Genomic DNA, 57,671 nt, shown 5'->3' with positions numbered 1-57,671 from the left:
CCCGTCGAGGAGGTGCGCTGGAACAAGACGTCGATCTGGCGCTATCCCCTCGAACTGCCCGTCACCTGGTAACGGTCTCCCCCATGATGGGGCCGCGACGCCGCGGCCCCATCATGCGAAGGCCGTGATCGACGACGGCCGTGACGACAGGAATGGTCGACAACGGTCGCGACCGGCAACGGCCGCGACCGACGACGGCCGTGATCGATGATGCGCCGGGGCCGGGCGCCCGGCAACCCGGGCCGGGTTCCCCACCCGGCGCCGCGTCGGCCGCACCGCCCGCACCGCACGCGGGCCCGGCCCCGCCACCGCCTCGCCCTCCCCGCCTCGCCTCCCCGCCGCCGCCGCCTCGCTGCCCCGCCGGGACCCACGGTCCCACCGGCGGGGCAGTGCGACGGAACCGGGCGGCGCCCCGCCGCGGCGGGGCGAGGACAACATCTCGACGTGCGACCCCGATCCGCCTGCCGTAACGTGATCCCGACGGCCACCAAGCCGTGGCGGATCAGTATCCGCCCGGGACGGCAAGAACTCAGTCTTCAGACGGTCGGCCCGTCCGCGCCCGTTCCAGGGGAATCGAAACCGGCGCGGGAACCCACCCCCGCCCCTGCTCCGCGCTGCGACACCGCATCACGCGGCACCGTGCGCCCGGGGCCCGCGGCGGCCGTTCCCGCAGCCCTCCGCCGCCTCCCGCCGTCGGCGGTCACCCCTCACATCGTTCCGGGCCCGGCCGTGTGGACCACATCCGCTAGGAGGAGTTCCATGGCGGTTCTCTGCAAGCCGGCGATCGAGGTTCCCGAGTACGTCATCACCAACGAGGAAACCCTCGAACTGGCTCGACGGTTGCACGGTGACCATCCGCAGATCGACCTGGTCCTACGTCTGATCGAACACACCGGGGTGCAGAAGCGGCACCTGATCCAGCCGATCGACAAGGTGCTCCAGCACCCGGGCTTCGACGCCCGCAGCGTCACCTACGAACAGCACACCAAGGCGCGTGTCCCGCAGGTGGTGCGCCGAGCGCTCGACCAGGCCGAAGTGGAGCCGCAGCAGATCGACTTGATCGTGTACGTGTCCTGCACCGGCTTCATGATGCCGCCGCCGACCGCGTGGCTCATCGGCGAGATGGGCTTCCGGCCGGAGACCCGTCAGCTGCCCATCGCCCAGCTCGGCTGCGCCGCGGGGGGCGCAGCCATCAACAGGGCCCACGACTACTGCACGGCGTATCCCGACGCCAACGTGCTGGTGGTCGCCTGCGAGTTCTGCTCGCTCTGCTACCAGCCCACCGATCTGGGTGTGGGATCGCTGCTGTCCAACGGCCTGTTCGGCGACGGCATAGCCGCCGTCGTGCTCCGGGGCAGCGGGGGCACCGGCGTCCGGCTGGAACGCAACGGCTCGTACATCATCCCGGACACCGAGGACTGGATCTCCTACGCGGTCCGGTCGACCGGATTCCACTTCCAGCTCGACAAGCGTGTGCCCGGCACGATGGAACCCCTCGCCCCGGCCCTGAACGCGGTCGCCGAGGAGCACCAGTGGAACGCGGGGAAGATGGACTTCTACATCATCCACGCGGGCGGCCCCCGCATCCTGGACGACCTGAGCCACTTCCTGGACGTGCCGCCCGAGGCGTTCCGCTTCAGCCGCGCGACGCTCACCGAGTACGGCAACATAGCCAGCGCGGTGGTCCTAGACGCCCTGGGCCGCATGTTCGACGAGGCCTCGGCCCTGGACGGCCACCGCGGTCTGCTGGCGGGCTTCGGCCCCGGCATCACCGCCGAGATATCGCTCGGCACCTGGACATCGGAATCCGAGGTGTGACGCGCCACCCGCGCTCCGAAGCCCGCCGGACTCCCGAAGCCGGTGGGCTCCCGGGGCCGGTGGGCTCCCGGGGCCGGTGGGCTCCCGGGGCCGGTGGGCTCCCGGGGCCGGTGGGCTCCCGGGGCCGGTGGGCTCCCGGAGCCGGAAGGACCGGGACCGCCGAACCGTGCCGCTGTCAGTGCCGGGTGCCAGACTCGACGACATGACCGAACGTTGGGCTCTGGCCATCACGGAGACCGGTGGCGCGCTCCTCGCCCCGCTGGACGCCACCGGCCTGCCCACCGCCCCGGTCCGGTCCGAGCCCGACCCCGTGACGGCCGTCCGCTCCCGGCCGCAGGTCGCACGCTGGGTGTGGCGGTCCACCGCCGAGATCCATCCGCTCCTGCTGGCGGGGGGCGTCGTCGTGGACCGCTGTTACGACATCGAGGCCGCCGAATCACTTCTCCTCGCCCACGAGGGGCGGCTGGGCGAACCCCGCTCCGCGGCCGCCGCCCACGCCCGTCTGCACAACGCCCCCGTGCCGCCCGACCCCCCGCCCCGTTCCGCCGAGCCCGGCTCACAGTCCTCCCTCTTCGAACCGCGCCCCGGCACGGACCTGCCGTTCACCGGACTGCTCCAGGTCTACGCCGACCAGCTCCGCCGCCACGACGCCACCGCCTCCCCGGGCCGGATGCGCCTGCTGACCGCAGCCGAGTCGGCCGGCATGCTGGTGGCCACCGAGATGAACCGTGCGGGCCTCCCCTGGCGCGCCGATGTGCACCGGGAAGTACTCCAGGAGCTGCTCGGCGAGCGGTACGCGGGCGGCGGCGAGCCCCGCAGGCTGGCCGAGTTGGCCGACGAGATCTCGGCAGCCTTCGGCAGGCGGGTCCGCCCCGATCTCCCCGCCGACGTCGTGAAGGCGTTCGCCCAGGCCGGAATCAAGCTGAAGTCCACCCGGCGCTGGGAGCTGGAAGGGCTGACCCATCCGGCGGTGGAGCCCCTCATCCAGTACAAGAAGCTGTACCGGATCTGGACGGCACACGGATGGGGCTGGCTCCAGGACTGGGTGCGCGACGGCCGCTTCCGCCCCGGGTACCAGCCCGGCGGCGCCGTCAGCGGCCGCTGGACGACCAACGGCGGAGGGGCGCTCCAGATCCCCAAGGTCATACGGCGGGCGGTCGTCGCCGACGAGGGCTGGTGCCTCGTCGTGGCGGACGCCGACCAGATGGAGCCCAGGGTGCTCGCCGCGATCTCCCGCGACCCCGGGCTCATGGAGGTCGCGGGGCACGACGGCGACCTCTACACGGCCCTGTCGGACCGGGCCTTCCACGGCGACCGCGAGCACGCCAAGCTCGCCCTGCTGGGCGCGGTCTACGGCCAGACCTCGGGCGACGGCCTGAAGAACCTCGCGGCCCTGCGCAGGCGGTTCCCGCTGGCCGTGGCATACGTCGACGACGCGGCGAAGGCGGGCGAGGACGGGCGTCTCGTACGGACATGGCTCGGTCGCACCAGTCCGCCCGCGGCCGGGAGCGGGGACGACGAAGAGGCCGGGATTCCCCAGGAGGAGACGGCACCGCCCTCCGTCGACGGCGCGTTCACCCCCGGATACGCCTCGTCCAACGCCCGCGCGCGAGGCCGCTTCACCCGTAATTTCGTGGTGCAGGGCAGCGCCGCGGACTGGGCGCTGCTGCTCCTCGCGGCGCTGCGCCGGTCGATCCGCACCGCGGGCCTCCGGGCCGAACTCGTCTTCTTCCAGCACGACGAGGTGATCGTCCACTGCCCGCAGGAGGAAGCGGAAGCGGTAGTGGCGGCGATCCGCGCGGCCGGCAACACCGCGGGCCGGACCACCTTCGGCGAGACACCGGTGCGCTTTCCGTTCACGACGGCGGTGGTGAAGCGCTACTCGGACGCGAAGTAGCCCGGCCAACACGAAGCGGTCCCACGAAGCGATCCCACGAAGCGGTCCGGGGAAGCGGTCCGGGGAAGCGGTCCCGCAAAGCGGTCCGGGGATGTGCACGTCGGCCGCAGGCCCCCTCAGCCGGAGCCGGGACCTTCCTGTTCCCGATGCCCGTCCACGTCCCGCCGGTCCGTAAGCGGTTCCGTCCCCCGCTCCGAACGCCGTCCGCCGGTCGGGGCGGTCGCCGTCCGGTCCTCGAACCCGGCGAGGCCGTGATCGTAGTGCGCGGGACGCAGATGCTGATGCCGGTGCCGGGTGTTGAGCAGGTGGATGACGAACGCCGTGATCGCGATCATCGCCAGCACGATCACAACATTGACCAGTGTGTCCATGCGAAACCGGCCCCCTTCGACGTGCAGGGCGACACAAACCGGCTCACCTCACCGGAAAGCCGCACATCCAGGCTACTCCGCGGTCGCACACGACGCCCTGAGCACGGCACCCCGACGCACGGCACCGGGCTCAAGGGCTCACCTGTGCGGGGGCTCGAACGCGCGAGGCCCGGACCGGAAGGCACTCCGGTCCGGGCCGAGCGCGACACGCACCCGCGAGGACACCCCCGGCGCACGCCGCTCGGCGCTTACACGCCGTGTCGTGCTGTGCGTCTGGTGCGGTGACCGGGAAGGTTTGCCGGGGAGCCGGTGAACCTTCCCGGTGGCAGCACTATCCGCGTTCCCACAGCGCGGGGACGTTCGGCGGCTCCCAGCCGGGCATGGCCGAGTGCGCCTGCAGACAGCGGTATGTGACCCCGTTGTACGTGACGCGGTCGCCCGCGTTGTAGTTCGTCCCGGCAGCCCAGGTGCCACCGGTCGGCGGGTCCGTGGGCGGGTCGGTCGGCGGGTTGGTCGGGCCCTGCTCGACGTCGAGGACGAAGTCGAAGGTCCCCTCCCTCCCGGAACCGATGTCCCTGACGTTCATCAGCAGCGCCGGATCGAAGAGCATGTCCGTGTTGTTGCGCGGCTCGTCCGGGAAGTACAGCTGTGTGGTCAGGATGCGCGAACCGGGCGCCTGGACCTTGACGTGGATGTGCCGCGTGCGGCCCGGGTACAGCCCCGGAACAATCGTGGTCAGGGAGAAGGCCCCGGACTGATCGGTGAACTGGTGGCCGCGGAAGGCGAATCCGTTCATGTCGTACGCGCCGTTGGTGTCCGCCTGCCAGAAGTCGAGGAGCACCCCGGAGATCGGCTTGCAGGACCTCCCGAAGACATAGCCGCTTACGGTCAGCCGGACGCCCGGAGTGCTGGCGTCCACCAGGCTGCTGCGCAGGGGCGAGTTGGGCTTGAAGTAGGGCCCCTCGATCTGCTCGTGGGTCGGGTCGTCGCCGTCGTCGCAGTCCGGGGTGAGCGCGAGGGGCTTGCCGCTGGTGCCGGCGTCACGGGCCAGTGCGACGCCGCCCCCGGCGAGCAGCGGCACGGCGCCTGCGACCAGGGCGGCCTTGAGCAGGGTCTTGCGGCTGATCCGGCGGTCGTCGCCGGAGCCTTCGGGCACTTCTGGAGTCATGGCTGATTCCTCGGTATGGGGGAAGGACATGTGCATGACGTAGAGCGGAGAAGCTGTGGAGACGCCCGCGGAGGAGTTCACCGGGGGCTCGCCGGGAAGTGAGCGGGCAACGGGATGGTTACGCGCCGCCCGGCCGGGAGGCCGGAGCGCAAGCCGGGCGGCGCGGTAACCGCTGGTGGACCTCAGTCCCTCCTGGACCCTGCCTGGACCTGAGGTCCACCAGAACCTCCGGCTCCTCGGCCCCCGGTTCCTCCGGCGAATCCGGACCCGGCGGATCCACCGGACTCAGCGGATCCACCGGATCCACCGGATCCACCGGATCCACCGAGAGCGTCGGACCCGCCGAACATCGGACCCGCCGGGGAGCGTCGGACCCGCCGGAGAGCGTCAGGCCCTCAGACGCGCTGCCAGAGAGCCGGCGTGTCCGCCGGTGTCCAGCCGGGCTGCGCCAGGTGCGCCTGGAGGCAGCGGTAGCTGTCCGAGCCGTAGGTCACGACGTCGCCCGCGTTGTAGTTCGTTCCGACGGCCCAGGTGCCGCCCGTCGGCGGGTTGGTCGGCGGGTCGGTCGGGGTGCCGTTGGTGACCAGCGTGAGCCCGTACGCCTGGAGCGCCGGGTTCACCGGCTGGAAGTACGTCGTACCGCCCTGGGAGCAGTTGCCCGAGCCGCCGGAGGTGACACCCTGCGCCTGGCTCCCGGAGATGAACGAGCCGCCGGAGTCCCCGGGTTCGGCGCACACGTTGGTGCGGGTCACTCCGGAGACGGTGCCCTCCTGGTAGGTGACACTGGTGTTGCGCTGCTGAACGGTTCCGCAGTGCCAGCCGGTCGTCGATCCGGAGCGGCAGATCGACGCGCCCTCAAGGGCCTCGGTGGATCCGGTGACCGTCACGTCCCCGTTGCCGTACCCGTTCACCAGGGCGCGCGGCGTCCAGTTGGTGTTGGTGGCGACCCAGGAGTAGTCACGGCCGGGGAAGGTGGACCCCTGGAAGGATCCCTGCGCCTGCTGGTTGTAACCGCTGGTGCTGACCCCGGGCGTGCCGCAGTGGCCGGCGCTGACGAAGCCGGACTGCGTACCGCGCTTCACGGGGAAGCCGATGGAGCAGCGCCCCTGCCCGTTCATGTAGTAGGCGTCGCCGCCCCGGAGGTCGGCGAACGTGCGCGGCTGTTCGCTGCTCCGCCGCACCGTCACGACGTCGTCCCGGACCCCCGCGGCGGCGAGGAAGGCGGTCGCGGCCGAGGTGTCGGCGGCCTGTACGACCACTCGGTTGGAGGCGACGTCGACGTACCAGACGGGCACGCCCGTGGGAGCGGCGCGCCACGCCTGCGCGTCCAACGCGGCCTTGGCCGTGTTGAGTTCGGACAGACTGTGATCGACGACGACGGCCTTGGCACCGGCCTTGCCGATACGGGCGGCCTGCCCGGCATCAGTAGTGGCGACGGTCAGACCGGCGGTGTCGCCGCTCACCCGGGCCCCGGCGAAGTCGGCGCCGAGGGAACGTTCCAGTTGCGCGGCGACGGCCGCGGCCCGGGACTCCCGGTCGATCCGGGCACGCGCCTGGGCCTCGGTCAGCCCGAGGTCCCGGTGCATCGCCTTCAGCAGACCGGGCGAGAGCTGCTGAGCGCCTGCGGCGGGGGCAGGAAGTCGGGGAGCGGGGTCGGCGGACGCGGTGCCGGTCAGACCGGCCAACGCGAGAGCGCCGATGGCCACGGTGGCGGTACACGCGGCCAGGGCACGTCTGCGGAGGATGGTGCTCTCCACGGAACTCTCCTTGACGTCGGGGGAATTGCCGTCAACGTAGCCGCGTACACGTCATTGCCAGGAGATCCCGTTCCCCCCCTCACTTCGCGTTATGGGGTCAATGTTTCAGCCCAGGGTGGACCTCCCCCCCACCCTGTTGCACGACCGTTCCGCAGCCGTTCCACCCGCATCGACGGAGGCCTGATCGCCAACCGCACCGACCAGCGTGGGCCGACGGGCGCCTCGGCCGCCGCACCGGCCGTGTCCGGGACTCCGAGGTCAGTGAGATCGCCGTGGACCGGATGCCCGGAGCGGCCGAGGACGTCCACATGTGCCGGTGAACTCCCCCAACGCCGCCTCTGCCCATAGGTTCACCCCATGCAAATAGGTGAGCTACTGGATGCCGGACGCACCGCCGACGTGTACGCACTCGACGAGAACTGGGTCCTGCGCCGGAACCACGACGGGCTCGACGCCACCCATGAATGGGCGGTCATGTCCTATCTCAGTGCCCACGGATATCCCGTCCCCCGGCTCGGTCCCCGCACCGCCCGCACGGCCCCCCACGACCTGGTGCTGCGGCGCCTGACCGGACCGACGTTGCTCGGCTCCCTGGAATCCGGCGGCCTCCCCACCACTCGGGCCGCCGCCCTGCTGGCCCGGCTCCTCGCCGAACTCCACACCGTTCCGGCCCGGCTCTCCCCCCACCCCGACGACCGCATCCTCCACCTGGACCTGCACCCCGACAACGTGGTCCTGACACCCCAGGGCCCCGTCGTGACCGACTGGGGCGACACCGCCGAGGGCCCTCCGGCCCTGGACCGCGCCACAACCGCCCTGACACTCGCCCACATCGCCGTCGACCCGCACCGGACCACCACCTCGGCCGCCGCCCACACCCTGCTCGACGCCCTCGCGCCCCACCTCGCCGAAGCCGGTGGCATCTCCGCGCCCCGCCTCGCCGAAGCCGTCGCACGCCGGACCACCGCCCCGGCGACAACGCCCCACGAAGCCTCCCTCCTCGCCGAGGCGGCCTCACTGGTCACCGCGTCGACGGGGTGACACGGCCCCCGTCGACGCGGAGCACGCCCCCATGACACACCGGGACACGGATTCAGACGGACCGGCACATCGTGGACACGGATCAGACAGGCCGGCACATCGTGGACGGACCCCTCGGGGCATCGCCCCCGCGCCCGCCGCACCACACCGCCGCATCACCCATCGCCGTGTCAGGCCTCGCCGTGCCACTCGTCGCCGTGTCAGGCCTCGCCGCTTCCCCCCTCGCCGTACCGGGCCTCGGCCGCATCACCGCTCCCCGCGTCACTCCTCGTCGCGCAGCCGGGCCGCCAAGGAGACCAGCGGTTCGGTCTCCTCGGTGTGGCCCAGGGCGGTCAGGCGGGATACCGCAGCGTCGAGGCGGGCGAGGGCGGGGACGGGGCGTTCCAGGTAAACGCCCTCCACCGCACCCGCGAAGCGGACGCACTCGGCCCATTCGCCGGCGCGGTCCTCCTGCGGTCCCGGCTCGCCGAGCAGGGCGAGGGCCTTCTCCAGGGCTGCCAGGGCGTCCTGGTACTCACCGGCATGGGCGTTGACCCGCCCGTGTTCGTAGGCCAGGGCGGTGTCCAGTGAACGACCGCGGGCCTCGTACTCGGCGGCGCGGGCCTCGTCGGCGATCCGGCCGGCGTCGGCGAGGTAGACGCGGGCGTCGGCCAGACCGTCGGGGCCCTGTCGCTGGGCCTGAAGGCGGGCGAGTTCGCGCAGGCAGTTGCTGAGCTGCTCGAAGCGCGGGGCCCTGGCATGGGCGGCGATTGCCCGGTCGGCGGCCTCCCGGGCCCGGTCGAACTCGCCGGACTCGGCGAGGAGTACGGCGGTCTCCGCCGCGATCATGGCGTGGCTCCCCGGGTCGTCGTCCCAGCCTGCCGACTCGGCGGCGAGGGCGACGAACTCCGTCGTGGCGGCCTTGAGGTCCTCCCCGGTGTGCAGTGCGCGGGCGCGGGTCAGACGCAGTTGGGCGACGAGCCGGTCGTCCAGCTCTCCGGCGGCGACATCCGGTTCGGCCAGCAGGGAGTCGAGCAGGGCGATGCAGTCCTCGACACGACCCAGGTCGACGCAGAGCTGAGCCGCGTTGCTGTAGGTGCAGAACGCGTCCGTCCGGCTGCCGTGGCGCAGGTCCAGCTCCGCCGAACGCGTCAGATGCCGCAGCGCCTCGTCGGGGCGGCCGAGATGCATGCACGCCTGGGCCAGACCGCTGTGGAGGTGGGCGGTGTCGGCCACGTCGGCCGGCCAGTCGGCAGCCGCTCGCAGGGCCTCGGTCAGGTCCGCGTGCGCGGCCTGCGGGTCCTGGAGGCCCAGCCGGAGCCGGCCGCGAAGACCGAGCGCGCGGGGCAGGTGCCAGGCGGGGCCGTGCGCCTTCAGCCGGTCGAGGAGCCCGTCGACCTCGGTGACCGCGGTGGGCAGGTCGCCGCAGATGGCGTAGGTGCTGGTTCGCAGCAGCAGGGCATGGGCGAGCTGCCCACCGATGTCGTGCCGGGTGGCGAACGCGTGCAGCAGGTCCGCCTCGGCGAGAACCGGCGCCATGTGCTCCTCGCTCCCCGACGTCTGCAGGCGCAGACCGAGCGTGGTCGCCCGCAGCCGCAGCAGGCGGGCCTCGATGTACGGCGCGAGGCCGGACGTCTCCTCGTGCAGGCGGACCACGGCCGCATGGGCGGCGGCCAGCGCGGCAGCCTTCGCCTCTGCACCGTCGACGGCCTCCGCGGGGACCTCTGCACCGCCGGAGCCCTCCGCGGAGACCTCGGCGGCGGCGACCAGGGCGCAGGCGCGGGCGAACGCCGCCTCCCCCGGCTCCCCGGCGTCGTCGTACAGGCCCGCGGCCTCCTCGTGGAGAGCGGCGGCCTCGGCGGACTCGTTCTTCCGGTCCGCCCGGCTCGCCTCCTCGCTCAGCAGGTCCGCGCGCAGTCGTACGAGCGGGCCCACGGCCGGGTCGTCGGGGTGGACGTAGTCGCGGGAGGCGACGAGCGTGCGCAGTCGCGTCCAGCACGCCTGTGCGTCCGGGTGCCCCCGCTCGTCCAACGAGCGTGCCCGGAGGATGAGTTCGGGCAACGACTCCGGCACGTCGACGGGCGTACGGCCCGCAGGCACGGCAACCGGGGCGTCCGGAGCCACGTCGTCGAGGCTGCGGGGGCGCAGGGTCAGTTCGAGTGCGTCCAGGAGCGGAGCACGGTCGAGGCGGGCCCTGCGCCGGTCGGCGTGGGTCGTGTTCCCGTTGCGGGCGTCGAAGCGGGCGGCGAGGTCGTCCGCGCGCCCCCTCACCTCGGCGCGCAGACCGGCCACCGTCCAGGTGCGGCCCGCGAATCCCGCGGCGGGGAGATCACCATGACCGAGGGACTCGACGCGCTGGAGAAGAACCTCCACGCTCGTGAGGAAGTCGAACAGGTCCAGCGGCGAGTCCACCTCGTCGAACAGGCTCCGGTTCTCGGCGAGCAGTTCCAGACCGCGTGCCTCGTTGCCGGTCAGCGCACAGAACTCCAGGTGCCGGCCGACCTCCCCGGACATCGAGGGGTTGCGGCGGCAGTTGCGGTATCCGACGAGGTGCAGTTCGCGGGCCACGTCGAGGCGGCCGGTGCGCAGCAGCGGCAACAGCGCGTACGAGACGGAACGGGCCGGCTCCTCCTGGCAGGATTCCGTCCCTGCCAGCACGGGCTCCCAGACGGCAAGCGCCCGCGCGTCGTCTCCCGCCGCGAGGTGGTACAGGGCGCGCTCGCAGGTCTCGCAGGCCTCGCAGTCGCTGAGCCGGGTCCGGGAGCGGCCCGCCCACAGCTCGTAGGCGAGGGCGGTGTCCTCGCCCACGTGGGCGGCGAGCTGGTACGCCTCGCCGTAGTAGGGCTGGAGGCCCAGACCTGCCTTCTCGTACCGGTCGCGCATCTCCGTCAGCCACTGCCGCAGGCTGGCCAGCGGCATCTCGGGCAGCTCGCGCAGGGCGCTGGACACCCACTTGAACCGCCAGAACAGCGTGTGGCGCCGACGCTCGTCGAAGACGTCGGGCTGCTCGTCGAACAAGGTGAGCAGGCGGGCGAAGACAACGGGCGACTTCCGGGGCTCGGAGCCGTAGGTGTACGCCTCCTGGAGCTCGTAGAGCGCGTCGACGAGCGGGGCGGGCTCCGCGAACTGCTCGGCCGCGTCGACGAGTTCCTCGGCGGTGACGGTGCGGACGCGGCCGTAGGGACGGCGGTCGTTCTCCTGGAGCGCCCGGTACAGCTCGTCGGTGCTCTGGGGATGGGGTGCGGTGGGCATCGTCAGCTGTCCTTGCGGAGGGCGTGGGCGAGGAGGTCGAGGAAGGAGCGGTTGATGAGGCTCGATTCGGCGGGCCTGAGCGGGCGCCGGGACAGCAGCACGGCCTGCCCGTAGAGGGCTTCGGCACTGGTACGGGCCAGTTCGGGCTCGTCGATGGCGACGGCGGTGCGGACCAGCGGGTTGAGCTGGTTGAGGATCAGCTGGGCCCGCGGGGCCTCCTGGCGCAGGGCGCCGAGGATGTCGCCCCACAGGCCGCCCTCCTGCTCACGGGCGAGCTGGGAGCGCGTGCGCTCGTGCCGGGCCTCGCGGCTGTCGACGAGGAGGGCGGGGGCGGAGACCGGCTGGAAGGTGCGCAGCGCGACATCGCAGTCGAAGACGGCGAGGGCGTCGCGGGCCAGGGCGAGGTAGGCCACGGCGGCAAGTTCCGTCTCGCGGTCGACGGGGTCGAGGTGCGCGGTGAGAGTCGCCGGGTCCAGGTCGGCGACACTGGCCTCGGGCCTGATCTCGGGCAGCCGGTGGACCAGTTCGCGGTCGTAGGTGTAACCGCCGTTGACGACGCCGAGCCCGGCGGCCGAGGCGATCGCCGCGACCTGCCGGAACTCCTCCACGCTGGACGTCACGAGCACGGTGCGGTGGGTGCGCGCGAACTCGTCGAGAGTGGTGTGCCCGTCGGTGGTCTCGAACGGCAGCCAGGGCAGCAGCATCCGCAGGATCTCGTCGTCGTGCACCGCGAGCGACTTCACGGCGAGGTGGTGAGCTTGGAGGAAGCGGGCGAGCAGGTCCGGGTCGCTGGCGGCGGCCCGGGCGATCCACGCGCGCAACCGCTCGGCGAGGGCGTCGCGCACGGCGGCGAGCGTGTCGTCCTCGTACAGGGACTCACGGGACGCCGTCGGACGCAGACTCTCGGCGTCCACGACACAGCGGACGAAGAACGCCCAGTCGGGCAGGATCTCCTCGGCCTGCTCGGACAGCAACATGCCCTTGACGTGCACACGGTGGCCATGACGGCGCCCGGCCGGCACCGCCTCGGGCAGCACGCACGCGATGCCCTTCAGGCCCACGGCCGGCAGGTCCAGCTCGATGGTGTCCAGCGGCGTGAATCCGAGGACCTCCTCGCCGTACGCGGCCAGCGCGCGGGAACGGGCCCCCGGAGTGGGGTACGTACGCGTCCAGGGTGCGGGTTCGGGGTTGACGGACACGCCCGAGCCGGCCGGACCGCCCGAGCCGTCGTCGAAGATCACCGGATGGCGCAGCAGGGAGCCGAAGTGCCGGGCCAGCGCGTGCACCTGCGTCGGCCGGGTCCACTCGCCCGTGTCGGCGCGCGGTGTCAGCGTGATGGTGGTTCCGGGCCGGGGACGGGCCGACGCGGGCAGCGTGCGGACGGTGTAGCTGCCGTCGCCGCGTCCCCGCCATTCGACGGCGGGGGCGTCGGGGGTGCGGGCGGAGCGGCTCAGGACATGGATCTCGTCCGCGACCAGGAAGCAGGAGAGAAGACCGATGCCGAACTGCCCGATGAAGTCGCCGCGTTGCTCGGCGATCCCCTCGGCACGCTTGCTGCTGCGGCCGATCGTGGCCAGGAAGGTGTGCACGTCGGCCTCGGTGAGACCGACACCGTCGTCCTCGACGCGTACCACCGCGCCGTCGGCGTACAGACGGATACCGAAGGCGTCGACGGGGGCGTCCGGTTCGAGACCGCGCCGGGCGGTCAGCGCGTCCACCGCGTTCTGCAGGAGTTCGCGCAGGTAGACGCGGGGGCTGGAGTAGAGGTGGTGGGAGAGCAGATCGACGAGGCCGCGCAGATCGACCTGGAAGGCGCGATCGGCGCCGACCGGAGTCGCGGAGGTGTCGGGCAGTGTCATCAGGCAGTCCGGAGAGAGTGAGGCGGCGGGCGGCAAAAGACGAAAGGCGGAAGCGAAAGGCGGAGAGCGGAGAACGGAGAACGGAGAACGGGCGGCGGAGAACGGGCGACGAAGGTCGAAAGGAACCGGAAATCGGCGGGAGAGGAGCGAAAGCGAAACGACAGGCACCGGAAGGAACCGGGAACGGCGGAAACGAAACGACAGGGACCGGAACGAAACCAGGACCGACGCAGCGAAACGACAGGCACCGGAAGGAACCAGGACCGGCGTGCGCTCAGGCGTGGTGGCGGTGGTGCCGGGCGAACTGTTTCTCGGGCTCCGCGAAATAGGTCCAGGGCCATCTGGTGTGGGCGCCGTCGAGCGCCTGGAAGACGCGCCGGACCGTGTGGCGCTCACCGGCCAGCGACAGGGCCATGGCGAACATGTTGAAATCGTGCTGCCAGCCCGGGCGCCGCGCATAGGCGGGGTGGAGGATGCTGTGGTCGGCGGCGGCCTGGACCTCGGGGGTTTCGAGGCAGTCTCCGTCGTCCGACTCGACCCACTCCTCGATGTGCGCCATGGCGATGACACAGCCGAGCCGGTGCCCCTGCGGGGTGCGGGCGAACGCGTCGCGGGCGAACGCCAGGGCCTGGCCCGGCTCGCCGCCCCAACGCGGCTGCAACTGCGACAGCCATTCGACGTGGGTCTCCGGGTCCAGCGGGTCACGCCGCAGGGCGGCACCGAGCCGGGTCTCGTTGACGGCGGGACCCAGCGACATCCCCCGGCCGGAAGTCAGGAGACGGCGCCATGGCGTGACCCACTCCGGCCGCAGTTCGGCAGCCTCGAACAACTGCTCCTCGGCGATCTGGAGCCGCTCGCGGAAGACCCGCCACTGATCCTGCGTGACGTGCACGGCACGCGCGGTGGTGCGCGCCTCCCAGCCCCAGTTGATATGGCGCGCCCCGGATATCAGCAGGGCCGTCGCCCGGTGCTCCTCGTCCTCCTCGACGGCCCGGCCGATCCAGTCCTGCACACCGTCCAGGTCGGCGAGTTCGCCCAGAACCTGGTGGTCGCGGCCGAGATCGAAGGGTTCCAGCGCCGCCTTGACCGCCTCCCAGTCGCCCGCGTCGGCAGCCTCCACCAGAGCGAGCACCCGCACGTCCCCGAGCGCGCGCAGCGTATACGTCCCGTTCTTCTGCCTGCGAGGGACGGGAAGGGCGTACGGATCCGCCGCCGGTCTCTCACCACCCCTGCCGAACAGCTTGCCGAACATGCCGCGCCCTCCCCTGGTCCCGCGTGATCGTCGGGTGCAGCATAAACGGCCCCACCGACATCGCCTCCACAGGGTTTTCACGGGTGCTTCACGTGTCCGATCCCGGTTCAGGCCCCTCGCCCGAGACCGGCGGAACCGCCACCGCCGGACACACCCACGCCTTCCCCCGCCTCCTCACTCCACCCCCGCGCCGGACCCCGTCCCCTCCCCCGACGCCAGGCGGTCGAACCCGGTCCCGGTCTCCAGCACACCCCGCACCCGCTCGACCCGCTCGTCGTCCCAGACCACCTCGGGGTCCGGCTCCAGGAAGGCCAGGGCGATGCCGATGACCCCCACTGCGGACAGCGGGGACAAGTCGCCCGGGCCCAGCGGACCACCGCCCTCCCCCGCAGGACCGCCACCCGCCCCCGCGAAATCGGCGCCCGGGCCCGCAGGACCGGCACCCGGCCCGGGCAGCGTCCCCGGACCGCCCGCCGCGCCCGTGCCGGACGGCAGCGACAGCGCGGTGAGAACCAGCCCCCGCATGGTCGCGTTGACCAGGAGGGCCAGTGACTCGAAGGTCCCCGCCCCCGGACGGAGCCGATGGCCGACGAGCAGCGCGAGCCGGGCGTACGCCCCCGCGATCCGGGTGACGAAGGCCCGCTCGGACTCGGCAAGGGTCCGTTGCAGATCACCACGCAGCTCCCCGTCGTCGAGGCTCAAGTACGTTGCGTGCAGGGCCAGATACGTACGCCACTCCGTCGAGCGACGCATGGCTTCGAAGTCCTGCTCGGCCCCGTGACGCAACAGCTCGACGAGGAGTTCGTGACGGGAGGCGGGCGTACGGAACCAGTCCAGGCGCTCCAGCGCCCGGCCCCTGACCCGCTCGACCGTCTCCCGGTCGGAAACCGCCGCCGGAGCCGCGGCCTTGGCGAGTTCGCGCAACAGGTCGCTGAAGAACATGTCCTTGTACGGCCAGCGTCGGTACACGGCACTCCGGGAGACACCCGCGTCCCGGATGACGTCCTCCAGCCTGATGTGCTCCAGGCTCACGGTCAGCCCACTGCTGTTGACCATGTCCAGTGCGCACTGGAGCATGCGCCGCGCGGTCTCCGCGTCCGACAACCGGCGCCGACGGCCCGCCAGACCGGTAGGACCCTGCCCACGCGCACCCTCGACGCCGCTCCCGCCGCGCCGCTCCTCATTCGTCAACTCGACCCCTAATGAAACATGGTGTTCCAAGTTTCATGTCTGCTAGTTTGAGGCCCACAGTACTCGGAGTACACGTACGAGCACGACGAGAACGGGGAGAACCATGTCCGACCGGAGCACGACGATCGGCGCCCTGCGGGCCGGGGCGGCGCTGACCCTGCTCAGCGCCTGCGTCACGGTAGCCCTGAGCGGCGACCTCGCCGACCAACTGCACGCCCTTTACCCGGCCGACCCCCACAGGGCCGAGACTGCCGAATCCAGCATCCTGACCTACCTCTTCACCCTTGAGGTCATCGGCCTCGGCCTGTGGTGGTGGACCGCGCGGGCGGTCAGGGGCGGCAAGCGACGGGCCCGCGCCCTCGCGACCGGCGCCTTCGCCGCCGGGACGGCACTCTCCCTCTACCACTTCAGCCAGCCGCACCCGTTCCTCATGACCCTGGCCGGCGCGCTGCCCTCCCTCGCCGGGCTGGTCGCGGTGTTCCTGCTGTGGTCGCGCGACACCGTCGCGGCCACCTGACCACCCCGCCGAACGGGGTGTGCCGAGACTTCGCGCCGCGGCGACCGTCCGTCAGATGGTGATGAAGCTGTCCGGATGATGGAAATCGGGTTTCGGCGAGGCGTGCTTCAGAGCCCAATAGCCGAGATCGCCGTCGTCGTCCTCGACCACGGCGGAAAGGGCCATGCCGCCGGCGTGCGGCAGGTCACGCATGTCCAGCCGTACGTCCACCTGCAGCCGGTCCGGCTCCCGTGCGACGTGCACCCGGGGAGGCGTGGACGGACGCACATCCGCCCTGTTCCGGTGGTAGTCGTCGAACGCGTAGAGGGCCCATTCAGTGGACGGCGAGACGTTGAGCTCGTAGTAGGCAGGGGAGTCGGGCCACTTGCGCACGAACATCTCGAAGCAGGTGTGCTTCCACAGTTCGTCCGTATGACGTGGACTTCGCGTGGCGGGGACACGCAGGCGGGAGAGGTCCGCGTGCAGCGTGTACCGCAGGTCGAACGTCCCCTGTGCCGGTTCCTCCACCCGCACGTCGAGCGCCCGCACGATGCCGGGGCCGGAAGGCGTGAAGGGCCTCAGGGAGAACTTGCGCGGAAGGCGTGAGGTCATGTCGTCACATTCTGGAGAACTTCAGGAGGAAACGAGTCAATCCTCGGAAGGATTTCTTCCGGAATAGAGGCTGATCGCGGCTGCCCCTGGGCAGGATGGAACGGCTCTCCGCACGCGCGTCGATCCCGCCTTTCAGGAGGGAAGCGAATCTATCCCATGGACCGCCGGGGATTACGGGTGAGCCCTTGGGCGAACCGAGGCGCATCGCCGCGACCGGCACCGCCTCCCGGCCGGAGAGGAGAGACCGGCTGGAGAGGAGACCTGCCGGAGAGGAGAGACCGGCCGGAGAGGAGACGGTGACGGGCGGGGTCAGCAGATCCGTCGCGATGGTTCTCGGCCCTTCGAGTGCCGTCGGGCGCTGTTCGGCGGCGGAATGCGACTCCACCGGCGGTCGGGGCAGCGGTGCGGCAACTCGGAAACGCCGGCTCGGACGGCCAGGGGTTGCACGCTTCCCGCAGCGCCGAATTATGTTCGCGTGATATCTGTGAGAACCCCGTGAAAATCGGGGGCGCAGGCCATCATCGAGTACACCTGCGTGACCTTTTCCAGGGGGTCCCGGTAATCCGGAACGTCGCCCTCCATAGTGGAGAACGTTCCACCGGCTTCCTGGATGATGACGTGTGGGGCGACGCAGTCCCAAATGCGGTTGCGGCGATGCATGGAAGCCGCGTACACACCCTTTGCGACCATCATGCAATCGAATATACTGTTGCTCATCCGGATCCCTCGGCAACGGGATGCGATGCTCTCCATTGCCCGGAGATCGAGCTCCGTCTCCGGCGGATGAAAATCCATTCCGTAGGCGACCAGCTGTTCTGCCAACTCGCCTCCGGTCTTGAGTTCGAGTTTGTTTCCATTCATGTGGGCGCCGTGCCCGACCGCGGCGACATATGTCTCGGAGAGAGCGGGAAGACTCACCCCGCCCGCCACCGGCCTGCCATGCTCAAGAATCCCGACCATGATACCGAAAAGAGGGCTTCCCGCAGCAAAATTGGAGGTTCCGTCGATGGGGTCGATCACCCATGTGATGGCAGAGGTCCCCCTTACCGTGCCCCACTCCTCGTCGATCTCGTTGTCGTGCGGAAACCGTTCGTGAATCCGGCTTCTGAGTTTCTGTCCGATGGCCAGGTCGGCATCCGTCACGACCTGGTTCGGATCGGCGTCCTTGATGTGGGAGGTCAGACCTCGCGGGAAGGACAGGGCCGTTTCGGCCGCTTCCCGGAGCAGAGATTCCAGAAAGGCCAGATACTCCTCTAGGGGTGGCCGGGCTGCGGTGGAGATCACCGAGAGACGCTCGCGAATCGGGAGTAGTGTTCCAGGATCGGAACTTCCGGTGCGATCAGGTCGGCCGGAAATTCACTGGTGGCGAAAAGTCTCGCCTCAGAAACCTCCGAGGGATCCCGTTTGAGATGCGACCAGTCTCGCGCTGTGGCCGTGTAGACCGCGGTCAAATTGAAGACCTGATCCCCGTTGGGATATCGGTAGTACTGCTCCGGCCCGGAGAAGACGTTCATCAGTTTCAGCTCGTCGACCTCCAGCCCGACCTCCTCCATCACCTCTCGCCGCGCGGTCTCCTCCAGGGACTCTCCCGGATCCATAAATCCCCCCGGCAGGCCCCAGCCTCCGGTATCAGCGCGCTCCATCAGCAGGACTCGACCACTGGGATCCACGACGATCACGGCGGCTCCGGGCAGAATAAGCGGACGCGTACCCACGCGTGCGCGCAACTCTGAAATATAGCTCAATTTGAGCTCCCTCGAAATTTATGGACACCTGCGCGATGAGCCACCAGGGTAACTACCTGAATACGGCGACGCACAACGATTCGTCATCCACCGAATCTCCCGATTTGTAGCCGCTCCGCGCCGAGGAGCACTCCGTCGCACCCATGGCTGATCACACCGGCTTTGACCTGCGTGAATCTCGCGTACGAGAGGCTCGTTCGGTCGTATCCCGATCGCGCATGCCGAACGGTGTTTGCCTGGACGCCTTGACAGTTCGCCGACCTCCTTCAATCATGAGCGGACTTGCGAGGCATACCTGACCCGACGGGCTCGGCCCTCTGGAGACCTTGAGCCGGAGTCAGGCGGAAGCAAATTTCCGCACATATGAGAAGGGGGCACTTTCGTGATCGATGTCCATTCCCAGGGGCCCGGAATCGAGAGCATTGAATCCGAGCCGCATGTGGGCCCGAGCACCCTGAAGCGTCTCATTGCGTCCTGGCCACGACGGGCCACCATTCGCACGGACATGTCCGCCTTCATGAATTCCGAAAACGTCGCATCGGATGAACTGGACTATCCGGTGCACCTCGTTCCCTTCGCCGAGCACCCGCGCTTCCTCGATGCTCCGGAGGCGTCGCGCCGGCTCGTGAACACATTGGCGTGGCAGGCCTACAACGCCCGGGTGATCGCGGCTGAGGAGAACGTCGCCAATCCCACCTTCGAGATGCTCGCGCGCGGAGTGTTCCCCGGCATCGATCGGTACGAGGCCAAGGAGGCCGTCCAGCAGTCGCACATCGACGAGGTGTGGCACACCTATATGCACATGACGGCGATGCAGCGTACGAAGGAGGCTCGCAACCTGACCCTGGAGCCGGACTACTCGCACCCGGTGACGAACAAGCGCCTGTTCGAGCTCACCGCGCAACGGAGTGAGAAATGGGAGCGGGACATCCTGTTCCTGGTTTGGACGGTGGTCGGCGAACTCCACATCAACAACTTCCTGGAGTTGCTCGCACAGGACAAGACGATTCATCCGATGCATTCGCTCGTGGCGCGCCTGCACGCAAGGGACGAGGCGGCGCACGGGCCCATCGTGGCCGAACTGATGAAGGACGTCTTCGTCCACCTCAACAAGGAGCAGCGCGAACTCTTCGCCGGTTCCGTCGGGGGCGCGATCCGGGCCCTGGCGGCACAGGACTACGAGCTTTGGTCCGAGATTCTTCAGTTCGTCGGCATATCCGGCGCGGTTGAGATCATCGCCGATACGCGCGGCCTGCCGGGCACGGACATGATGTTCACCGACTTTTCCACGGTGGAACGTCTCGTCCGCGAGTTGGAGATCGAGGAGCGTGTCGACTACGACTTCTCGAAGACGGCGGCACGGTAGCGTGGTTGAGCCCATCGAAGCGCATCAACCGCACGAACGGCTCTGGTCCCGGGATTTCACGCTCTTCTTCGCGGGCCGGACCGTATCGATCTTCGGCGACCAGATGCTTCTTCCGACCACGATCACGGTGGCGGTACTGCAGGCCGGGTACGGGGTCACCGGAGTGGGCTACGCGCTCGCCGCCTACACCGCTCCGCTGGCCGTCTTCGTCATCCTCGGCGGTGTCATCGTCGACCGGTTCACTCCGGTGCGCGTGATGGTCGCCGCGGACATGGCCCGGCTTACCGTTCACAGCGCTCTCGCGGTGGCGTTCGCGGTCGGTAGGCCGGCCCTCTGGCTGATCCTCATGATGCTTGCACTGAGCGGGTGCGCCGCGGCGGCCTTTCAGCCCGGCTTCGGCAGCGTCATTCCGCGGATCGCCCGTGACGTCCAGAAGGCCAACGCGGCGCTGCGCGTCACGGAATCGCTGGCGACAGTGGCCGGGCCCGCCGCGGCCGGGCTGCTTCTCGTCCTCGCGTCCATTCCGGTCGTCATGGCGATCGACGCCGCGACGTTCGGTGTCAGTGCCGTCTGCCTGCTCGCCCTGCGGCTGAGGACCCCGCGTGTGCAGCGGCAGGTGCCCCTCCGGCGCGACCTCGTCCAGGGGTGGCAGGAGTTCCGGGCGCGTACGTGGCTCTGGAGCGTGATCGTGGTCTTCATGCTCTTCCAAGTGACCGTGAACGGTCCCTTCATGACCCTCGGACCGAGTCTCATCACCATCGAGCACGGGGAGAAGGCCCTCGGCGTCATCATGTCGATGTTCGGGGTGGGCGCGGTTCTGGGCGGCCTGGTCGCCGCTCGCCTCAAGCCGCGCTATCCCTTGCGGGCCGGTGCTGTCGGTCTGGCCGTCGGCACCCTTGCCATCCTGGTGGTCGCCATGCGGCTGTCCCCGCCGTTGCTTGCCGTCGGATATCTCGTGGACGGTGCGGGCTCGGCGTTCTGGCTGGTCATGTTCCACACGAGCGTGCAGACGAAGATACCCACCGACGTGCTGGGAAGGGTGCACGCCTACGACGTCGCAGGATCCGTGATCATGCGACCGATCGGACAGGTCGCCGCCGGACTGGTAGCCCTCTCGCTCGGCGCCGCGCCAGTGCTGTACTTCTCCTCGGCGATGCTGGTGGTCACCGCGTGCCTGCTGCTCGCCATTCCGGTGATCCGCAACCTGCCCAGGGACTGACCGGATCAGCTGTCCGACGTGCGCTTCTCACTCCGGCCGCCGGCACGAACCACACTCCGGGCCGTCGCACAGAACCTCGGACCAGGCCGTCGGCACAGGGCTCAGCCGCCGAGTTGGGCGAGCAGGACGACACCGGAGTCCGCCAACTCGTAGAGCACGCGCGAGCCTATGCGGTGGCGCCCCACGAGACCTGCGGAGTGCAGCACCGCCAGGTGCTGCGACACGGTACTCGGCGCCAGACCGGTGGAGCCGGCCAGTCCCATGGTCGTGGCCGGTGCGTGCAGCCCGCGCAGGACTGCCGCCCGTCCGCGGCCAAGAATGATCGTCAACCTGTCGTTCTGGCGCACCTCGTCGGCGGGCCTGCCCGCGGCGCCGGCGGGCCCGCGGAGAATCGCGGCGTTCTGTGCCTGGTAGGAGAACGCAACCGTGTCGCGCAGGGTGGAGAAGATCCTCATGCCGCGCGCGAACAGCACGGGCACGATGATCAGGCGGCCGTCCGTCATGCGCCAGTCCAGATCTGCCTGGTGCGGAACGCTCAACTCGGGACGTTCCCAACGAACCCGTCCTCCGAGTTCGTGCAGCATCATGGCCGCGCCCCCGGTCACCAGAGTACGGCCGCGTACCAGGATCTCTTCTTCCAATGCGCCCCGCATATCGGGCCAGTAGGCCGCGATCGCAGCGCTCCAGTAGTCCCCTGTGAGCTCAGCGAACCTGTTGTGTCCCGATGCCCGAAGAACCTCCAGCTCGTCCTCGATCGAGGACGAGGGACAGTCGGGGATCGGCGTGAGAGAGGACGACAGGCCCACCTGGTGCACTCGCACCATGCCGACCAGCTCTCTGTGCAGCGCGGGCGAAACCCGGCGGCGTGCGGTCGCGAGCCACTTCGCGTAAGGGTGCGGAATCTCGCTGCGATATCGAATGGTCAACGCCAGGCTGGAAACGGCCTCCCATAACGGGCTGATCGCGATACGTACCCGTCCGAGAGTGAGCTCATCGAGCTGTATCCGGATCACGTGGCGTCGCTCAGACCTCTATCTTGAGCGACAGGTCCTGACACAGGGCGAGAACCGCGTTGATCCACCTCGACGGGTCGGTGGGATCGAAGTCCTGCATCGTTTCGAGTTCCCAGTACTTGTCAAAGCTGAGCGCCGTGGGCTTGGCCTCTCGGAAGCGGCGTGACCGCCACTTGATCAGGTGGCTTCCGTACTGCCCCTGCTCCTCCAGCAGCGCGTCGACCGTGTAGCCGAGGGCTTGCCGCGCCGAGAGCACGGCACTGTTCAGATCGCCGTCCTCCAACTGTCCGATGCTGTCCTCGATGGCCCGGTCCGCTTCGCCGAGGGAACGGGTGACGAGGATGGACTGAAAGGCGGAAGCCTCAAGTTCGGCGCGACGACGCAGCACCCAGTCCTCACCGAACAACGGCCGACACGTCGCCAGTCGCCCGAGAAGCACCTCCTCACGCGGCGGGAGCATGTCACCGCTGTTGGCGCGGACCTGGTCGAACCCGGTCCAGGAGAGCTTGGCGAGCAGCTGATCGAACTGGGTGTCCACCCAGTAGGAGAGATCCCAGTCGCGGTTGTCGGAGTGGAAGGTGTGCCACTGCACGACCGGGGGCTCCAGGAGCACCGAGGTCTCGACACAGTCGGGGCCCGTCCACGGTTCCGTGCTCACCATGCAAATGTCGAAATCGCTCTTGTTGTTGCCCCAGCCGTTGGCGGACGACCCGACAAGAAAGGAGGCCTGGCAGCTTTCCGGCACCAACTGCCGGTCGATCAATGTACCCCAAATCCGGGCAACATCTACCTGCATCTGGATCTCCATTGGAATGAGCGACTACGGACAACTGAAACTGGCGGCCAGGCTAACGACGCCGCGTAACGGTGTACACCGATTCGTCGCGGACCGAATCGAACCTATTCGCCGCTCTGTTCGCCGCCCTGTCCGCGCAGTGGAGACGCCGCACCGTCGGATCGGTACGCGTCGGCCGGCCACCGCGCCCCTCGTCATCAGCGACCTGCCCGCCGGTACCGCTGCGCGGCCGCACGGACGTGCGCCCACGTCCCGCACGAGATACCGCCCAGCGACCGCCACAGCGCCGTCGACGACGACCAAGCAGGTGACCGACTCAATGATCAATTCGACGGACGCGTATACGAGTTGCCGGAACAGGAGGCAGAGCGGCGCGGTCGCGCATCGAGGGCTTGCGGAGATGGAGCGCGTGATCCTCAATGGTCTAGATCTTTCACTGTCGGGCGGCAATAATCCCTGGGCGCGAGTGCACCGGCTGCGACCACGCCAATGTCGTCGAACGCGCAGCCGCACCTACGAGGCCTGGCATGCCATTTGTCGACCCCTCTGCCCATATGACCGTCTCCTGACGCCCGTTGTCTTCGAAGGCTTGCCCTGTCATCCGTCTCGGACCACGTCCCGACGGTTGCCCTGTGCTGCCCGGAAAGACCTAGAGCAACCGGAAGTGAACGTGTATCGCGACGATTCGAGCGCCGTCTACTACCCCGTGTCAGACCTCAGGATCACCAGCGGCAGTGGCGTCCACATCAGAGACTCCGACGGCCACGAGTACATCGACTGTGCGTCCGCCACCTTCAACCTCAGCCTGGGATACGGGCATCCGGCGGTCGTCAATGCGATGAAGGAGCAGGCCGACAACCTGGTCCACGCCACATCCAGCTTCCAGACGGATGTGATCAACCGGCTCTCCGCCCGTCTGGTATCGCTCGCGCCCAAACGACTTACCAAGGCCCACCTCAAGGTGTCCGGCGGCTCCACGGCCAACGAGGGGGCCATCAAGATGGCGCAGCGCGCCACCGGGCGGCGCGACGTCGTCACCCTTTTCCGCAGCCATGTGGGCCAGACCATGGCCATGGCCGCGCTGTCCGGGAACGCCTTCCGCAAGAAGTCCTTACCACTGGTGGGCATCGGTGGACTCCAGGTGCCCGACCCGTACTGTCTGCGTTGCTTCTACGGACAGCAGAGCGACAGTTGCGGACTGATGTGTGTGGACCGGCTTGCCGACTTCCTGGAATACGCGAGCAGCGGAAGCGTCGCGGCTGTCCTCGTCGAGCCCATTTCCGGCAACGGCGGCAACATCGTGCCCCCCGACGGCTACTTCGCCAAGCTGCGCGAACTGTGTGACACGTACGACATCAAGCTGATCCTCGACGAGATCCAGACCGGCATCGGACGCACCGGCCGCATGTTCGCCGCTGAACACTTCGGCGTGGAGCCCGACGCCATGACCGTCGGGAAGGGGCTCGGGGGCTCCGGCGCGCAGGTCGCGGGCATCCTCGCCAGCGACGAGTTGAGCGGCCTTCCGGCCAACGACCACTCGTTCACGTACGGGGCGAACCTGATGTCCGCGGCCGCCGCCCTCGCCACGCTCGACGTCATCGACGACCCCGTCTTCCTCGCCAACGTCCAGGCCACCGGATCACTGATCCAGGAACGTCTGAAAGCCGTCCAGCCCGCGCTGCCGTGCGTCGTGGACGTGCGCGGCGTCGGGCTGATGATCGGCGTGGAGATCGTGGACGCGGACGGCGCTCCCAGCGCCGCCCTCACCAACTTCCTCGCGAACAAGGCGATGGAGTACGGGCTGATAGTCCGCACCTCCCGCTACGGATACGGCAATGTGCTGAAGATCCGGCCTCCGCTGATCCTCACCATGGACGAGGCTCACCTGATCTGTGACCGGTTCGAAGCGCTGCTGCGCGCCCATGGTCACTGAGCCTCTTTCCCGCACCTCATTCCCGCAAGGAGAAACTCCGATGGACAAGAACTTGGGCTTCCGGGACTTCGGCGTCGACGTCGTGGTCAAGCTGGGAGGCAGCCTCCTGGCCGACTTCGACCGGGCCCGCGAGCTGGGCGAGACCCTGTCGCGGCTGGCTGCCACACACCGCGTGGTCGTCTTTCCCGGTGGTGGCCCCATCGACAACTACATCGAAGACGTGGACCGCACACTCCACTTCCCCGCGGACATCCACCACCAGCTCTGCGCCCGTGCCCAGGACCAGACCGGATTGATCTTCTCGACCCTCTGCCCCGGTTCGAAGGTCTTCACCCGGCCCGTCGAGGTCTCCTCCGTCCTCGACGAGAAGCGTGTGGCGATCATGCTGCCGATGGAGCAGATCATCGGCCTCGACATCTTCGAACGGTCCTGGGTCATCACCTCCGACTCGATGGCCGCGTGGTTCGCCCGCTTCTTCGGTGCGCGGAAGTTCGCCATCCTCACCGACGTCCCGGGAATCCGGCACCCGGAGGGCGACGGCACCTACCTGGAGCGCCTGTCGACGGTGGACGCGGCGGCCATGGGACGGACCAGCATCGACGAGTGCCTGCCACCCTTCCTTGAGGCCAACGGCATGTCCTGCACGGTCCTGAACGGGCAGGACCACGCATCCGTCAAGAACTGGTTCCGGGGCGAGCCCGCTCCGGGAACCGAGGTGTACCCGGTGGGCGTGGGGAACCGAGACTCGGCATGAACGTCGTACACACGGGCGTCGGCCCCTTCGTGCCTGGGCCGGACTCCGGCTTCGTCCTCTTCTCTCCCGACGCGACCGGTTCGGGACGGCAGTGGCCCGCCCTGCGCTACCTCGGCACCCTGGGCATCCGCGTCAAGGGCGTCGCCCCGCTGCGGCCCACCTCGGAACAGATCGCGGCGCTGTACGGGAAGAACCGCAGGGGCCGGGCACCGGAAGCCGAGGATCTGCTGGTCGACCGGCTCTTCGCGGCCGGGCCGAGTCTCGCCTGCTGGCTCGTATCCGACCACCTCGACACGCCTTCCCTGACCGACACGCTGCGCGCCTTGAAGGGGCCTTCGGACCCGGCGGCGTGCCATCCCGGGCATCTCCGTCATGTTCTCGGCGCCGAGAACCGGCTGATGAACGGGGTGCACTCCAGTGACTCCCCGGAAGAGGCCCTGGCCGAGCTCGACGCTCTGGGGGTCACGGAGTTCCAGGCGTTCACCGGCCCCGGTGACGAGACCGGCGGCACGGGCCCGGCCACCAGTGCGCTGGCTGTGGCCTGCCACGTTCGGCGCCGTGTCCTGGATGCCGCCCTCGACGTCCCCGTACCCGAGGCACGTTCCCTGCAGAATCAGGCGGAGGAGCTGGCCGGACGGCGGATCAAACCGGCTGGGGTCCTGACGTCCCTCGGTGCGCTGTGGGACCGCCAGCACGCGGCGGTCGAGGCCACCGGGGCGGGGAACGGGCGGGCGGTCGTCGACTGCCTTGCCCAGGTTGCGGAGGCCTGCTCGGTACGGTTCGACGCGGACAGCCTGACGGCCGCGACAGCCCCCTACGGAGTCACCCCGTCCGGCTGGGAGGACCTGGTTCTTCGTTGCCAGGCGACCACCGGGGTTCCGGCGAGCTGGCACAACCCCGCCGAGCCCGAGCCCCCGGACCTGCCGGCCGCGCTCTGAACCTTTGTCCCACGTCACGGCCCGGGCCCGCTCATCGAGTGGTCCCGGGCCCTTTACGTCCCGGGCCGTCCCGGGCCCTTTTACGCCTCTGCCGGTCTTACGCCTCTGCCGGTCTTGCGCCCCTGCCGATGTCGGTGACCTCCGGCACGTGAGCGGCCGGAGGCGTGGGCCGGAAAGAGCAAAAGCCCCAGGTCACGGCGAGTGAGTCCTGAGGCTTCCACAGAGCCGCCTTCGGGATTCGAACCCGAGACCTACGCATTACGAGTGCGTTGCTCTGGCCAACTGAGCTAAGGCGGCACACCCTGTCGCACTATGGTGCGATCAGCAGCGTCGCCAAGTCTACACAGTTTCCGGGGGTGCTCCGCACCACCCCCGCTCCGGCTCGTTCTCGCAGGTCAGCGGCCGGATCGGCGGAGATGTTCAGGAGCACTGCGTGCCGTCGTCCGGCGGAGTGCCGTCCAGGAGATAGGTGTTGATCGCGGTGTCGATGCAGTCGCTGCCGCGTCCGTACGCGGTGTGACCGTCACCGCGGTAGGTGAGGAGCCTGCCGGAGGAGAGCTGGCCGGCCAGGGACTCGGCCCACTTGTACGGGGTGGCCGGGTCGCGGGTGGTGCCGACCACGACGATCGGGGCGGCGCCCTCGGCCTCGATGCGGTGGGGGGCGCCCGTGGAGCGGACGGGCCAGTGGGCGCAGTTCAGGGCGGCCCAGGCGAAGGCACGGCCGAAGACCGGGGACGCCTTCTCGAAGTCGGGGAGCGCCCGGGTGACGGCTCGGGCGTCGGTGAAGGCGGGCGGCAGGTCCAGGCAGTTCACCGCGGCATTGGCGAACATCAGGTTGGCGTACGTGCCGTTCGGCTCGCGCTCGTAGTAGCTGTCGGAGAGGGAGAGGAGTCCGGAGCCGTCCCCCTTCGCCGTATGGGTCAGGGCGTCGCGGAGCTGGGGCCAGGCCGACTCGTCGTACATGGCGGCGATCACGCCGGTGGTGGCGAGGGACTCGGTGAGTTCGCGGGAGTCACCCGTGGGGACCGGCCTGGCGTCGAGGGCGGCGAACAGCCCCTTCAGACGGGTGGCCGCGTCGGCGGTGGAGGTGGTGCCGAGCGGACAGCCGGACCTCTTGACGCAGTCGGCGGCGAAGGACTGGAACGCGGTCTCGAAGCCCGCGGTCTGGTCTCGGTTCACGTCGAACGCGGGGAGCGAGGGGTCCATCGCACCGTCCAGGACCATGCGTCCCACCCGGGCGGGGAAGAGGCCCGCGTAGGTCGCGCCGAGATAGGTGCCGTACGACGCCCCGACGTAGTGCAGCTTCTCGTCGCCCAGCAGCGCCCGCAACATGTCCATGTCGCGTGCCGTCTCGACGGTGGAGACATGCGGAAGGATCCGGGCCGAGTGCCGCTCGCAGCCACTCGCGAACTGTTGAAAGGCGTTCCCCAGCCGGTCGACCTCGGCCGCGTCGTCGGGAGTCTGGTCGACCTGCGTGTACGCGTCCATCTGCGGCCCGTCGAGGCATTCGACGGGCTCGCTGCGGGCGACCCCGCGCGGGTCGATGGCGACCATGTCGTAGCGGGCCCGGACCTGGGCGGGGTAGCCGACGGCCGCGTAGTTCTGGAGATAGCCGATGGCGGAGCCACCCGGGCCGCCCGGGTTCACCAGCAGGGAGCCGATCCGCTCGCCGGGGCCGGTGGCCGCGGCACGGGAGACGGCCAGGTCGATGTCGCCGCCGCCCGGCTTCGCGTAGTCCAGGGGGGCCTTCATCGTCGCGCACTGGAACCCCTCGACTCCGCAGTCCCGCCAGTTGAGCTGCTGCGCGTAGTAGGGCCGGAGCGCGGCGGGCGTGACGGGAGCGGACGGGGACGAACTGTCCGACCCACCACTGCTGCAGCCTGAGACGAGGAGACCTGCCGTGCAGAGCGCGGCGGCGAAGGTGCGGAGCGGGCGCCTGGAGTCCATCCCCGGAGCGTAGCCGCCGAGGCACGGAACGCCCCGTTTATCGCCCGTACGGGTGAAAGGACCGATTACGGGCCATGACGGCGGCGGACCATGGGCCGTACGTGCCCGTACGCGGACGGGGACCGACGCCTCACCCGGCGCGCAGCGCCATCGTCATCGCCTCCACCGCGAGCAGCGGCGCGACATTGCGGTCGAGGGCGCGTCGGCAGGCGCTCACCGCTTCTATCCGGCGCAGGGTGCGCTCGGGCGTGGAGGATTCGGCGACACGATCGAGGGCGTCCTGCGCGTCCCCGTTGGCGATCGCGATCCGCGAGCCCATCTGCATGGCCAGTACGTCGCGGTAGAAGCCGGTCAACTCGGTGAGCGCGAGGTCCAGACTGTCGCGTTGGGTACGTGTCTTGCGACGCTTCTGCCGGTCCTCCAGCTCCTTCATCACGCCCGCCGTGCCGCGTGGCATCCGCCCCCCGGAGGCGGCGCCGAGCGCGGCCTTCAGCTCCTCCGTCTCCTTGGCGTCGACCTCCTCGGAAACCTGCTTGGCGTCCTCGGTGGCGGTGTCGATCAGCTCCTGGGCGGCCTTGAAGCAGCCCCCGATGTCCTCGATCCGCAACGGCAGTTTCAGGACGGCGGCACGACGGGAGCGGGCCCGCTCGTCCGTGGCGAGCCGGCGCGCCCGGCCGATGTGCCCCTGGGTGGCACGGGCGGCCGACGCGGCCCGCTCGGGATCGATGCCGTCGCGCCGGATGAGCACGTCGGCGACCGCGTCCACCGGGGGCGTGCGCAGGGTGAGGTGGCGGCAGCGGGACCGGATGGTGGGCAGCACGTCCTCCAGGGACGGGGCGCAGAGCAGCCAGACCGTGCGCGGCGCGGGCTCCTCGACGGCCTTCAGCAGGACGTTCCCCGCACCCTCGGTGAGCCGGTCGGCGTCCTCCAGCACGATGACCTGCCAGCGGCCCCCCGCCGGGGAGAGCTGCGCGCGACGGACCTGCTCACGGGTCTCCTTCACACCGATGGACAGCAGGTCCGTACGGATCACCTCGACGTCCGCGTGGGTACCGATGAGGCTGGTGTGGCAGCCGTCGCAGAAGCCGCACCCGGGTACGCCGCCCAGGGCGCGGTCGGGGCTGGTGCACTGGAGGGCGGCGGCGAAGGCCCGGGCCGCAGTGGAACGGCCGGAGCCCGGCGGTCCGGTGAACAGCCAGGCGTGGGTCATCTTCGACCCCGGTGCCACCGGCTCCCCCGCGGAGTGGGCGGTGACCAGCGCATCGGCGTCCCGGGCGGCGGCACCGAGCTGTTCCTGCACCCGGTCCTGCCCGACCAGGTCGTCCCATACGGTCATGGGTCACCGCCCTTCCGGTGGTGTGCGGCAACACGGCCGCACCGTTGTCGCGCGTTCGTCGCGTGCGTTCGTCGTACGTGTCGCGCGTTCGTTCGTCGTACGTGTCGCGCGTTCGTTCGTCGTGCGTGTCGCGCGTTCGTGGTGCGTTGTCGTGCGTTGTCGTGCGATGCGACAGCGCGGTCGGCCGACGCTGCCCGTCACTCCATCCATCCATCCATCGACCAATCAGTCGATCGATTGATCGATCCGGACGAAGCCGGACGGGAACCGAGGCGGATCCGTCTTCCCATTGTGAGGGACGGGTCCGACAATCCCGGCCGGGCCGCGCTCCGGCGGCTTCCGCCGAACGTCCCGTCCCCGGTCCGCGAGAGGCCCGGCCCCGCCGCCTGAGTGGCCCGTCCCGCCTCGCGAGTCGCCCGGCCCTACCGCCTGGCTGGCCCGTCCCGCCTCGCACGTCGCGCCCTGCCCCGGTCAGCGGCGCGGACGGCGCCCCCGGCCGGAAGGCCCCGAACCGTCGTCGTCCCGGTGGTCGCCCAGCAGTTCGTCCGCCAGCGTCGGCAGATCGTCCAGTGGGGTCTCCTCCGCCCAGTCGGGGCGCGGGCGCCGGGCACGCGGCTCCCGGCCGTCCCCGTGGCTCCGCGTCTCCTGCGGTCCGTTCGCGTGCGGGTCACCGATCTGCGGGAGCTCGCGCGTGCGCTCGTTCTCGCTCTCCGCCCCGGAACCGGCCGGGCGCTCGTCCCGGAAGATGCCCCGCGGCACCCGGTCGGCCGGATCCGCGTCGCGCACACCCCGGCCGTCGCGACCGTCACGCACACTCCGACCGTCACGGCCGTCATGGGCGTCCCGCACGTCCCGCACGTCACGTACCGGTGGGAGAACCGCCGTCTCGTCCGCGGCGCTCCCGGCACCGGGCCGGTCCGAAGGATCCTGGTACTTCGGCAGCATCGTCGTCTCGGCCTCGTCGGACCGCGAGGGCCTCTTCGTCGGCGAGGGCACCTGCTGCGTGATGTCGTTCGGGTCGACGATCGGCGTCGGCACGGTGATCTCGTTGTCCGGCACGGAAGCAGAGGCAGCCGCCTCCCGCCTGGCCGCCTCAGCCGCGGCGGCTGCCTCGGCCTCGGCCCGGCGGCGGGTCTCCTCGGCCCGCAGCAGCGCCTCCTCGGCGCGGCGCTGCTTCTCCAGCCGCGCCTCCTCGGCCTCCTTGCGCAGCCTGGCCTCCTCCTCGGCCTTCCTGCGCAGCCTGGCCTGCTCGGCCTCGCGGGCGGCCTCCTCGGCCTCCCGCTTGACCCGCTCCTCCTCGGCCCGCCGACGGGCTTCCTCGGCCCGCTGCCGGGCCTCCTCCGCCTGGCGTTCCGCCTCGCGCCTGCGTGCCTCCTCCAGCTCGCGGCGCTTGCGCTCCTCCTCCTCGGCACGGAGCTTGGCGAGCTGTTCCTGCCGCTCGCGCTCCAGCCGCTCCTCCTCCGCCTTCCGGGCCGCTTCCTCCTCGGCCTTGCGCCGGGCCTCCTCCTCGGCCTTCCGGCGCGCCTCCTCCTGGGCCTTGATCTCGGCCTCGGAGAGCGGGAGGAGCTGGTCGAGCCGGTGGCGCACGACCTTGCTGATCGCTTCCGGGTCCTGGCCGGCGTCCACCACCAGGTAGCGCGTCGGGTCGGCCGCGGCCAGGGTCAGGAATCCGGAACGCACCCGGGCGTGGAACTCCGGCGGCTCGGACTCCAGCCGGTCGGGCGCCTCGGTGAACCGTTCCCTCGCGGTCTCGGGGTCGACGTCCAGCAGCACGGTCAGGTGCGGTACGAGCCCGCTCGTCGCCCAACGCGAGATCCGGGCGATCTCGGTCGGCGAGAGATCACGGCCCGCGCCCTGGTAGGCGACGGACGAGTCGATGTAGCGGTCGGAGATGACGATCGCGCCCCGCTCCAGCGCCGGGCGGACGAGCGAGTCGACGTGCTCGGCGCGGTCGGCGGCGTACAGCAGTGCCTCGGCCCGGTTGGAGAGCCCGGCCGACGAGACGTCGAGCAGGATGGAACGCAACCGCTTGCCGACCGGGGTCGCACCCGGTTCCCGGGTGACCACGACCTCGTGGCCCTTGGCGCGGATCCACTCGGCGAGCACCTCGACCTGGGTGGACTTGCCCGCGCCGTCGCCGCCCTCCAGGGCCAGGAAGAACCCGGTCGCGGCGGGCGCGACATCCGGCTCGCCCCCGCGCAGTGCCTCGCGCAGGTCGCGGCGGAGCGGCACGCCGGAGCGGTCGTCCGTCTTGGCGAGGACGATCACGGCGACGGGCAGCAGCAGCGCGCCGATCAGCATCAGCGCGAAGGCGGCCCCGCCGTGGGCGAAGACGAAGGCCCCGGAAGCCAGCCGGTGGGCGCCGATCGCGGCGGACAGCAGCGGGCCGCCGAGCGCGCCGAGCCCGACGAGGAGCCGTACGACGGCCTGGAGGTGCTCCGTGGTCCTGGCCCGGCGGGGTTCCTCGGTCTCCTGGTCGATCAGGACATGGCCGGTGCGGGCGGCGACACCCGCCGCGTATCCGGCGAGCACCGTGATCAGCAGGACGGTCGCGGTGTCCGGCACCAGGCCCATGGCGAGGATCGCGATGCCGGTGACGGCGACGGCCAGCGCGAGCAGCCGACGCCGCGACAGCGTGGGCAGCACCTTCTCCGCGGTACGGATGCCGATGCAGGTGGCGCCGGTCAGACCGAGGATCAGCAGGGCGAAGGTGGCGGGCCCGCCGTCGAGCTCTCCGGCGTGCAGGGCGGCGACGGCCGCGACGGCGGCGATCGCTCCGGCGACGGCGGCCGAGGCGCCGACGAGCAGCGGCACGGCCCCGGTGCGGCCGCGGTCGGTCCCGCCGCCGGTCGACGGACGGCGCAGGCCCTCCAGCGGAGAGCGCGGGCGGGGCGTCTGCGAGCCGGGCAGCTGCAGGAAGTACAGGGTGGAGATCGAGGCCGAGAACAGTCCGGCCGCGACATACGAGCCGAGCGCCGCCTGATGGAGCGAGAACCATTCAAGGCCCGTGCCCAGCAGGTTGCCGACCAGCGTGGCGACCAGCAGGACGGCCGCCGCGACGGGGATCGCGGCGAAGTCGGTGCGCAGGGAGAGCCGGCGCAGTGCGTCGAGGTGGTCGGGGAGCGGGCGAACCGCGGCGCCCTCCGGGGGCGGGGCGGGCAGCAGCGCGGGGGCCGCGCCGTCCTTGGCCACCGTCCACAGGCGTTCGGCGCCGCCGACCAGGAAGACGGTGATGAGGATCATCATGAGTGCCTGCTCGGGCATCCAGTCGATCCACAGCGGTGCGACGACCAGCAGCGCGAGCCGGAACCCGTCCGTCCCGATCATCAGCCACCGCCGGTCCAGCGGCCCGCCCGGTGCCGTGAGCGCCGTCAGCGGCCCGAGGAGTACGGCTCCGAAGAGCAAGGTGGCAAGGATTCGGGCACCGAACACCGCGGCGACGGCGAACGCCGCCCCTCGGTACCCGGCTCCGAATGAGCCCTCCAGGACCGCCGCTTGCAGCGACATCAGCACCAGCACGAGAAGGGCGAGGGCATCGCCGATGCTTCCGACGAGCTGGGCGCTCCACAACCGCTTCAGCGGCGGGACACGCAACAGGGCTCGTACGGCGCGCTCGCGTGAGTCTGCGGCAAGTGTGTCGGAGGTGGGGCTCACGACCGTTGGCTGCTCGGCTCGCGTCATCCGCCCAGCCTATCCGGATCCCCGGGGTGCCCGGAGGCCCCGCCCGAACATGTGGACGCCGGGGCAGGACGAAGCGCTGTGCGAACGCCTCCGCCCGCCACGGCCACCGCCCCGCGCCGAAGCCGCCCCGCCGGAGCGGCTGGGCCATCGGCAGGGGACCGCCGGCACATTCGGGCCACCGTCCGGCACCGCACGAACCCGGCCGATCACACGGACGTAGCCATCCGCACGGGCCCGGCCAACCGCACATGCGGCGTCATCCGCGCGAACCGACGACCGCACGAACGGACCGGGACCGCCCATACGGGCCGGGACGCCCATACTGACCGGTTCGTCCACGCGAACGGACCGAGACGTCCGTACGCACCGAACCGAGGCATCCGCACGAACCGAGGCATCCGCACGAGCTGACCGGGGCGCGTGCACGGACCATGCCGTCCGTGCGAACGAACCGAGATGTCCGCGCTGTCGCGTTCAGCTCTCCGTGGAAGCAGCGGACGTCTTCGTCGCTGCGGCCGTCGTCTTCTTGGCGGTGGTCGCCTTCTTCGCCGCCGTCTTCTTCGTTGCGGTGGCCTTCTTGGCGGTGGTCGTCTTCTTGGCCGCCGTCTTCTTCACGGCTGCCTTCTTCGCCGGTGCCTTCTTCGCCGTCTTCTTCTTGGCGGGACCCTTGGCGCGCTTCTCGGCGAGGAGCTCGTAGCCGCGCTCCGGCGTGATCGTCTCGACGCTGTCGCCGGTCCGCAGCGTGGCGTTGGTCTCGCCGTCGGTGACGTACGGACCGAAGCGCCCGTCCTTCACCACGACCGGTGCCCCGCTCACCGGGTCGGTGCCCAGTTCCTTCAGCGGCGGCTTGGCGGCGGCACGGCCGCGCTGCTTGGGCTGGGCGTAGATCGCGAGGGCCTCTTCGAGCGTGATGTCGAAGAGCTGTTCCTCGGAGGTGAGCGAACGCGAGTCCGTGCCCTTCTTCAGGTACGGGCCGTAGCGGCCGTTCTGCGCGGTGATCTCGACACCCTCGGCGTCCTCGCCGACGACCCGCGGCAGCGACATCAGCCTGAGCGCGTCGGCCAGCGTGACCGTGTCCGGGGACATGGACTTGAAGAGCGAGGCCGTCCGCGGCTTCACCGCGTTCTTGCCGGTCTTCGGAGTGCCCTCGGGCAGCACCTCGGTGACGTACGGGCCGTAGCGGCCGTCCTTGGCGATGATCGGGTGCCCGGTGACCGGGTCCGTGCCGAGCTCGAAGTCACCGCTCGGCTTGGCCAGCAACTCCTCCGCGTACTCCACGGACAGCTCGTCGGGTGCCAGGTCCTCCGGCACGTCCGCGCGCTGGTGTCCCTCGGCGTCCTTCTCGCCGCGCTCGATGTACGGCCCGTACCGGCCGACGCGCAGCTTGATGTCGTTGCCGACGGGGAACGAGGAGATCTCCCGTGCGTCGATCGCGCCGAGGTCGGTGACGAGTTCCTTCAGGCCGCCGAGGTGGTCGCCGTCGCCGTTGCCCGCGTCCGAGGCCGCGCCCGCGCCGGCCACGTCGCCACCGTCACCGGCGCCGAAGTAGAAACGCTTCAGCCAGGGAACGGACTGGGCCTCGCCCCGCGCGATGCGGTCGAGGTCGTCCTCCATCTTCGCGGTGAAGTCGTAGTCGACGAGTCGGCCGAAGTGCTTCTCCAGCAGGTTGACCACGGCGAACGACAGGAAGGACGGGACGAGCGCCGTGCCCTTCTTGAAGACGTAGCCGCGGTCCAGGATCGTGCCGATGATCGAGGCGTACGTCGACGGGCGGCCGATCTCGCGCTCTTCGAGCTCCTTGACCAGCGAGGCCTCGGTGTAGCGGGCCGGCGGCTTGGTGGCGTGTCCGTCGACCGAGATCTCCTCGGCGGACAGCGCGTCGCCCTCGGTGACCTGCGGCAGGCGACGCTCACGGTCGTCGAGCTCGGCGTTGGGGTCGTCGGCGCCCTCGACATACGCCTTCATGAAGCCGTGGAAGGTGATCGTCTTGCCGGACGCGGAGAACTCGGCGTCCCGGCCGTCGCTCGCCCGGCCTCCGATCTTGACGGTGACGGAGTTGCCGACCGCGTCCTTCATCTGGGACGCGACGGTCCGCTTCCAGATCAGTTCGTAGAGCCGGAACTGGTCGCCGGTGAGGCCGGTCTCGGCGGGGGTGCGGAAACGGTCGCCGGAGGGGCGGATCGCCTCGTGCGCCTCCTGCGCGTTCTTGACCTTCCCGGCGTAGGTGCGCGGCCTGTCCGGCAGGTAGTCGGCACCGTACAACTGCGTGACCTGGGCCCGGGCCGCGGCGACCGCGGTGTCCGAGAGGGTCGTGGAGTCGGTACGCATATAGGTGATGAAGCCGTTCTCGTACAGCTTCTGCGCGACCTGCATGGTGGCCTTGGCCCCGAAGCCCAGCTTCCGGCTCGCCTCCTGCTGGAGGGTCGTCGTCCGGAACGGGGCGTACGGGGAGCGCCGGTACGGCTTCGACTCGACCGACCGCACGGCGAACGCGGTGTCGGCGAGGGCTGCGGCCAGGGCGCGGGCATTCGCCTCGTCCAGGTGCAGCACCTGGCCGGAGCCGGACTTGAGCCGGCCGTCCGGGCCGAAATCGCGGCCCTGGGCGACGCGGCGGCCGTCGACCGTGCTGAGGCGCGCGGCGAAGGACGACGGGTCGGAGGCGTCCGCGCGCCGCCCGCCACCACCGAACGTCCCGTTCGCGCCGGTTCCGGCTCCCGCCCCGGTTCCGGGGGAGAACGTTCCGGTCAGATCCCAGTACTCGGCGGAGCGGAAGGCGATGCGCTCGCGCTCCCGCTCGACGACGAGGCGGGTCGCCACGGACTGGACACGGCCGGCCGACAGGCGCGGCATGACCTTCTTCCACAGGACCGGCGAGACCTCGTAGCCGTAGAGCCGGTCGAGGATGCGGCGGGTCTCCTGGGCGTCGACCATGCGCTGGTTGAGCTCGCGCGGGTTGGCGACGGCGGCCCGGATCGCGTCCTTGGTGATCTCGTGGAAGACCATCCGGTGGACCGGGACCTTGGGCTTCAGGACTTCCTGCAGGTGCCACGCGATGGCTTCGCCCTCGCGGTCCTCATCGGTGGCGAGGAAGAGTTCGTCGGACTCGGCAAGAAGCTGCTTGAGCTTCCTGACCTGCGCTTTCTTGTCCGCATTGACGACGTATACGGGCTGGAAGTCGTGCTCGACGTCGACGCCGAGCCGACGGACCTCGCCGGTGTACTCGTCCGGGACCTCGGCGGCCCCGTTCGGCAGGTCGCGGATGTGCCCGACGCTCGCCTCGACGACATATCCGGGGCCGAGGTAGCCCTTGATCGTCTTCGCCTTGGCAGGCGACTCGACGATGACGAGTCGGCGGCCGCCCTGTGCGGTCTCGCTGGTCGGGGACAACTTCGCTCTTCTCTCCGGTCGACGCTCGGTGGGCATCCGGGCAGCGGTGTGGCGCTGCCGACGGTGCTGTCGCTGCGGAGTGTGACGGTACAGCCCGCCCCCGTGTCAAACGGCAAAAGCCCGCAACGGCCACTCGAACGGTAACCCGACTCCCGGCATTCCTGCCGCCCGGAGTACCCGGTCCGCCATGTGCACGGCTGCCGCCTGCCGGTTTCCCGCGCGGTGTGGCGGCGACCCGGGCATCCGCGGGTGTCCGCCGCGGGACGCGGGCGCTCCGGGCGTGTTTCCCGCCCTGACCTGCCGGGCCCGAGGCTCCTCACCGGAATCGGCACGCCCCGGCGGGCCCGCGCCGTCCAGTCGGGACCCGCACCATCCGGCGGGCCGCACGATCCGGTCGGAAGTGGATCAGATGCGGGTGAAGCACCACACACCGAGGACGAGAAAAAGTACGCCGAACACAGTGGCGACAGCGGCGGAAGCGACGGGGCTCACACCATGTGCCACCGGCGCACCATGCCGCACACGTGTCCCCGTCCACAGCAGCAGCGCGGCGCCGAACAGCGCGAACACCGTTCCTGCGAGGACCGCGGGTCCGCTCTCCATGTCCGTACGCCTCCCTGATCCCTGCGCGGCCGGGGCCCGTGCCCGTCCGGTCATGGGGGAGGCTGCCACCCCGGGGCGTCGCGGACGCGAACCCCGGGTGAATGGCCGGATTCGCACAGCGCCACGACGTGACCCATCGGCCCAACCGGAACGTGTGCGCCGTCGGCGAATCACGTGGCGCCGCGCATGAAGCCGCTGATGGCCAGGGTGCTCCTCACGCACGCGGGCACGCCCCCGAACCGGAACGGACTCCGATCGGAAGTCTCGGAGAAGACAGCCGGGCACCCGCGGGCGGAGGCCGGCACGCGTCCCCGCACAGATGCCGACACACGCTCTCGGGCAGATGCCGGGGCCTCCGCTTCATCCCCCTTCAGGACCGCGGCTCCACCCCTCTTCGGACTTCAGAACCGCGGCTCCACCCCCTTCGCACTTCAGAACCGCGGCTCCACCTCTTTCACACTTCAGAACCGCGGCTTCACCGTCAGACGGCCGACGGCGGCACCGGCTCCAGAAAGCCCTCTTCCACCAGCAACCGGATCGCCTGCGGCGTGCGGTCGCGCAGCAGCACCGGGTCCTCGTTCATCAACTGGGCGATGGCGTCAAGGATCCGGCCTGCGGGAAGTGTCCCGTCGCACACACCGGCGAAGCCCGCGCCGACGGCGTCGACCTTCGTCGCCCGCCGCATTCCACGGTTCTGACGGAGCACCACATGTTCGGGATCCTCGGCGCCCGGCAGCCCGACCTGCTCCTGCACGACCTCGGCGGCCAGTGTGAAGCGCCCGGCCAGCAGCGCCGCGTCGTCCTGCTCCCGGAGGAAGTCCTGGCGGGCGAAGTGGGCCCGGACGGCCGGTCCGAGCGGCTGTTCCACCGCGTGCGGCCACTCCTCCACCACGATGGACGGCTTCCCCGCGGCAGCCGCGGCGGACTTTCTCAGGGTGATCCAGCCGAAGCCGACGCCCTTGGTCCTACGGGCCTCGAACTCGTCCAGCCAGGCGTCGTACCGGGTCGCGTACTCGGAGGGGTCCGTGCGGTGGTCACCGCTGTCGCGCAGCCACAGCTCCACGTACTGCGTGACGTCCTGCACCTCGCGCTGCACGATCCAGGCGTCGCAGCCGTGCGGCACCCAGGAACTCAGCCGGTTCTGCCATTCCTCGCCCTCCACGTGCTGCCAGTTGGCCAGGAAGTGGGCGTATCCGCCCTCGTTGAGCCGGTCGCCGGACTGCTGCACCAGGGTCCGGCACAGGTCGTCGCCGCCCATACCGCCGTCACGGTAGGTGAGACGCGCGCCGGGCGAGATGACGAAGGGCGGGTTGGAGACGATCAGGTCGTACGTCTCCGTACCGACCGGCTCGTACAGGGAGCCCAGTCGCAGTTCCGCCTCGGGGGCCCCGGACAGGGCGAGTGTCAGTCGAGTGAACTCCAGCGCACGGGGGTTGAGGTCGGTGGCCGTGACCCGGGTGGCGTGCTGGGAGGCGTGCAGCGCCTGGATACCGGAGCCCGAGCCGACGTCGAGCGCGGAGGCGACCGGCGTGCGGACGGTGATCCCGGCGAGCGTGGTGGACGCCCCGCCGACACCGAGCACCACGCCCTCCTCGTGCGAGCCGATCCCGCCCGCGCCGCCGACCGCGCAGCCGAGGTCGGAGACGATGTACCAGTCCTGCCCCTCGGGCCCGCCGTACGGTCGTACGTCGACCGCTGCCCGCACCTCGTCGCCGGTACGGATCACCCAGCCGTCCTCGACGCACTCCGCCAGTGGGAGCGCGGCACGGGCCCGTTCGTACGGAACGGGGTGCTGCAACAGGAACAACCGCACCAGCGTGTCGAGCGGGGACACCCCCCGGGTGGCCCGCAGTGCCGGAACCGTCTCGCTGCGTGCGAGCGCGGCGTAGGCGGGCGCGCCGAGCAGGTCGAGGAGCCCGTCGGCGGTGAAGTCGGCGGCAAGCAGGGCTGCGCGGAGCCGGGGTGAACGGTCGGGCACGGGGAGGCTGGTGGTACTCACCTCACCATTGTGTCCGCTCACACGGACAACGGCAGCGGCCCGGTACCCACCGGTGCCTCAGCGCCCGGACCGCGAAGGGCCGCGCCGATCGGTGCGACGCGCGCTTCCCCCGTCGCACCCCTCCCCCGTCGCTCTCGTCGCCCCCCCCGTCGCCCCCGTCGACCTTGTTTCCCCGGCGCCCGGTCACGCCTTCTTGCTGGGCGAGGCGGGCTGCGACGGGGCGGTCGTTTCGGGGGACGTGGTCTGCGGCGCCGAGGCCGTCGGCTTCTGGCAGCCCTTCTGCTTCGCCATCGCGGTGCCGACCTCACCGGACTGAAGCTTCTTCAGCGCCTTGTCGCCACTCGTGCTGATCTTGTTCAGTTCGTCCGCGATGCCCTTGAGGCCGTCGGCGAACTTCGCCTGGTCCTTCGTGTCGAGGGCATCGACCTTCGTCTGGAGGTTGGCGTACGCCGTGGACGAGGCGTTGAGCTCCTTCACGGCCTCCTTCTGCGTGGTCTCGCCGTCGTCCACCGGCGGCGGGCCCGCCGAGTCGACAGCGGCGCCCAGCGCCTTGTACGCCTGCGAGATCTGCTGGAAGGCTGTCGAGTCGGTCTTCTGGACGTCGACGGGCTTGCTGTTGTCGGCGGTCTGCTGCTGGATGGCGGCGTTGGCGTTCGCGATCTTCTGCAGTTGGGGCTGAACCTGGTCGCAGACCGTCTTGGCCCAGTCGTTCACCTTGTCGCTGTTGTCGTCGTCGCCGCCGCAGCCCGACAGCGTCAATACCAGTACCGCGCCGCCGGACAGCGCGGCCGCAAACTTCTTGTTCACCGGATCGGTCCCTTCCAAGGCTCTCGGCCCCGGAACTTACACGCCGGACGCCCTCCATCCGGGTGCCGGACGTCCGATGGATAGCCTTTTGCAGCCATTTGCACCAAGGGAAATGAGGGAGATACAACTCACCCGCACGGCCCTCAAGGTGAGGGAACACCTGATCCGGCAAGCACCCGAAGGAACGTATCCGCAACGGCGGCTCACGGACGGCACGGCGTACGACCGGAAATGAAACCCGATCAGCCGCACACGGTCGAAACCCCGCCCCGCCACCCCGGCCACACCCCGCCCTCCTCAAGCCTCACCTCCGACCACCGACTCCGACCACCGGCTCCGGCCGGCACCTCCGACCACCGCTTCACGGAACGGTCGCCCGGCCCGGCCGGGCGGGCCCACCGCCGCTGCTCCTGCCGCCCGGGCCCTCGCCGTCCTCCACGGCAACCCCCCGCCGCTTGGAGACACGGACCGCGCAGACGATGACGACGACGGCGAACACCGCCGCCCCTGCCCGGATGCCCGGGCTCGCTTCCTGCCCGTAGCTGAACCGCACGACCGCCGGGGCGATGAGCAGCGCGACCAGGTTCATCACCTTGAGCAAAGGGTTGATGGCCGGCCCCGCCGTGTCCTTGAACGGGTCACCGACCGTGTCACCGATGACGGTCGCGGCATGGGCCTCGCTGCCCTTCCCGCCGTACCGGCCGTCCTCGACGAGCTTCTTTGCGTTGTCCCACGCACCGCCGGAGTTGGCGAGGAAGACGGCCATCAGCGTGCCCGCGCCGATGGCGCCCGCGAGGTAGGAGCCGAGCGGCCCGACCCCGAGCGCGAACCCGACCGCGATCGGTGCCAGGACGGCGAGCAGGCCCGGCGTGGCGAGTTCGCGCAGGGCGTCCTTGGTACAGATGTCGACGACACGTCCGTACTCCGGCTTCTCACCGCGGTCCATGATTCCGGGGTGCTCGCGGAACTGTCGCCTCACCTCGTGGACCACCGAGCCTGCCGAACGGGACACCGCGTTGATCGCCAGCCCGGCGAAGAGGAAGACGACCGCCGCACCGAGCATCAGGCCCACCAGGTTGTTGGGCTGCGAGATATCCAGGCTGAGGGTCATTCCCCCGGACCCGGGCCCGGCCCCGACCTCGGTCCCGATACCGGCCCCAGTTCCTGCCCCGGCCCCCACATCATCGACAGCTCCGGCGATCGCGTCGCGGTACGAACCGAAGAGCGCCGACGCCGCCAGGACCGCGGTGGCGATGGCGATGCCCTTGGTGATGGCCTTCGTGGTGTTGCCGACGGCATCCAGATCGGTGAGGACCTGGGCACCCGCACCCGTGACGTCACCGGACATCTCCGCGATTCCCTGTGCGTTGTCGGAGACCGGACCGAAGGTGTCCATGGCCACGATGACACCGACGGTCGTGAGCAGTCCGGTACCTGCCAGGGCCACCGCGAAGAGCGCCAGCGTGATCGATGTGCCGCCGAGCAGGAACGCCCCGTAGACGCTCAGAGCGATCAGCATCGCCGTGTAGACGGCGGACTCCATCCCGAGGGACACACCGGCGAGTACGACAGTGGCCGGGCCGGTCAGGGAGGACTTGCCGATGTCCGTGACCGGGCGCCGGTTCGTCCCGGTGAAGTAGCCGGTCAGCTGCTGGATCAGGGCGGCCAGCACGATGCCGATCGCGACGGCGACCAGAACGAAGATCCGCGGGTCGCCGCCGTGCGAGGTGATGGCACGGTCGGTGACCCCGCCCAGGTCCGCGTACGAGGAAGGAAGGCGGACGAAGACGCTCACGGCCACCAGCACCAGCGAGATCACGGCGGAGACGAAGAAGCCCCGGTTGATCGCCGTCATTCCGCTGCGGTCGGCACGCCTCGGCGACACGGCGAAGATGCCGACCATCGCCGCGACCACGCCGACCGCCGGAATGATCAACGGGAGGGCCAGGCCGAGATCACCGAAGGCGGCCTCGCCCAGGATCAGCGCGGCCACGAGTGTCACGGCGTACGACTCGAAGAGGTCGGCCGCCATGCCCGCGCAGTCGCCGACGTTGTCGCCGACATTGTCGGCGATGGTCGCGGCGTTACGCGGATCGTCCTCCGGAATTCCCTGCTCGACCTTTCCGACGAGGTCGGCACCGACATCCGCGGCCTTGGTGAAGATACCGCCGCCGACACGCATGAACATGGCAATCAACGCGGCGCCGAGGCCGAAGCCCTCCAGCACCTTCGGCGCGTCGGCGGAATAGACGAGCACGACGCAGGAGGCACCGAGCAGACCGAGCCCCACGGTGATCATGCCGACCACGCCACCCGTACGAAAGGCGATTCTCATCGCTTGGTGCGAAACAGCGGTGAGATCTTTCTCCGGTTCGCCCTCTTCCGGCGTCGCCTCTCGTGCAGCGGCGGCCACACGAACATTGCTGCGCACGGCGAGGCGCATTCCGATGTACCCGGTGGCGGCCGAGAAGAGCGCGCCCACCAGAAAGAACAACGAGCGGCCCGCACGCTGCGCCCAGTCGTCGGCCGGAAGCAGCAGAAGCAGGCAGAAGACCAGCGCGGCAAAGACACCGACGGTGCGCAGCTGACGGGCCAGATACGCGTGTGCGCCTTCCTGGACGGCGGCCGCGATTTCCTTCATACGGTCGGTCCCCTCACCGGCCGCCAGCACCTGCCGCGCCAGCAACCGGGCGACGACCAGCGCGGCGACGGCGACAACCGCGACACCGATCACGATGACGCGATTGGCCTCGGTGAGTGTCGCGGCCGCGAGAGTCTCGGGCCGGGCCATGAGGGCGGAGAGTGCGGTTTCTTGCGCCGGTCCCGGAACGGGGACACCGAAGAACTCCGCCATACGTCCTCCTCAACGCTCAGCACTCAGGACGTGGACGGGATGTACGGGCAACGCAAGCCGATCAAAGCAGCAGTCCGCAGACGCAATTGGCCCGCATGACCGGACAGCCGAGAGATCGACCCGCAGATCACTCCGAATGCAGTAAGGAGGCAGGCAGGCCATCCGCGGATCGCCGACCTCCGCGGAAAGAAGCAGATCGCCGCCCCCGCGTAAAGAAAAAGGCCCTGCTGAGCAGGGCCTCAAAAGACGAATACAGAAAATGATCCGGCACAGCACCCGAACGGCCCCGGGCAGACGGACCTGCGCGGACGGGCCACCGCCCGAACGCCCCGGACGCCGATGCCGCCTGCGGCGGCATCCATCACGTCCACGGCATCCACGTCATATCCACGGCATCCGCCGCATCCGCGAGCCTCAGGGAAGCACGGTCACGGGCGACTTCGGCCAGGTCATCCGGATCACTCCGCCGTTGACGCCCGATCTGACTTCCACATCGTCGACGAGACCGCTGATGACCGCGAGCCCCATCTCGTCCTCACCGTCGGCACCGGGCTCTGGCTCCGGCTCGTCGAGGCCCGCACCGGACGCGGCACCGCGTGTCGCGGCCGCTCCGCCGGGAACGGGTTCGGCGCCCGATCCGGGCAGCTTGTCCCCGACCTCGATGGAGAACGACTTCTCCTCCTCGGTCAGGGCAACGGAGACGGGAGCGGTAATGCCATGGCTCCGGTGCAGCCCGACCGCACGACTGCAGGCTTCGCCGACGGCGAGCCGGACTTCGTCGAGCACGGCTTCATCGACGCCTGCCCGGCGCGCGACGGCGGCTGCGACGAGGCGCGCCGTCCTGACGTGTTCGGGCTGGGCACTGAAGCGGAGTTCAACGGTGGCCATGTGATCCCCTCAGACGTACGGACGTGCATCCCGAGGACCCGAGCACGCTGCCCGTCGCCCCGGCTCTACTTCCGGTGTTCCTCCGGTCTTCACTCCGACCGTCACCCGGCTTCCTCCCAGCACTCTTCCGGTGTTCTTCCGGCGGTCCTCCGGCCTATGCCCGGTAGTAGGCCGATACCCGGCCCGCCGAACGTTCACCGAACCTTCTTCCAGCGGCTGTCCGTCCGGCCGTCCGGTCCGGCTCTTCGCCCGACTCCGGTTGTCCGTCCGGAACCGGCGAATACGTCGGTCGGCCGGTCCGGCCGTCCACCCCGGGCGACCGACACCACTGCTGTGCGCCGCCCGCCCCGAGGCCCCGACCGGCACCTCGGCCGATGTCCTGACTGACACCCCGGCCAATGTGCTGACCGACGCTTCGGCCGATGCCCTGCCGAGAAGCAGTCCGACGTACACACATCCGACTGCCCGCACAACCAGACATCGAACAACAGACCGAACGACTGCCGGGCAAACACCCACCGAATACCCGGCCGGCACTTCACCCGTTACTGCACCCGGTACTTCACCCAGTACTTCAGTTGGTACGCAACAGCCCGGACCAACAGCTTTCCGGCCCGGTCCCGGGCTCCGGCCCTGTCGAGGCACCCGACCGCTCGGTTCCCCGACCACAGCCGACGGCCCGACCACGGACGCCCGGCCGAACGTCCGCCACCCGCCGTCCGTCCATCGGCAGACGGCCGAACGGCAGACGACCGACGGCAGGCTTCCAACGGCCACATCCGTCTGACACAGGCCGCCCGGCGGCCTGCCGGTACGCGGACCGTGCCCCGGACCGGTCATCGACCGGATCCGGACGCCGGTTCCGGGTCGGATGCGGGCACCGAGGCACCGGGATACAGACCCCGGCGCATCGCGTGCGAACCCGATGGGCCGGGCGACGGCCGCGGCCTCAGTCGGTGGCCGCAACCGCCTCGTCGACCGTGGTGTGGATCGGGAACACCTTGGTCAGACCGGTGATCCGGAAGATCTTGAGAATGCGCTCCTGATTGCAGACGAGACGCAGCGAGCCCTCATGGGCCCGGACGCGCTTCAGGCCACCCACGAGCACGCCGAGACCGGTGGAGTCGAGGAAGTCGACGCCTTCCATGTCGACAACCAGGTGGTAGCTGCCGTCATTCACCAACTCGACCAACTGCTCGCGCAGCTTGGGCGCGGTATACACATCAATCTCGCCACCGACCTCGACGACCGTACGGTCGCCACCAGGGCCGGACACATTGCGAGTCGACAAGGACAGGTCCACGGATCCTCCAGCACCTTGCTATCGAGCGGTCGCCCCTCGGTCTCCCCGGCGGAGCCGGGGGACGGATCGCCAGCCGCGATGGCATTCAATCACTTACCAGCAGCCATGCACGACGCCTTGGGACCATTGTCCGTCACGCCAGTGACACACTCGGTGCCGATGGCCAAGAAACACCGCCCCAGTCGACCACCCGGGAACAGGGACTCCGGCCCCCCTCCCGCCATGGTCCTCGACCGACTCGCCGCAGCGGCGGGCCGGTCCGCGCGCATCACTCATACGGAGCACTTGCCCCCGCGTGCGGGAACCCATGCCATCTGGCCCGATCGCATCCGGCCGGAAGTGATCGCCGCGATCCGGGCAGCCGGAATCGATCACCCCTGGGTGCACCAGGCCGTGGCCGCCGAGCACGCCCTGGACGGCCAATCCGTGGTCATCGCCACCGGCACGGCGTCCGGAAAGTCGCTCGCCTATCTGGCCCCGGTGCTCACCACCCTGCTCGACGGCTCCGAGGCCCCGAACGGCCGAGGCGCCACCACGCTGTATCTCGCCCCCACGAAGGCTCTGGCCGCCGACCAGAGGCGCGCCGTGAAGGAACTCGCCGCGCCCCTCGGGAACGCCATCAGACCCGCGGTGTACGACGGCGACACCCCCGTCGAGGAACGCGAATGGGTGCGCCAGTACGCCAACCACGTCCTGACCAATCCCGACATGCTGCACCGCGGGATACTCCCGTCCCACCCCCGCTGGTCCTCCTTCCTGCGTGCCCTGCGCTACGTCGTCATCGACGAGTGCCACACCTACCGGGGCGTCTTCGGCTCCCACGTCGCCCAGGTCGTACGGCGGCTGCGCCGCGTGTGCGCCCGCTACGGAGCGGATCCGGTCTTCCTGCTCGCCTCGGCCACGGCCGCCGAACCGGCTGTCGCGGCGCGCCGCCTCACCGGGCTCCCCGTCCAGGAGGTCGCCGACGACTCCTCGCCCCGTGGAGAGATGGTCTTCGCCCTGTGGGAGCCGCCGCTGACCGAACTGCACGGCGAAAAGGGGGCACCCGTACGCCGTACCGCCATCGCCGAAACCGCCGACCTCCTCACCGACCTGACCGTCCAGGGCGTCCGCTCCGTCGCCTTCGTACGCTCCCGCCGCGGTGCCGAACTGATCTCCGTCATCGCCAAGGAGCGCCTCGCCGAGGTGGACCACTCCCTCCCCGGCCGGATCGCTGCCTACCGAGGGGGCTATCTCCCCGAGGAACGCCGGGCCCTGGAACGCGCTCTGCACTCCGGCCGGCTCCTCGGCCTGGCCACCACCACCGCCCTGGAACTCGGCATCGACATCTCCGGGCTCGACGCCGTCGTCATGGCCGGGTACCCGGGCACCAGGGCGTCGCTGTGGCAGCAGGCGGGCCGCGCCGGACGCTCCGGTCAAGGCGCCCTGGCCGTCCTGGTGGCCCGTGACGACCCCCTGGACACCTTCCTCGTGCACCACCCCGAGGCGCTGTTCCAGCAGCCCGTGGAGTCGACGGTGCTCGATCCGGACAACCCGTACGTCCTCGCCCCACACCTGTGCGCCGCGGCTGCGGAGCTCCCGCTGACCGAACCGGACCTGGAACTCTTCGGCCCGGCAACAGCCGACCTGCTCCCGCAACTGGAGGCGGCCAAACTGTTGCGCAAACGGGCGTCGGGCTGGCACTGGACCCGCCGCGAGCGCGCCGCCGACCTCACCGACATCCGAGGAGAGGGAGGCCGTCCCGTCCAGGTCGTCGAGGAGGGCACCGGCCGACTGCTGGGCACAGTCGACGAAGCCGCCGCACACACCTCCGTGCACGAAGGTGCCGTCCACCTCCACCAGGGCCGCACCTATCTGGTGCGAAAACTGGACCTGGAGGACTCGGTGGCCCTGGTCGAGGAAGCGACACCGCCGTACTCGACGACCGCCCGCGACACCACCGCCATCACCGTCCTGGAGACCGACACCGAGGTCCCCTGGGGGGACGGTCGACTGTGCTATGGCTCCGTGGAGGTCACCAACCAGGTCGTCTCCTTCCTCCGTCGCAAACTGATCACCGGCGAGGTCCTCGGCGAGACCAAGCTCGATCTGCCGCCCCGTACCCTGCGCACACGCGCGGTGTGGTGGACGGTCACGCAGGACCAACTCGACGCCGCACGCGTCAACCCGGAGATCCTGGGTGGCGCCCTGCACGCCGCGGAGCACGCCTCCATCGGGATGCTGCCGTTGTTCGCCACGTGCGACCGATGGGACATCGGTGGTGTGTCCGTGCCACTCCACCCGGACACTTTGCTGCCCACGGTCTTCGTGTACGACGGGCATCCAGGGGGTGCCGGCTTCGCCGAACGTGCCTTCCACACCGCCCGGTCCTGGCTGACCGCGACCCGCGAGGCCATCGCGTCCTGTGAATGCGAAGCGGGCTGCCCGTCCTGCATCCAGTCCCCCAAGTGCGGCAACGGCAACGATCCGCTGCACAAGCGAGGTGCCGTACGCCTTCTCGGCGAACTCCTCCGATCCGCCCCGTCGGTTCCGAAGGAGCCGGAGAAGCCGGAGAAGCCGGAGAAGCCGGGACCGGCGGAGACGGTCGTAGCGGACGCGGCAGAAGCAGAGGCTAGGGCCCCGGAGAGGCCGTCCGAGGGCCGGAAGAAGCCACCGGAGGACCGGCCCGAGCCCTGACCGTCGGCTCGTACGGCCCGAGGCTCACGCGGGCCGTGACGTCGGCGATCTCCCCACGCACCACGCACCGCACCACCACGGCCCCCTGCGCCGCGGCCACCTTCTCGGCCGTGCCGCACGCCTGCTCCGGCCCGCTCAGAGCCCGGTCGGCCGCCGCCAGGGCCGCGAGGTCCGCCGCCCCACCTGCCCGGTGTCTGGCGACCACCACCTGCCCGAGCGCCAACACGACGCCGAAGACCACGCACAGCGTTGCTGTCGTCATCGCCACCCACACCGTCGCCAAACCCGTATCGCGACGCGCCCGGCCCGGTAACCGAGCCCGCCCACGGACCCACCGCCCATGGCCCCGGCCCAGGACCCGAGCCCATCCGTGTTCTCGGGCCAGGTCCGAGGCACGAGCGAGGCGCGAAATCGGGGCTCGGCATCGGCATCGGGGTGCCTCACTCAGCGCAGTCACGGCGTCACCCCCACCGCGTCCTCGGCCAGCGCCGTCGCCTCCGCATGCAGCGTCAGCGCCAGCGGGCCGAGGCCGGGTGTCGGTGCCGCCACCCTCACACGCCACAGCTCGCCGACCCGCTCCGTCGCGACATCGGCTCCGCCGGGAGCCGCCGAACGGGCAACCTCCAGAACCTGCGCTTCCGGTTCCGAGCGTGCCGCCGCCCTCGCCCCGGCTCTGGCCGCGTCCACACATCGGATCTGGGCAGAGGCAGCCATCAGCGCCCAGACCAGCGACAGGGCGAACACCACCAGCACCGGAACGGCCATGGCCGCCTCCGCCGTCACCGCGCCCCTGTCCCTCGTGCCACCGCCGTTTCTAGAACTTCGCATCGAGCGCGTCCTTCAGCAACGACTGCAACGCGGACATGACCGGCTGGCTGGTGACCACCTTGTAGAGCACCGCCGCGAACGCGCAGGCCGCGATCGTTCCCACCGCATATTCGGATGTCGTCATTCCGTCGTCGGAACGGACTCGGCGCGACATTCGCCGCACCCAGTCACCGATTCGCTGTGCCATTTCAACCCCCGTGTAAATATGTGATTCGCGCTGATTGGATAGTTACGTGCACGAACAGGGAGTCGCTGATCTTTTTCCCTGCCGAATCCGAGCCCATAGGCCGTATCTCCGTACCGGGCCCTGTAAGCCCTGCCAGCTCCGTCAGCTCTGCTGACTCCGCTGATCCTGCTGGCCCTGCTGGCCCTGCTGGTCCTGTCAGCCGGTGTGCAGCAGGGCGGTTCCCAGACCGATCACCACCGGCGCCACCCCGACGGCCAGGAAGGCGGGAAGAAAACAGAGCCCCACCGGCGCGGTGATCAACACACCTGCTCGCTGGGCACGCGCCGCGGCAGCGCTTGCCCGCTCGGCCCGCAATGCCTCGGCAAACCGCGCCACCGGCTCTGCCGCCGGAGCCCCGGTCGATCCCGCCCGTTCCAGGCAGCGGGACAGTGCGTGCGCGCCGGCTATCTCGCCGAACCTCCCCCAGGCCGCCGCAGGTTCACCGCCGAGCCGGATCTCCACCGCCGTCCGCGCCAGTTGCGCGCCAACCGGTCCGCCCAGCGACTCACCCACCGCCTCCGCCGCCTCCCACGGCCCGGCACCGGCGGAGATGCAGGCAGCCAGGAGATCTGCAGCCAGAGGGAGTTGCCGCACCATCTCCGCAGTCCTGACAGCGTCCGGCCTCGGTTCACGGACTTCGCGTTTCCGTTGCCAACGCCGGATTCCGTACGCTCCTCCCAGACCGGCCGCACATCCCGGCAGACCGCCGATCAGTACCGCGCCCAGGGCCGCGACGCCCACCGGTGCGATCCAGTTCTTCACCCGGACATCGGGCAGTGTCCTTCCGCGTCGGCGCTTCTCCTTGCCGATCGCGAACAGCGCCGCGCCTCGGCGCCGCTCCGCACACATCCGTCGCCGCTCCACCAGGGCAAGGCCCAGAAGGACGAGGCTCAGAAAGACCGGACTCAGGCACATGGTCACATCCATGGCGGCCCACACCCCGGTCGCCCCGTGGGCGGCCGCGCGGGTGATCCCGTTCATACCGCCTCCCCGGCCCGAACGATCCGCCCGGCCCAGCAGAGGCCCGCCGTCTCCAGCACCCCGCCCACCACCAGACAGGCCAGCCCGGCCGGAGTGTGGAACAGCACCTGCAGTGGTTCGGCCCCGAGCGCCGCCCCCAGCCCCAACCCCAGTACCGGCAGCAAAGCCAACACGGTCACCGTCGACCAAGCGCCGGCCAGTTGGGCCCGCAGCTCCTCCCGTCTGCGTCGTTCCGCCCTCAGCGCGCCCTCCAGCCGGTCCAGCCCCGCCGCAAGCCCAGCGCCTCCGTCCACAGCCACCCGCCAGCACGCCGCCACTCCGGCGAGCCCGTCCAGGCCCGGCACCCGAGACGCCTGTCGGAGCGCCTCCGGCACGTCCCCGCCGAACCGGGCCGCAGCGGACACGCCCGCCTTCTCCGCCGCCCGCATCGCTTCTGTCCCGCGCACCGCGAGAAGCAACGCCCGCCCCGGCTCGCGACCTGCCCTCAGCTCACCCACCACCGCGCCGCACAACGTCACCACGCTGTCGGCCCCGATCTCCCGCACCCGCCTCGAAGCACGTCGTCGCAGCCACCGCCGCACCAGTGGAACCGCCACCACCCCCGCTGGCAGAGGAAGCACGGACCGGCCCAGAACGGCAACGGCCAGCGCCACCGGGAGGCACAACCACTCCGGCTTTTCCCGCATCCCCTTGCGAAGCCACCCGCCCATTCGCTCCCGGCACAGACTCAGCGAAGAGGGCACCGCACCGTCGACGAACATCCCCCGTGCTCTGTGCCGCCCCCGGCTGCGCACCACCACCGATCGAACGGCGATCACGGAGCAGAGGAGCACTCCGCAGATGGTGCCCAGCACCGGCCCCGGCATCGCGGCTCCATTCACAGCGCGCCCCCGATCAGTGACCGCAGCCGTCCCCAACCCCGCTCCGGAACAAATCCGTCGGCGTCCCAGCGCAGCGCCGGCACGGTCACCACCAGCCCGGCCGCGTCCCGGTCCAGGACCTGCACCTCGGAGATTCGCCGCTGCCCGGCGCTGTCCCGTACGAGGTGAACCACTGCCGACAATGCAGCCGCCAACTGACTGTGCAGCGCCGCTCTGTCCAGCCCCGCCGCCGTTCCCAGCGCCTCAAGACGGGCCGGGACGTGCTCGGCGGCATTGGCGTGAACCGTTCCGCAACCGCCTTCATGTCCGGTGTTCAGCGCCGCCAGCAGTTCCGTGACCTCTGCACCCCGCACCTCTCCGACCACCAGTCGATCGGGCCGCATGCGCAGTGCCTGCCGCACCAGATCGCGGAGGGACACCCGTCCCGCCCCTTCCTGATTGGCAGGTCGGGTTTCCAGACGCACCACATGCGGGTGATCCGGCCTCAGCTCCGCCGAATCCTCGGCGAGCACGATGCGTTCCCGCGGTCCCACCGCGCCCAGCAGACTCGACAGGAGGGTCGTCTTCCCGGCCCCGGTCCCCCCGCTGATCACATACGAGACCCGGGCCTCCACCAGTGCTCTCAGCAACCGGTCGCCGCCCGGCGGCACGGTCCCCGCCGCAACCAACTCCGTCAGCGAGAAAGCCCTGGGACGCACCACCCGAAGTGACAGACACGTCGACCCGACGGACACCGGCGGCAGCACCGCGTGCATGCGGGTTCCGTCCGGCAAGCGCGCGTCCACCCAGGGCCGGGCGTCGTCCAGCCGCCTTCCCGCCACGGCCGCCAACCGCTGCGCCAGTCTGCGCACCGCTGCCGCGTCCGGAAAGGTCACCCCGGTGAGTTCGAGCCCTCCTCCTCGGTCCACCCACACCCGGTCGGGAGCGGACACCAGCACATCCGTCACCGCCGGGTCGGCGAGCAGCGGCTCCAGCACCCCGGTGCCGACAAGTTCACCGCGCAACTCATCAGTCACGACCAGTACTTCGGCGTCGCCGAGCAACCGCCCCTGAGCCCTCAGCGCGGCTGCCACCCCGGCCGGGGTCGGCGCCGCACCACTCCGCGCCAACTGTTGTCGGACGGCGTCGAGCAGTGTCTCGGTCATGCCGCACCCCCGATGCCGCGCCCGGTCACATCCCGCGAGGTCGCCGCCCGTTCCCAGAACGCCGCGCAGAACCTGGCCAACGGGCCACGCGCACTCCCTCCGGGAGGGGCTCCGTCCTGCTGGCCCTGCAGCAGCCCTGTGTCGAAGGGAAGTTCACCGGCGAGCGGCAGCCGCAGTGCCTGTGCCACCCACCGCGCGTCGAGACCCGCCGCGTACGGACCGCGGGCCACCACGCGCAGGTCGTCCAGAAGCATCCCGGCCGTCGAGGCCACCCGCTTCGCCGCCGCCACCGCGCGAAGCTCCCCGGGAACCACCAGCAGTCCCAGGTCCAGCTGGGCGAGCACCTCTGCCGCGGCATCGTCGACCCGTCGCGGCAGATCGACGACCACCACCCCACCGAGTCGCCGCGCGGCGGCCAACACCGCCCGCATCGCCTCCGGGGGGATGGTCACACAGTCGTCACGGCCCCAGCTGAGCACTCGTAGCCCGTGCAACGCGGGGAGTGACTCCTCCAGCGCACAGCCACCGACCCGCCCTTTGGAATGGGCAAAATCAGGCCACCTCAAACCTTCGACGCGTTCGCCGCCGAGCAGCACATCGATGCCGCCCCCGAGCGGGTCGCCGTCGATCAGCACGGCCCGTCGCCCCGCACCGGCAGCGGTCACCGCCAAGGCGCAGGCCAGTGTGGACGCTCCGGATCCGCCCCGTCCGCCGATCACCCCGACGGTGAGCGCCGGCTCGCCGACGCCTTCCACCGCGTTGGCGATCTGGTCGACGAGCCAGCCCTCCGAATCGGGCAGCCTCAGCACATATTCGGCTCCGATCTCCACGGCACGGCGCCAGACATCCGGGGCGTCCTGCTCCCGCCCGACGAGCATCACTCCGCGCCTGCGCACCGCCCCACGGCACCTCCGTGCGGCATCGTCGCCCACGAGGATCATCGGAGCCCGCTCCCAGCTTCCCCGATGCTCCGGCAGCGAATGATGAACTTCCGGTTCTGCTCCTGCGGCCGCGCACAGCCGCAGGAGATCGTCGAGGAGTTCCACGTCCTCGGTCACGATCAGTGGACCGCCCTGTCGTGCTCCGGCGGCCGGCAGACGATCCCGCGCGTTGGATTCAGCCACGATCTCCGCCCCCTTTCACTACACGTTCCTCGCGGTTCGCAACGATCTCGGAACGTTCCGGGATCAGCGATTCCGCAACCCGCGGACTTCACGGCTGGAATCACCGTGCGGCACTTCCGGAAAGCGTGTGGATCTTGCTCAAAAACTGTGGACGACCGTGCCGCTGTGAATAACTCCGTCACCCATACCGGCGACTTCCGGAGAGCAGCGCTTCCGTTACTCACGGTGACGAGTCAGGATGATGACCGGCGGGACGGCAGTCGGCCGATGCGAGCGAGTGGAGGCGGAATGCCTGGTTCCGAACAGAGGAAATGTGTCCGGACATGCGACGACCCCCGCCGGGGGGGAGAGCGGGGGTCGTCCCCACGGCCGACTCGGGGGGGGGGAGGAGCCGGACCGGGTTAGCACGGTCGCGAACGATCCGTGACTTCCATGGTGTACCCGAGAGCCTTCTCAGGCAAACCCACGCGCCGGAGTTTACGCCGAATGGTGGGCCCCTATGCTCTGCCATGTGGAAAACCGCTTCTTGCCGCGCACGGCAGCCTTCTTCGACCTGGACAAGACGGTCATTGCGAAGTCTTCGACACTGACCTTCAGCAAGTCCTTCTACCATGGCGGGCTGATCAACCGCCGCGCCGTACTGCGCACCGCGTACGCACAGTTCGTGTTCCTTGCCGGAGGTGCAGATCACGACCAGATGGAACGGATGCGGGAATATCTCTCCGCCCTATGCAAGGGCTGGAACGTCCGGCAAGTGAAGGAAATCGTCGCAGAGACCCTGCATGACCTGATCGACCCGATCATCTACGACGAGGCGGCAACGCTCATCGAGGAACACCACACCGCCGGACGCGACGTGGTGATCGTCTCCACATCGGGCGCCGAGGTCGTCGAACCGATCGGCGAACTGCTCGGCGCAGACCGAGTCGTCGCCACTCGCATGGTCGTGGGCGAAGACGGCTGCTTCACCGGCGAGGTGGAGTATTACGCCTACGGACCGACGAAGGCCGAAGCGATCAAGTCGCTCGCGGTGTCGGAAGGCTACGACCTCTCGCGCTGCTACGCCTACAGCGACTCCGTGACCGATGTGCCGATGCTTGAATCGGTCGGACACCCCCACGCGGTGAATCCGGACCGCGCCCTCAGGCGCGAAGCAACCCTTCGCGAATGGCCGATTCTCGTCTTTGACCGTCCGGTCCGCCTCAAACAACGACTTCCCACGTTCTCCATGCCACCGCGTCCGGCGCTGGTGGCGGCCGCCGCAGTAGGGGCAGCCGCCGTCGCGGCAGGTCTGGTCTGGTACACCTCACGCCGCCGCACCGTCACCACCCCCGCCTGACTGCGGGCCGGGCGGCGCCCTCACACTTTTCCACCGCGCCGCCCGACCCGCCGCAGCCAGTCCGCAATGCGTGGCGAACATCCGAACAGCCGGACCGAGAGCCTGCCCCTCTCACGCTTCAATCGGCAATTTTCGCCGATTGAAGCGATATGACCAACTCGCTCTTAATTGAACCTAAAAGTAAAGATGTGCAGCCGCCACTACCGCTCAACCGGGCTCTGGAGTACAAAGGACTCAACGGCCCGCGAGACCAAGGACATCCGAAAGGATTACCTGTAACACGCAGAAGGCCCCACGGACCGAGCATGAAAACCGAGCACCCACGCGACGTCGACCCGTCGATTACGGGCCAGCCGCACCAGGGAACGGGCGAAGCACCCGACCTGATGGGCATATATCGAGGACGCATGGTAACTGGGTAGACATGCCAGCGGCGGTACCGAGGTCGGTACCGCCGCAACCCATTTCAGGTGCAAACCGTTTGCCGGGCAGCGCAGCGCCACACGCCGAAGCCGGGCGGCGAATCACAGCCGGGTAGTGACGCGGTCACCTCGGGCTCGGCAGAGCACGACGACCACACATCACCTCGTCACGTTGCCCGACACTCCGACGCCCGATACCTCGACGCCCCGGCCCTCGACACATCACGCAGCGCCGCGCTGAAGCGCCTCGCAGACCGCAGTGGATTCCCTGACGCCCAGCTCCACGGACCGCCCGCAATGCGCGATCCAAGCCGTCATCCCGTCCGGCGCACCCGACAGATACCCTTCGAACGCCGCAAGGTACGCCGCCCGCCCCTGCTCGGCGTGCCCGACCTCGGCGGGACAGATCGACTTGGGGTCGAGCCCACTCCCGATCAGCACGATCCGTTCTGCGGTCCGGGCGACGAGGCCGTTGTGCGAGCAGAAAGGACGCAGGGCCAGCAGTTCGCCGTGCACCACCGCCGCCACCACCAGCGCGGGCGCGGCAGTACCGGCAAGGATCAGTCCGGAAAGCCCGTCCAGCCGTCCGGCCACCTCGTCGGCACCGGGCAGCGGCGCTTCGATCAGCGGCTCGTCAACGCGCTCACCCGCCAGACGCGGCCGACCGACGGAGCCTTCCGGCTCCGCACCCCCGGCCGCGACGAGATGCAACCTGGCAAGCACCCGCACCGGCGACTGCCTCCAGATGGAGAGGAGTTGCCCCGCCTCGGCGGTAAGCCTCAGGGCCGCTCCCAGCACCTGCGCCTCCTCGTCACCGCTGAAATCGCTGCGTCGACGCACTTCCTCCAGACTCCAGTCAGCACCGGACAGCGCCGCCGAACCGCGGGCACCCCGCAGCGCCGCTTCCGCGGTGACCTCGTTACTGCGACGTCGCATGATGCGGTGGCCGTAGACCCGGTCCACGGCCTTGCGCACGGAGTCCACCGCCTCGGCGACTCCCGGCAGAGTGCCCAGGGCTGCGAGCGGATCGGGACCAGTCGTACTCATAAGTAGCGAGGCTACGCGCCCACTCCGCCAATACCACCCAGGAGTGGTGTTCTTCACGAAGCGTGAACGCATACCGCAATCATGGCACTACCCTAGGTGAACATGAAGATCGCTTTCGTGGGCAAGGGCGGCAGCGGCAAGACCACGCTGTCCTCGCTCTTCATCCGCCACCTCGCAGCCAATGAAGCCCATGTCGTCGCGGTGGACGCCGACATCAACCAGCATCTCGGGGCAGCACTCGGCCTCGACGACCGTGAGGCCGCAGCCCTGCCTGCCATGGGGGCCCAGCTCTCCCTGATCAAGGACTATCTGCGTGGCAGTAATCCCCGCATCGCCTCCGCCGAGACAATGATCAAGACAACACCGCCCGGCGAGGGATCACGGCTGCTGCGGATCCGTGAGGACAACCCCGTCTACGACGCTTGCGCCCGCACGATCGACCTCGACGACGGGCGGATCCGGTTGATGGCCACCGGGCCGTTCACCGAGTCGGACCTGGGGGTGGCCTGCTACCACTCAAAGGTCGGCGCGGTCGAGCTGTGTCTCAACCATCTCGTCGACGGGAACGACGATTATGTCGTCGTTGACATGACAGCCGGTTCCGACTCGTTCGCCTCGGGGATGTTCACTCGTTTCGACATGACGTTCCTGGTTGCCGAGCCGACCCGCAAGGGCGTCTCGGTCTACCGCCAGTACAAGGAGTACGCCCGGGACTACGGGGTCGCGCTGAAGGTCGTCGGCAACAAGGTGCAGGGCAAGGACGACCTGGACTTCCTGCGGGCCGAAGTGGGTGATGACCTGCTGGTCAGTGTCGGCCACTCCGATTGGGTCCGGGCCATGGAAAAGGGCCGGCCGGACCGCTTCGAGCAGTTGGAGGCGGACAACCGGATGGCTTTGCAGGCACTGCAGGACGCCGCGGATGACTCGTACGAGCAGCGCGACTGGGAGCGATACACCCGGCAGATGGTGCACTTCCATCTGAAGAACGCGGAGAGCTGGGGCAACGAGAAGACGGGTGCCGACCTGGCAGCTCAGGTCGATCCCGCCTTCGTACTCGATGAACGGTACGCGCGGGACAGTGCGGTGCAGCCCGCCTGACCGAACGACGCCCCGGCCGGGAAGAGCCCACGGCCCGCGGGAAGTGGCTGTGCCGAAGCGCCGGACTGTCTCCGGGGCGGACCGCTTCCCGGCCCACCCCGCTCCCTCTTCCCGGCTGCCCGCCCGCCTCACGCGCTCCGCCCGGCTGCCCGCCGCCTCGGCTCCCGGTGCGGCGCAGGCGTTCGCACCGCGCCTTTCCTCGGCTTCACCTGCCCGGCGAGAAAATCCGACCAGCCTTTGGCCGGGCCCGACCGACGTCCAGCGTACCGAGCCTGGTCAGAGTCGCGGGGTCCTGTGCGTCCAGCCAGTCCGCCAGTGGGCAGAAGGAGACACAGCGGACGTCTTCTTTCGTGCACACCGCCGCGATGGTCTGCTCGACGGCACGCATGCACGTACCGCCGTTCCAGGACTCGAAGTGGTTGCCGATGACCAGTGGGGCACGGTTGCCTTCGTAGGCGCGGTCGAACGCCTGAAGCAGGCCGTCGCGCATCTGGTTCCCCCAGTATTCGTGCAGGCTCGGATCACCCTGCGTCGTACCTGACTGGTTGAACATGAAGTTGTCATCCATGGACAGGGTCTCGAACCCCCGCCCCGGCACAGACACAAGCTGCATCGAGAGGTCCCAGACACCGTCCTTCCTCT

Annotated in this window: 43 protein-coding genes, 1 tRNA gene and 1 pseudogene (2 of these 45 cut by a window edge); 13 read left to right on the top strand and 32 right to left on the bottom strand. The window is 69.9% G+C overall.

The genetic code is table 11. The annotated features are described in order from the left end of the window. The 3 genes from ACF1CT_RS24135 to ACF1CT_RS24125 all read left to right on the top strand — a co-directional run. Nucleotides 1-72: the 3' end of a cytochrome P450 gene (locus tag ACF1CT_RS24135; protein ID WP_391785998.1), read on the top strand. Its footprint begins 1,134 nt before the window's first position; 72 of the gene's 1,206 nt are visible here — the last part of the coding sequence; the start codon falls outside the window, past its left edge; the stop codon is at nt 70-72. 687 nt (nt 73-759) lie between these two features. Further along, nucleotides 760-1,818: a type III polyketide synthase gene (locus tag ACF1CT_RS24130; RefSeq protein ID WP_391785997.1), complete on the top strand. Its 1,059-nt coding sequence runs from the start codon at nt 760-762 to the stop codon at nt 1,816-1,818. Between the two features lie 202 nt (nt 1,819-2,020). After that, the gene (locus ACF1CT_RS24125) at nt 2,021-3,715 is read left to right on the top strand and encodes a bifunctional 3'-5' exonuclease/DNA polymerase (protein WP_391785996.1); all 1,695 of its coding nucleotides are present in this window, start codon (nt 2,021-2,023) and stop codon (nt 3,713-3,715) included. 116 nt (nt 3,716-3,831) lie between these two features. Here the strand turns inward: ACF1CT_RS24125 and ACF1CT_RS24120 are convergent, their stop codons facing one another. The 3 genes from ACF1CT_RS24120 to ACF1CT_RS24110 form a co-directional block, all read right to left on the bottom strand. Next, a complete protein-coding gene (locus ACF1CT_RS24120) occupies nt 3,832-4,086 on the bottom strand; it encodes a hypothetical protein (RefSeq protein WP_391785995.1) in 255 nt (84 codons plus the stop codon). A gap of 331 nt (nt 4,087-4,417) precedes the next feature. Beyond that, complete coding sequence (locus tag ACF1CT_RS24115) at nt 4,418-5,254, bottom strand: carbohydrate-binding protein (protein WP_391785994.1); 837 nt, start codon at nt 5,252-5,254, stop codon at nt 4,418-4,420. Nucleotides 5,255-5,649: 395 nt separating this feature from the next. After that, nucleotides 5,650-7,011, bottom strand: a complete 1,362-nt coding sequence (locus ACF1CT_RS24110) for an alpha-lytic protease prodomain-containing protein (RefSeq protein WP_391785993.1) — start codon at nt 7,009-7,011, stop codon at nt 5,650-5,652. Between the two features lie 357 nt (nt 7,012-7,368). On the opposite strand from ACF1CT_RS24110, the gene ACF1CT_RS24105 reads away from it, so the two are divergent. Continuing rightward, the gene (locus tag ACF1CT_RS24105) at nt 7,369-8,052 is read left to right on the top strand and encodes a phosphotransferase (protein WP_391785992.1); all 684 of its coding nucleotides are present in this window, start codon (nt 7,369-7,371) and stop codon (nt 8,050-8,052) included. A 261-nt stretch (nt 8,053-8,313) separates the two neighbouring features. On the opposite strand, the gene ACF1CT_RS24100 is transcribed toward ACF1CT_RS24105, so the two are convergent. The 4 genes from ACF1CT_RS24100 to ACF1CT_RS24085 all read right to left on the bottom strand — a co-directional run bounded on the left by ACF1CT_RS24100 (nt 8,314) and on the right by ACF1CT_RS24085 (nt 15,585). Beyond that, the gene (locus tag ACF1CT_RS24100; RefSeq protein ID WP_391785991.1) at nt 8,314-11,283 is read right to left on the bottom strand and encodes a hypothetical protein; all 2,970 of its coding nucleotides are present in this window, start codon (nt 11,281-11,283) and stop codon (nt 8,314-8,316) included. 2 nt (nt 11,284-11,285) lie between these two features. Next, nucleotides 11,286-13,142 (bottom strand): HSP90 family protein, encoded by a 1,857-nt coding sequence (locus ACF1CT_RS24095; RefSeq protein ID WP_391785990.1) that lies wholly within the window; start codon nt 13,140-13,142, stop codon nt 11,286-11,288. Nucleotides 13,143-13,416: 274 nt separating this feature from the next. Next, nucleotides 13,417-14,394 (bottom strand): hypothetical protein, encoded by a 978-nt coding sequence (locus ACF1CT_RS24090; RefSeq protein ID WP_391785989.1) that lies wholly within the window; start codon nt 14,392-14,394, stop codon nt 13,417-13,419. A 174-nt stretch (nt 14,395-14,568) separates the two neighbouring features. Beyond that, entirely contained in the window at nt 14,569-15,585 is a 1,017-nt protein-coding gene (locus ACF1CT_RS24085; RefSeq protein WP_391785988.1) for a TetR/AcrR family transcriptional regulator, read from the bottom strand. 103 nt (nt 15,586-15,688) lie between these two features. Between ACF1CT_RS24085 and ACF1CT_RS24080 the strand changes: the two genes are divergently transcribed. After that, nucleotides 15,689-16,102, top strand: coding sequence for a hypothetical protein (locus tag ACF1CT_RS24080; RefSeq protein WP_391785987.1), 414 nt, complete (start codon nt 15,689-15,691; stop codon nt 16,100-16,102). Nucleotides 16,103-16,153: 51 nt separating this feature from the next. Here the strand turns inward: ACF1CT_RS24080 and ACF1CT_RS24075 are convergent, their stop codons facing one another. The 3 genes from ACF1CT_RS24075 to ACF1CT_RS24065 all read right to left on the bottom strand — a co-directional run bounded on the left by ACF1CT_RS24075 (nt 16,154) and on the right by ACF1CT_RS24065 (nt 18,438). Further along, nucleotides 16,154-16,693: a DOMON-like domain-containing protein gene (locus ACF1CT_RS24075; RefSeq protein ID WP_391785986.1), complete on the bottom strand. Its 540-nt coding sequence runs from the start codon at nt 16,691-16,693 to the stop codon at nt 16,154-16,156. 465 nt (nt 16,694-17,158) lie between these two features. Further along, nucleotides 17,159-17,977 (bottom strand): inositol monophosphatase family protein, encoded by an 819-nt coding sequence (locus ACF1CT_RS24070; RefSeq protein ID WP_391785985.1) that lies wholly within the window; start codon nt 17,975-17,977, stop codon nt 17,159-17,161. Beyond that, the gene (locus ACF1CT_RS24065; protein ID WP_391785984.1) at nt 17,974-18,438 is read right to left on the bottom strand and encodes an NUDIX hydrolase; all 465 of its coding nucleotides are present in this window, start codon (nt 18,436-18,438) and stop codon (nt 17,974-17,976) included. Before ACF1CT_RS24065 ends, ACF1CT_RS24070 begins: the two co-directional genes overlap by 4 nt. Before the next feature lie 382 nt (nt 18,439-18,820). Here ACF1CT_RS24065 and ACF1CT_RS24060 point away from each other — a divergent pair, with 382 nt between their 5' ends. Next, nucleotides 18,821-19,804 (top strand): diiron oxygenase, encoded by a 984-nt coding sequence (locus ACF1CT_RS24060; RefSeq protein WP_391785983.1) that lies wholly within the window; start codon nt 18,821-18,823, stop codon nt 19,802-19,804. A 1-nt stretch (nt 19,805) separates the two neighbouring features. Then, nucleotides 19,806-21,023, top strand: coding sequence for an MFS transporter (locus ACF1CT_RS24055; protein WP_391785982.1), 1,218 nt, complete (start codon nt 19,806-19,808; stop codon nt 21,021-21,023). Between the two features lie 101 nt (nt 21,024-21,124). Here ACF1CT_RS24055 and ACF1CT_RS24050 read toward each other — a convergent pair whose 3' ends face one another. Both ACF1CT_RS24050 and ACF1CT_RS24045 read right to left on the bottom strand, forming a co-directional pair. After that, nucleotides 21,125-22,036 (bottom strand): ArsR/SmtB family transcription factor, encoded by a 912-nt coding sequence (locus ACF1CT_RS24050; protein WP_391785981.1) that lies wholly within the window; start codon nt 22,034-22,036, stop codon nt 21,125-21,127. 10 nt (nt 22,037-22,046) lie between these two features. Further along, nucleotides 22,047-22,832 carry a hypothetical protein gene (locus ACF1CT_RS24045; protein ID WP_391785980.1) on the bottom strand — a complete coding sequence of 262 codons (786 nt, stop codon included), beginning with the start codon at nt 22,830-22,832 and terminating at the stop codon, nt 22,047-22,049. 664 nt (nt 22,833-23,496) lie between these two features. Here ACF1CT_RS24045 and ACF1CT_RS24040 point away from each other — a divergent pair. The 3 genes from ACF1CT_RS24040 to ACF1CT_RS24030 are packed head-to-tail and all read left to right on the top strand — an operon-like array spanning nt 23,497 to nt 26,457. After that, nucleotides 23,497-24,765 carry an aspartate aminotransferase family protein gene (locus tag ACF1CT_RS24040; protein ID WP_391785979.1) on the top strand — a complete coding sequence of 423 codons (1,269 nt, stop codon included), beginning with the start codon at nt 23,497-23,499 and terminating at the stop codon, nt 24,763-24,765. A gap of 40 nt (nt 24,766-24,805) precedes the next feature. Beyond that, nucleotides 24,806-25,519 (top strand): hypothetical protein, encoded by a 714-nt coding sequence (locus tag ACF1CT_RS24035; RefSeq protein ID WP_391785978.1) that lies wholly within the window; start codon nt 24,806-24,808, stop codon nt 25,517-25,519. Beyond that, nucleotides 25,516-26,457: a nucleoside-diphosphate kinase gene (locus ACF1CT_RS24030; protein ID WP_391785977.1), complete on the top strand. Its 942-nt coding sequence runs from the start codon at nt 25,516-25,518 to the stop codon at nt 26,455-26,457. The genes ACF1CT_RS24035 and ACF1CT_RS24030 overlap by 4 nt, the downstream gene beginning before the upstream one ends. A 223-nt stretch (nt 26,458-26,680) precedes the next feature. Here ACF1CT_RS24030 and ACF1CT_RS24025 read toward each other — a convergent pair. The 11 genes from ACF1CT_RS24025 to ACF1CT_RS23975 all read right to left on the bottom strand — a co-directional run bounded on the left by ACF1CT_RS24025 (nt 26,681) and on the right by ACF1CT_RS23975 (nt 45,262). Continuing rightward, nucleotides 26,681-26,754, bottom strand: a tRNA-Thr gene (locus tag ACF1CT_RS24025). 123 nt (nt 26,755-26,877) lie between these two features. Then, on the bottom strand, nt 26,878-28,404 hold the full coding sequence (locus ACF1CT_RS24020; RefSeq protein WP_391785976.1) for an alpha/beta hydrolase: 1,527 nt from the start codon (nt 28,402-28,404) through the stop codon (nt 26,878-26,880). Nucleotides 28,405-28,534: 130 nt separating this feature from the next. Then, nucleotides 28,535-29,740 carry a DNA polymerase III subunit delta' gene (locus ACF1CT_RS24015; protein WP_391785975.1) on the bottom strand — a complete coding sequence of 402 codons (1,206 nt, stop codon included), beginning with the start codon at nt 29,738-29,740 and terminating at the stop codon, nt 28,535-28,537. A gap of 471 nt (nt 29,741-30,211) precedes the next feature. Further along, a complete protein-coding gene (gene tmk / locus ACF1CT_RS24010) occupies nt 30,212-33,421 on the bottom strand; it encodes a dTMP kinase (RefSeq protein ID WP_391785974.1) in 3,210 nt (1,069 codons plus the stop codon). A 474-nt stretch (nt 33,422-33,895) separates the two neighbouring features. Further along, entirely contained in the window at nt 33,896-36,808 is a 2,913-nt protein-coding gene (gene topA / locus ACF1CT_RS24005) for a type I DNA topoisomerase (RefSeq protein WP_391785973.1), read from the bottom strand. A 405-nt stretch (nt 36,809-37,213) separates the two neighbouring features. Beyond that, a complete protein-coding gene (locus ACF1CT_RS24000; RefSeq protein WP_391785972.1) occupies nt 37,214-37,411 on the bottom strand; it encodes a hypothetical protein in 198 nt (65 codons plus the stop codon). A 481-nt stretch (nt 37,412-37,892) separates the two neighbouring features. Continuing rightward, nucleotides 37,893-39,410: a methyltransferase gene (locus tag ACF1CT_RS23995; RefSeq protein WP_391785971.1), complete on the bottom strand. Its 1,518-nt coding sequence runs from the start codon at nt 39,408-39,410 to the stop codon at nt 37,893-37,895. Nucleotides 39,411-39,593: 183 nt separating this feature from the next. Continuing rightward, nucleotides 39,594-40,217, bottom strand: coding sequence for a small secreted protein (locus tag ACF1CT_RS23990; RefSeq protein WP_391785970.1), 624 nt, complete (start codon nt 40,215-40,217; stop codon nt 39,594-39,596). Between the two features lie 361 nt (nt 40,218-40,578). Further along, nucleotides 40,579-43,071, bottom strand: a complete 2,493-nt coding sequence (locus ACF1CT_RS23985) for a sodium-translocating pyrophosphatase (RefSeq protein ID WP_391785969.1) — start codon at nt 43,069-43,071, stop codon at nt 40,579-40,581. A gap of 414 nt (nt 43,072-43,485) precedes the next feature. After that, complete coding sequence (locus tag ACF1CT_RS23980) at nt 43,486-43,959, bottom strand: ATP-binding protein (protein ID WP_391785968.1); 474 nt, start codon at nt 43,957-43,959, stop codon at nt 43,486-43,488. Nucleotides 43,960-44,908: 949 nt separating this feature from the next. Then, on the bottom strand, nt 44,909-45,262 hold the full coding sequence (locus ACF1CT_RS23975) for an STAS domain-containing protein (protein ID WP_003967428.1): 354 nt from the start codon (nt 45,260-45,262) through the stop codon (nt 44,909-44,911). A 78-nt stretch (nt 45,263-45,340) separates the two neighbouring features. Here ACF1CT_RS23975 and ACF1CT_RS23970 point away from each other — a divergent pair, with 78 nt between their 5' ends. Continuing rightward, a complete protein-coding gene (locus ACF1CT_RS23970; RefSeq protein WP_391785967.1) occupies nt 45,341-47,938 on the top strand; it encodes a DEAD/DEAH box helicase in 2,598 nt (865 codons plus the stop codon). Here ACF1CT_RS23970 and ACF1CT_RS23965 read toward each other — a convergent pair. The 7 genes from ACF1CT_RS23965 to ssd form a co-directional block, all read right to left on the bottom strand. After that, entirely contained in the window at nt 47,874-48,200 is a 327-nt protein-coding gene (locus ACF1CT_RS23965) for an Rv3654c family TadE-like protein (RefSeq protein WP_391785966.1), read from the bottom strand. The genes ACF1CT_RS23970 and ACF1CT_RS23965 overlap by 65 nt on opposite strands. 191 nt (nt 48,201-48,391) lie before the next feature. After that, complete coding sequence (locus ACF1CT_RS23960) at nt 48,392-48,766, bottom strand: TadE family type IV pilus minor pilin (RefSeq protein ID WP_391785965.1); 375 nt, start codon at nt 48,764-48,766, stop codon at nt 48,392-48,394. Next, a complete protein-coding gene (locus ACF1CT_RS23955; protein ID WP_391785964.1) occupies nt 48,753-48,953 on the bottom strand; it encodes a DUF4244 domain-containing protein in 201 nt (66 codons plus the stop codon). The genes ACF1CT_RS23960 and ACF1CT_RS23955 overlap by 14 nt, the downstream gene beginning before the upstream one ends. 195 nt (nt 48,954-49,148) lie before the next feature. Further along, entirely contained in the window at nt 49,149-49,973 is an 825-nt protein-coding gene (locus tag ACF1CT_RS23950) for a type II secretion system F family protein (protein WP_391785963.1), read from the bottom strand. Beyond that, nucleotides 49,970-50,839 carry a type II secretion system F family protein gene (locus ACF1CT_RS23945; RefSeq protein ID WP_391785962.1) on the bottom strand — a complete coding sequence of 290 codons (870 nt, stop codon included), beginning with the start codon at nt 50,837-50,839 and terminating at the stop codon, nt 49,970-49,972. The genes ACF1CT_RS23950 and ACF1CT_RS23945 overlap by 4 nt, the downstream gene beginning before the upstream one ends. 11 nt (nt 50,840-50,850) lie before the next feature. Further along, a complete protein-coding gene (locus tag ACF1CT_RS23940; protein ID WP_391785961.1) occupies nt 50,851-51,999 on the bottom strand; it encodes a TadA family conjugal transfer-associated ATPase in 1,149 nt (382 codons plus the stop codon). Beyond that, nucleotides 51,996-53,057, bottom strand: a complete 1,062-nt coding sequence (ssd, locus tag ACF1CT_RS23935; RefSeq protein ID WP_391786071.1) for a septum site-determining protein Ssd — start codon at nt 53,055-53,057, stop codon at nt 51,996-51,998. Before ssd ends, ACF1CT_RS23940 begins: the two co-directional genes overlap by 4 nt. Before the next feature lie 565 nt (nt 53,058-53,622). Between ssd and ACF1CT_RS23930 the strand changes: the two genes are divergently transcribed. Beyond that, nucleotides 53,623-54,462, top strand: a complete 840-nt coding sequence (locus ACF1CT_RS23930) for an HAD family hydrolase (protein WP_391785960.1) — start codon at nt 53,623-53,625, stop codon at nt 54,460-54,462. Between the two features lie 644 nt (nt 54,463-55,106). Here ACF1CT_RS23930 and ACF1CT_RS23925 read toward each other — a convergent pair. Next, a complete protein-coding gene (locus ACF1CT_RS23925; RefSeq protein WP_391785959.1) occupies nt 55,107-55,931 on the bottom strand; it encodes an oxidoreductase in 825 nt (274 codons plus the stop codon). A 102-nt stretch (nt 55,932-56,033) separates the two neighbouring features. Between ACF1CT_RS23925 and ACF1CT_RS23920 the strand changes: the two genes are divergently transcribed. Next, nucleotides 56,034-57,029: an ATP-binding protein gene (locus ACF1CT_RS23920; protein WP_391785958.1), complete on the top strand. Its 996-nt coding sequence runs from the start codon at nt 56,034-56,036 to the stop codon at nt 57,027-57,029. A 128-nt stretch (nt 57,030-57,157) separates the two neighbouring features. Here the strand turns inward: ACF1CT_RS23920 and ACF1CT_RS23915 are convergent. Further along, nucleotides 57,158-57,671 (bottom strand): annotated as a pseudogene (locus tag ACF1CT_RS23915) (hypothetical protein) (it continues 774 nt past the right edge of the window).

The organism is Streptomyces sp. NPDC014734 (genome assembly GCF_043083325.1).
Lineage (GTDB): Bacteria > Actinomycetota > Actinomycetes > Streptomycetales > Streptomycetaceae > Streptomyces.
This window is presented reverse-complemented; position numbering and strand designations above follow the sequence as displayed.

Bases quoted from the DNA above. Each gene is read 5' to 3' on its own strand.
- ACF1CT_RS24130 (WP_391785997.1), top strand. From the start codon at position 760: ATGGCGGTTCTCTGCAAGCCGGCGATCGAGGTTCCCGAGTACGTCATC.
- ACF1CT_RS24125 (WP_391785996.1), top strand. From the start codon at position 2,021: ATGACCGAACGTTGGGCTCTGGCCATCACGGAGACCGGTGGCGCGCTC.
- ACF1CT_RS24120 (WP_391785995.1), bottom strand. From the start codon at position 4,086: ATGGACACACTGGTCAATGTTGTGATCGTGCTGGCGATGATCGCGATC.
- ACF1CT_RS24115 (WP_391785994.1), bottom strand. From the start codon at position 5,254: ATGACTCCAGAAGTGCCCGAAGGCTCCGGCGACGACCGCCGGATCAGC.
- ACF1CT_RS24105 (WP_391785992.1), top strand. From the start codon at position 7,369: ATGCAAATAGGTGAGCTACTGGATGCCGGACGCACCGCCGACGTGTAC.
- ACF1CT_RS24100 (WP_391785991.1), bottom strand. From the start codon at position 11,283: ATGCCCACCGCACCCCATCCCCAGAGCACCGACGAGCTGTACCGGGCG.
- ACF1CT_RS24095 (WP_391785990.1), bottom strand. From the start codon at position 13,142: ATGACACTGCCCGACACCTCCGCGACTCCGGTCGGCGCCGATCGCGCC.
- ACF1CT_RS24090 (WP_391785989.1), bottom strand. From the start codon at position 14,394: ATGTTCGGCAAGCTGTTCGGCAGGGGTGGTGAGAGACCGGCGGCGGAT.
- ACF1CT_RS24080 (WP_391785987.1), top strand. From the start codon at position 15,689: ATGTCCGACCGGAGCACGACGATCGGCGCCCTGCGGGCCGGGGCGGCG.
- ACF1CT_RS24075 (WP_391785986.1), bottom strand. From the start codon at position 16,693: ATGACCTCACGCCTTCCGCGCAAGTTCTCCCTGAGGCCCTTCACGCCT.
- ACF1CT_RS24045 (WP_391785980.1), bottom strand. From the start codon at position 22,832: ATGCAGGTAGATGTTGCCCGGATTTGGGGTACATTGATCGACCGGCAG.
- ACF1CT_RS24035 (WP_391785978.1), top strand. From the start codon at position 24,806: ATGGACAAGAACTTGGGCTTCCGGGACTTCGGCGTCGACGTCGTGGTC.
- ACF1CT_RS24030 (WP_391785977.1), top strand. From the start codon at position 25,516: ATGAACGTCGTACACACGGGCGTCGGCCCCTTCGTGCCTGGGCCGGAC.
- ACF1CT_RS24020 (WP_391785976.1), bottom strand. From the start codon at position 28,404: ATGGACTCCAGGCGCCCGCTCCGCACCTTCGCCGCCGCGCTCTGCACG.
- ACF1CT_RS24015 (WP_391785975.1), bottom strand. From the start codon at position 29,740: ATGACCGTATGGGACGACCTGGTCGGGCAGGACCGGGTGCAGGAACAG.
- tmk (WP_391785974.1), bottom strand. From the start codon at position 33,421: ATGACGCGAGCCGAGCAGCCAACGGTCGTGAGCCCCACCTCCGACACA.
- ACF1CT_RS24000 (WP_391785972.1), bottom strand. From the start codon at position 37,411: ATGGAGAGCGGACCCGCGGTCCTCGCAGGAACGGTGTTCGCGCTGTTC.
- ACF1CT_RS23985 (WP_391785969.1), bottom strand. From the start codon at position 43,071: ATGGCGGAGTTCTTCGGTGTCCCCGTTCCGGGACCGGCGCAAGAAACC.
- ACF1CT_RS23980 (WP_391785968.1), bottom strand. From the start codon at position 43,959: ATGGCCACCGTTGAACTCCGCTTCAGTGCCCAGCCCGAACACGTCAGG.
- ACF1CT_RS23970 (WP_391785967.1), top strand. From the start codon at position 45,341: ATGGCATTCAATCACTTACCAGCAGCCATGCACGACGCCTTGGGACCA.
- ACF1CT_RS23965 (WP_391785966.1), bottom strand. From the start codon at position 48,200: ATGACGACAGCAACGCTGTGCGTGGTCTTCGGCGTCGTGTTGGCGCTC.
- ACF1CT_RS23960 (WP_391785965.1), bottom strand. From the start codon at position 48,766: ATGCGAAGTTCTAGAAACGGCGGTGGCACGAGGGACAGGGGCGCGGTG.
- ACF1CT_RS23955 (WP_391785964.1), bottom strand. From the start codon at position 48,953: ATGGCACAGCGAATCGGTGACTGGGTGCGGCGAATGTCGCGCCGAGTC.
- ACF1CT_RS23950 (WP_391785963.1), bottom strand. From the start codon at position 49,973: ATGAACGGGATCACCCGCGCGGCCGCCCACGGGGCGACCGGGGTGTGG.
- ACF1CT_RS23945 (WP_391785962.1), bottom strand. From the start codon at position 50,839: ATGCCGGGGCCGGTGCTGGGCACCATCTGCGGAGTGCTCCTCTGCTCC.
- ACF1CT_RS23940 (WP_391785961.1), bottom strand. From the start codon at position 51,999: ATGACCGAGACACTGCTCGACGCCGTCCGACAACAGTTGGCGCGGAGT.
- ACF1CT_RS23930 (WP_391785960.1), top strand. From the start codon at position 53,623: ATGCTCTGCCATGTGGAAAACCGCTTCTTGCCGCGCACGGCAGCCTTC.
- ACF1CT_RS23925 (WP_391785959.1), bottom strand. From the start codon at position 55,931: ATGAGTACGACTGGTCCCGATCCGCTCGCAGCCCTGGGCACTCTGCCG.
- ACF1CT_RS23920 (WP_391785958.1), top strand. From the start codon at position 56,034: ATGAAGATCGCTTTCGTGGGCAAGGGCGGCAGCGGCAAGACCACGCTG.